The 57,618-nt window shown below is 60.1% G+C and carries 50 protein-coding genes and 2 rRNA genes (2 of these 52 only partly in view); 13 read left to right on the forward strand and 39 right to left on the reverse strand.

The features are described from left to right. The 3 genes from I6L47_RS09550 to I6L47_RS09560 form a co-directional block, all read right to left on the reverse strand. On the reverse strand, positions 1-4,158 hold the beginning of the coding sequence (locus tag I6L47_RS09550) for an immunoglobulin-like domain-containing protein (RefSeq protein WP_216949202.1). It extends 14,709 nt beyond the left edge of the window; the window shows 4,158 of its 18,867 coding nt (coding positions 1-4,158); its start codon is at positions 4,156-4,158; its stop codon lies beyond the left edge, outside the window. A gap of 230 nt (positions 4,159-4,388) precedes the next feature. Then, entirely contained in the window at positions 4,389-6,050 is a 1,662-nt protein-coding gene (locus I6L47_RS09555) for a putative transporter (RefSeq protein ID WP_005335335.1), read from the reverse strand. Between the two features lie 127 nt (positions 6,051-6,177). Further along, positions 6,178-6,813: a hemolysin III family protein gene (locus I6L47_RS09560; protein ID WP_005335337.1), complete on the reverse strand. Its 636-nt coding sequence runs from the start codon at positions 6,811-6,813 to the stop codon at positions 6,178-6,180. A 175-nt stretch (positions 6,814-6,988) separates the two neighbouring features. On the opposite strand from I6L47_RS09560, the gene I6L47_RS09565 reads away from it, so the two are divergent. From I6L47_RS09565 to I6L47_RS09575, 3 genes are all read left to right on the forward strand, one after another. Next, a complete protein-coding gene (locus tag I6L47_RS09565) occupies positions 6,989-8,512 on the forward strand; it encodes an aminotransferase class V-fold PLP-dependent enzyme (protein ID WP_216949203.1) in 1,524 nt (507 codons plus the stop codon). A gap of 90 nt (positions 8,513-8,602) precedes the next feature. Continuing rightward, positions 8,603-9,166, forward strand: coding sequence for a septation protein A (locus tag I6L47_RS09570; RefSeq protein WP_005335342.1), 564 nt, complete (start codon positions 8,603-8,605; stop codon positions 9,164-9,166). Between the two features lie 24 nt (positions 9,167-9,190). Beyond that, positions 9,191-9,487 (forward strand): YciI family protein, encoded by a 297-nt coding sequence (locus I6L47_RS09575; RefSeq protein ID WP_064341351.1) that lies wholly within the window; start codon positions 9,191-9,193, stop codon positions 9,485-9,487. Positions 9,488-9,567: 80 nt separating this feature from the next. Here I6L47_RS09575 and cysQ read toward each other — a convergent pair whose 3' ends face one another. The 11 genes from cysQ to rpoE form a co-directional block, all read right to left on the reverse strand. Then, a complete protein-coding gene (gene cysQ, locus I6L47_RS09580) occupies positions 9,568-10,323 on the reverse strand; it encodes a 3'(2'),5'-bisphosphate nucleotidase CysQ (protein WP_216949339.1) in 756 nt (251 codons plus the stop codon). A 214-nt stretch (positions 10,324-10,537) separates the two neighbouring features. Continuing rightward, complete coding sequence (gene pdxJ / locus I6L47_RS09585) at positions 10,538-11,275, reverse strand: pyridoxine 5'-phosphate synthase (RefSeq protein WP_005335389.1); 738 nt, start codon at positions 11,273-11,275, stop codon at positions 10,538-10,540. An 84-nt stretch (positions 11,276-11,359) separates the two neighbouring features. Continuing rightward, positions 11,360-12,070 (reverse strand): DNA repair protein RecO, encoded by a 711-nt coding sequence (gene recO, locus I6L47_RS09590; protein WP_005335391.1) that lies wholly within the window; start codon positions 12,068-12,070, stop codon positions 11,360-11,362. Beyond that, positions 12,071-12,970 carry a GTPase Era gene (gene era / locus I6L47_RS09595; RefSeq protein WP_005335393.1) on the reverse strand — a complete coding sequence of 300 codons (900 nt, stop codon included), beginning with the start codon at positions 12,968-12,970 and terminating at the stop codon, positions 12,071-12,073. Further along, the gene (gene rnc / locus I6L47_RS09600) at positions 12,967-13,638 is read right to left on the reverse strand and encodes a ribonuclease III (RefSeq protein WP_005335394.1); all 672 of its coding nucleotides are present in this window, start codon (positions 13,636-13,638) and stop codon (positions 12,967-12,969) included. The genes era and rnc overlap by 4 nt, the downstream gene beginning before the upstream one ends. Then, a complete protein-coding gene (gene lepB, locus I6L47_RS09605) occupies positions 13,639-14,562 on the reverse strand; it encodes a signal peptidase I (protein WP_005335395.1) in 924 nt (307 codons plus the stop codon). A 3-nt stretch (positions 14,563-14,565) separates the two neighbouring features. Beyond that, the gene (lepA, locus tag I6L47_RS09610) at positions 14,566-16,359 is read right to left on the reverse strand and encodes a translation elongation factor 4 (protein ID WP_005335396.1); all 1,794 of its coding nucleotides are present in this window, start codon (positions 16,357-16,359) and stop codon (positions 14,566-14,568) included. 116 nt (positions 16,360-16,475) lie between these two features. Next, positions 16,476-16,937, reverse strand: a complete 462-nt coding sequence (locus tag I6L47_RS09615; RefSeq protein WP_040068038.1) for a SoxR reducing system RseC family protein — start codon at positions 16,935-16,937, stop codon at positions 16,476-16,478. A gap of 93 nt (positions 16,938-17,030) precedes the next feature. Then, positions 17,031-18,011 (reverse strand): MucB/RseB C-terminal domain-containing protein, encoded by a 981-nt coding sequence (locus I6L47_RS09620; RefSeq protein ID WP_005335407.1) that lies wholly within the window; start codon positions 18,009-18,011, stop codon positions 17,031-17,033. A gap of 21 nt (positions 18,012-18,032) precedes the next feature. After that, positions 18,033-18,635, reverse strand: a complete 603-nt coding sequence (locus I6L47_RS09625; RefSeq protein WP_042053918.1) for an RseA family anti-sigma factor — start codon at positions 18,633-18,635, stop codon at positions 18,033-18,035. 22 nt (positions 18,636-18,657) lie between these two features. After that, positions 18,658-19,239, reverse strand: coding sequence for an RNA polymerase sigma factor RpoE (gene rpoE / locus I6L47_RS09630; RefSeq protein WP_005335411.1), 582 nt, complete (start codon positions 19,237-19,239; stop codon positions 18,658-18,660). Between the two features lie 182 nt (positions 19,240-19,421). On the opposite strand from rpoE, the gene nadB reads away from it, so the two are divergent. Continuing rightward, positions 19,422-21,029 (forward strand): L-aspartate oxidase, encoded by a 1,608-nt coding sequence (gene nadB, locus I6L47_RS09635; RefSeq protein ID WP_005335413.1) that lies wholly within the window; start codon positions 19,422-19,424, stop codon positions 21,027-21,029. Positions 21,030-21,184: 155 nt separating this feature from the next. Here the strand turns inward: nadB and I6L47_RS09640 are convergent, their stop codons facing one another. Continuing rightward, the gene (locus I6L47_RS09640; RefSeq protein ID WP_216949204.1) at positions 21,185-21,577 is read right to left on the reverse strand and encodes a protein YgfX; all 393 of its coding nucleotides are present in this window, start codon (positions 21,575-21,577) and stop codon (positions 21,185-21,187) included. Between the two features lie 19 nt (positions 21,578-21,596). Further along, positions 21,597-21,866, reverse strand: a complete 270-nt coding sequence (locus tag I6L47_RS09645) for a succinate dehydrogenase assembly factor 2 (RefSeq protein WP_005335417.1) — start codon at positions 21,864-21,866, stop codon at positions 21,597-21,599. A 111-nt stretch (positions 21,867-21,977) separates the two neighbouring features. Between I6L47_RS09645 and ygfZ the strand changes: the two genes are divergently transcribed. Then, a complete protein-coding gene (ygfZ, locus tag I6L47_RS09650; RefSeq protein WP_216949205.1) occupies positions 21,978-22,886 on the forward strand; it encodes a tRNA-modifying protein YgfZ in 909 nt (302 codons plus the stop codon). A 6-nt stretch (positions 22,887-22,892) separates the two neighbouring features. On the opposite strand, the gene I6L47_RS09655 is transcribed toward ygfZ, so the two are convergent. Continuing rightward, positions 22,893-23,774, reverse strand: coding sequence for a LysR family transcriptional regulator (locus tag I6L47_RS09655; RefSeq protein ID WP_058053237.1), 882 nt, complete (start codon positions 23,772-23,774; stop codon positions 22,893-22,895). A gap of 125 nt (positions 23,775-23,899) precedes the next feature. On the opposite strand from I6L47_RS09655, the gene I6L47_RS09660 reads away from it, so the two are divergent. Further along, positions 23,900-24,346, forward strand: coding sequence for a PACE efflux transporter (locus I6L47_RS09660; protein WP_005335423.1), 447 nt, complete (start codon positions 23,900-23,902; stop codon positions 24,344-24,346). A gap of 162 nt (positions 24,347-24,508) precedes the next feature. On the opposite strand, the gene I6L47_RS09665 is transcribed toward I6L47_RS09660, so the two are convergent. Continuing rightward, entirely contained in the window at positions 24,509-24,865 is a 357-nt protein-coding gene (locus I6L47_RS09665) for a hypothetical protein (protein ID WP_144713773.1), read from the reverse strand. Positions 24,866-25,109: 244 nt separating this feature from the next. Between I6L47_RS09665 and cutA the strand changes: the two genes are divergently transcribed. The 4 genes from cutA (at position 25,110) to I6L47_RS09685 (ending at position 28,185) form a co-directional block, all read left to right on the forward strand. Further along, entirely contained in the window at positions 25,110-25,427 is a 318-nt protein-coding gene (gene cutA / locus I6L47_RS09670) for a divalent-cation tolerance protein CutA (RefSeq protein ID WP_216949206.1), read from the forward strand. Then, positions 25,424-27,220: a protein-disulfide reductase DsbD gene (locus I6L47_RS09675; protein WP_216949207.1), complete on the forward strand. Its 1,797-nt coding sequence runs from the start codon at positions 25,424-25,426 to the stop codon at positions 27,218-27,220. Before cutA ends, I6L47_RS09675 begins: the two co-directional genes overlap by 4 nt. After that, positions 27,210-27,701, forward strand: coding sequence for an N-acetyltransferase (locus tag I6L47_RS09680; RefSeq protein ID WP_201991991.1), 492 nt, complete (start codon positions 27,210-27,212; stop codon positions 27,699-27,701). The genes I6L47_RS09675 and I6L47_RS09680 overlap by 11 nt, the downstream gene beginning before the upstream one ends. 70 nt (positions 27,702-27,771) lie before the next feature. Then, the gene (locus I6L47_RS09685) at positions 27,772-28,185 is read left to right on the forward strand and encodes a hypothetical protein (RefSeq protein ID WP_216949208.1); all 414 of its coding nucleotides are present in this window, start codon (positions 27,772-27,774) and stop codon (positions 28,183-28,185) included. Positions 28,186-28,189: 4 nt separating this feature from the next. On the opposite strand, the gene I6L47_RS09690 is transcribed toward I6L47_RS09685, so the two are convergent. The 12 genes from I6L47_RS09690 to I6L47_RS09745 all read right to left on the reverse strand — a co-directional run bounded on the left by I6L47_RS09690 (position 28,190) and on the right by I6L47_RS09745 (position 42,554). Continuing rightward, positions 28,190-28,507, reverse strand: a complete 318-nt coding sequence (locus tag I6L47_RS09690) for a hypothetical protein (protein WP_216949209.1) — start codon at positions 28,505-28,507, stop codon at positions 28,190-28,192. Further along, positions 28,492-29,208, reverse strand: a complete 717-nt coding sequence (locus I6L47_RS09695) for a hypothetical protein (RefSeq protein WP_216949210.1) — start codon at positions 29,206-29,208, stop codon at positions 28,492-28,494. The genes I6L47_RS09690 and I6L47_RS09695 overlap by 16 nt, the downstream gene beginning before the upstream one ends. Before the next feature lie 115 nt (positions 29,209-29,323). Further along, on the reverse strand, positions 29,324-30,628 hold the full coding sequence (locus tag I6L47_RS09700) for an FAD-binding oxidoreductase (RefSeq protein WP_216949211.1): 1,305 nt from the start codon (positions 30,626-30,628) through the stop codon (positions 29,324-29,326). A gap of 159 nt (positions 30,629-30,787) precedes the next feature. After that, entirely contained in the window at positions 30,788-31,867 is a 1,080-nt protein-coding gene (fbaA, locus tag I6L47_RS09705) for a class II fructose-bisphosphate aldolase (RefSeq protein WP_005340963.1), read from the reverse strand. 115 nt (positions 31,868-31,982) lie between these two features. After that, positions 31,983-33,146 carry a phosphoglycerate kinase gene (locus tag I6L47_RS09710; RefSeq protein ID WP_005335436.1) on the reverse strand — a complete coding sequence of 388 codons (1,164 nt, stop codon included), beginning with the start codon at positions 33,144-33,146 and terminating at the stop codon, positions 31,983-31,985. 61 nt (positions 33,147-33,207) lie between these two features. Further along, positions 33,208-34,218, reverse strand: a complete 1,011-nt coding sequence (gene epd / locus I6L47_RS09715; protein WP_216949212.1) for an erythrose-4-phosphate dehydrogenase — start codon at positions 34,216-34,218, stop codon at positions 33,208-33,210. Positions 34,219-34,278: 60 nt separating this feature from the next. After that, the gene (locus I6L47_RS09720) at positions 34,279-35,208 is read right to left on the reverse strand and encodes an ROK family protein (protein WP_216949213.1); all 930 of its coding nucleotides are present in this window, start codon (positions 35,206-35,208) and stop codon (positions 34,279-34,281) included. 111 nt (positions 35,209-35,319) lie between these two features. Continuing rightward, positions 35,320-36,387: a uroporphyrinogen decarboxylase gene (gene hemE / locus I6L47_RS09725; protein WP_216949214.1), complete on the reverse strand. Its 1,068-nt coding sequence runs from the start codon at positions 36,385-36,387 to the stop codon at positions 35,320-35,322. 182 nt (positions 36,388-36,569) lie between these two features. Then, on the reverse strand, positions 36,570-37,349 hold the full coding sequence (nudC, locus tag I6L47_RS09730) for an NAD(+) diphosphatase (RefSeq protein ID WP_216949215.1): 780 nt from the start codon (positions 37,347-37,349) through the stop codon (positions 36,570-36,572). A gap of 221 nt (positions 37,350-37,570) precedes the next feature. Continuing rightward, positions 37,571-40,735, reverse strand: coding sequence for a bifunctional proline dehydrogenase/L-glutamate gamma-semialdehyde dehydrogenase PutA (gene putA / locus I6L47_RS09735; protein WP_216949216.1), 3,165 nt, complete (start codon positions 40,733-40,735; stop codon positions 37,571-37,573). A gap of 314 nt (positions 40,736-41,049) precedes the next feature. Further along, positions 41,050-41,655, reverse strand: a complete 606-nt coding sequence (locus I6L47_RS09740; RefSeq protein WP_005335443.1) for a TIGR04211 family SH3 domain-containing protein — start codon at positions 41,653-41,655, stop codon at positions 41,050-41,052. 146 nt (positions 41,656-41,801) lie between these two features. Next, positions 41,802-42,554, reverse strand: coding sequence for a potassium channel family protein (locus I6L47_RS09745; protein WP_005354446.1), 753 nt, complete (start codon positions 42,552-42,554; stop codon positions 41,802-41,804). A 101-nt stretch (positions 42,555-42,655) separates the two neighbouring features. Between I6L47_RS09745 and I6L47_RS09750 the strand changes: the two genes are divergently transcribed. From I6L47_RS09750 to glnE, 3 genes are all read left to right on the forward strand, one after another. After that, complete coding sequence (locus I6L47_RS09750; protein ID WP_216949217.1) at positions 42,656-43,906, forward strand: methyl-accepting chemotaxis protein; 1,251 nt, start codon at positions 42,656-42,658, stop codon at positions 43,904-43,906. A gap of 83 nt (positions 43,907-43,989) precedes the next feature. Further along, positions 43,990-44,436: a GNAT family N-acetyltransferase gene (locus tag I6L47_RS09755; RefSeq protein ID WP_040068004.1), complete on the forward strand. Its 447-nt coding sequence runs from the start codon at positions 43,990-43,992 to the stop codon at positions 44,434-44,436. A 159-nt stretch (positions 44,437-44,595) separates the two neighbouring features. After that, positions 44,596-47,469 (forward strand): bifunctional [glutamate--ammonia ligase]-adenylyl-L-tyrosine phosphorylase/[glutamate--ammonia-ligase] adenylyltransferase, encoded by a 2,874-nt coding sequence (gene glnE / locus I6L47_RS09760; protein WP_216949218.1) that lies wholly within the window; start codon positions 44,596-44,598, stop codon positions 47,467-47,469. 88 nt (positions 47,470-47,557) lie between these two features. Here glnE and I6L47_RS09765 read toward each other — a convergent pair whose 3' ends face one another. The 9 genes from I6L47_RS09765 to I6L47_RS09805 form a co-directional block, all read right to left on the reverse strand. Next, positions 47,558-48,088 carry a GNAT family N-acetyltransferase gene (locus I6L47_RS09765; RefSeq protein WP_216949219.1) on the reverse strand — a complete coding sequence of 177 codons (531 nt, stop codon included), beginning with the start codon at positions 48,086-48,088 and terminating at the stop codon, positions 47,558-47,560. A gap of 95 nt (positions 48,089-48,183) precedes the next feature. After that, the gene (locus I6L47_RS09770; RefSeq protein ID WP_216949220.1) at positions 48,184-50,385 is read right to left on the reverse strand and encodes a glycoside hydrolase; all 2,202 of its coding nucleotides are present in this window, start codon (positions 50,383-50,385) and stop codon (positions 48,184-48,186) included. A gap of 258 nt (positions 50,386-50,643) precedes the next feature. Next, positions 50,644-51,474 carry a DUF2861 family protein gene (locus I6L47_RS09775; RefSeq protein ID WP_216949221.1) on the reverse strand — a complete coding sequence of 277 codons (831 nt, stop codon included), beginning with the start codon at positions 51,472-51,474 and terminating at the stop codon, positions 50,644-50,646. Further along, a complete protein-coding gene (locus tag I6L47_RS09780) occupies positions 51,471-52,118 on the reverse strand; it encodes a response regulator transcription factor (protein ID WP_129503364.1) in 648 nt (215 codons plus the stop codon). The genes I6L47_RS09775 and I6L47_RS09780 overlap by 4 nt, the downstream gene beginning before the upstream one ends. Further along, on the reverse strand, positions 52,115-53,497 hold the full coding sequence (locus I6L47_RS09785; protein ID WP_216949222.1) for a DUF3404 domain-containing protein: 1,383 nt from the start codon (positions 53,495-53,497) through the stop codon (positions 52,115-52,117). The genes I6L47_RS09780 and I6L47_RS09785 overlap by 4 nt, the downstream gene beginning before the upstream one ends. 145 nt (positions 53,498-53,642) lie before the next feature. Then, positions 53,643-55,805 carry an AsmA family protein gene (locus I6L47_RS09790; protein ID WP_216949223.1) on the reverse strand — a complete coding sequence of 721 codons (2,163 nt, stop codon included), beginning with the start codon at positions 55,803-55,805 and terminating at the stop codon, positions 53,643-53,645. Between the two features lie 132 nt (positions 55,806-55,937). Next, positions 55,938-56,444, reverse strand: coding sequence for an NUDIX domain-containing protein (locus I6L47_RS09795; RefSeq protein WP_216949224.1), 507 nt, complete (start codon positions 56,442-56,444; stop codon positions 55,938-55,940). Positions 56,445-56,627: 183 nt separating this feature from the next. Then, positions 56,628-56,742: ribosomal RNA gene (gene rrf / locus I6L47_RS09800) — 5S ribosomal RNA — on the reverse strand. A 120-nt stretch (positions 56,743-56,862) separates the two neighbouring features. Next, positions 56,863-57,618, reverse strand: a 23S ribosomal RNA gene (locus I6L47_RS09805) (it continues 2,134 nt past the right edge of the window).

A 57,618-nucleotide genomic window follows, 5' to 3' on the forward strand; every position in this document is an offset into this window, starting at 1 on the left:
GTCAGCACTGCTGGTCGTGCCCAGGTTGCCAAAGCTCACGCTCACGTTGCCGGTCGGCTGGGTCGCCAGCACGTTACCGTTGGCATCCACGGCACGCACCACGTAGTAGGCGCTGGTTTCACCTTCTTCCGACACTGTGGAGCTGTCGACCACATTGCCCTGCGCATCCACCGCAAACAGTTTCAGCGTGAAGGCGGTGTCGTTGTCGCCCGGTACGTCCGGATCATTGCCGGTTTCGTCAGTGATGGTGGTGGTGACGGTGGCGTCGCTGTATTCCACCTTCTCGTACTTGCCCGCTTCGCTGAAGCTGCCGCCATTCAGACTGACCTTGAACTGCTCGCCGTTGTCCGCCAACGCGTCGTTCACCGCCTTGGCGCTGAACACCTCGCCCACCGCAACGGTGGTCTTGCTCGCGCTGTAGTCAGCACTGCTGGTCGTGCCCAGGTTGCCAAAGCTCACGCTCACGTTGCCGGTCGGCTGGGTCGCCAGCACGTTACCGTTGGCATCCACGGCACGCACCACGTAGTAGGCGCTGGTTTCACCTTCTTCCGACACTGTGGAGCTGTCGACCACATTGCCCTGCGCATCCACCGCAAACAGTTTCAGCGTGAAGGCGGTGTCGTTGTCGCCCGGTACGTCCGGATCATTGCCGGTTTCGTCAGTGATGGTGGTGGTGACGGTGGCGTCGCTGTATTCCACCTTCTCGTACTTGCCCGCTTCGCTGAAGCTGCCGCCATTCAGACTGACCTTGAACTGCTCGCCGTTGTCCGCCAACGCGTCGTTCACCGCCTTGGCGCTGAACACCTCGCCCACCGCAACGGTGGTCTTGCTCGCGCTGTAGTCAGCACTGCTGGTCGTGCCCAGGTTGCCAAAGCTCACGCTCACGTTGCCGGTCGGCTGGGTCGCCAGCACGTTACCGTTGGCATCCACGGCACGCACCACGTAGTAGGCGCTGGTTTCACCTTCTTCCGACACTGTGGAGCTGTCGACCACATTGCCCTGCGCATCCACCGCAAACAGTTTCAGCGTGAAGGCGGTGTCGTTGTCGCCCGGTACGTCCGGATCATTGCCGGTTTCGTCAGTGATGGTGGTGGTGACGGTGGCGTCGCTGTATTCCACCTTCTCGTACTTGCCCGCTTCGCTGAAGCTGCCGCCATTCAGACTGACCTTGAACTGCTCGCCGTTGTCCGCCAGCGCGTCGTTCACCGCCTTGGCGCTGAACACCTCGCCCACCGCAACGGTGGTCTTGCTCGCGCTGTAGTCAGCACTGCTGGTCGTGCCCAGGTTGCCAAAGCTCACGTTCACGTTGCCGGTCGGCTGGGTCGCCAGCACGTTACCGTTGGCATCCACGGCACGCACCACGTAGTAGGCGCTGGTTTCACCTTCTTCCGACACTGTGGAGCTGTCGACCACATTGCCCTGCGCATCCACCGCAAACAGTTTCAGCGTGAAGGCGGTGTCGTTGTCGCCCGGTACGTCCGGATCATTGCCGGTTTCGTCAGTGATGGTGGTGGTGACGGTGGCGTCGCTGTATTCCACCTTCTCGTACTTGCCCGCTTCGCTGAAGCTGCCGCCATTCAGACTGACCTTGAACTGCTCGCCGTTGTCCGCCAACGCGTCGTTCACCGCCTTGGCGCTGAACACCTCGCCCACCGCAACGGTGGTCTTGCTCGCGCTGTAGTCAGCACTGCTGGTCGTGCCCAGGTTGCCAAAGCTCACGCTCACGTTGCCGGTCGGCTGGGTCGCCAGCACGTTACCGTTGGCATCCACGGCACGCACCACGTAGTAGGCGCTGGTTTCACCTTCTTCCGACACTGTGGAGCTGTCGACCACATTGCCCTGCGCATCCACCGCAAACAGTTTCAGCGTGAAGGCGGTGTCGTTGTCGCCCGGTACGTCCGGATCATTGCCGGTTTCGTCAGTGATGGTGGTGGTGACGGTGGCGTCGCTGTATTCCACCTTCTCGTACTTGCCCGCTTCGCTGAAGCTGCCGCCATTCAGACTGACCTTGAACTGCTCGCCGTTGTCCGCCAGCGCGTCGTTCACCGCCTTGGCGCTGAACACCTCGCCCACCGCAACGGTGGTCTTGCTCGCGCTGTAGTCAGCACTGCTGGTCGTGCCCAGGTTGCCAAAGCTCACGTTCACGTTGCCGGTCGGCTGGGTCGCCAGCACGTTACCGTTGGCATCCACGGCACGCACCACGTAGTAGGCGCTGGTTTCACCTTCTTCCGACACTGTGGAGCTGTCGACCACATTGCCCTGCGCATCCACCGCAAACAGTTTCAGCGTGAAGGCGGTGTCGTTGTCGCCCGGTACGTCCGGATCATTGCCGGTTTCGTCAGTGATGGTGGTGGTGACGGTGGCGTCGCTGTATTCCACCTTCTCGTACTTGCCCGCTTCGCTGAAGCTGCCGCCATTCAGACTGACCTTGAACTGCTCGCCGTTGTCCGCCAGCGCGTCGTTCACCGCCTTGGCGCTGAACACCTCGCCCACCGCAACGGTGGTCTTGCTCGCGCTGTAGTCAGCACTGCTGGTCGTGCCCAGGTTGCCAAAGCTCACGTTCACGTTGCCGGTCGGCTGGGTCGCCAGCACGTTACCGTTGGCATCCACGGCACGCACCACGTAGTAGGCGCTGGTTTCACCTTCTTCCGACACTGTGGAGCTGTCGACCACATTGCCCTGCGCATCCACCGCAAACAGTTTCAGCGTGAAGGCGGTGTCGTTGTCATCTACCACTGTATTGGTGATAGTGCCAGTGCTAACCAAATTCTCGTAATTGCCACCACTGGTCTTGTCGATAGTGACGCTCAGTGACTCTTCACCTTGCTGATAAATGTCATCACCACGAACCGGTACCAGCTCACTGTTGGCACTGCTGCTGCCCACCGGAATGGTGATCACCACCCCGTTGGAGAGGGTCACGGTCAGCGGGCTGCCGGTCACCGGGTTGCTGACGCTGGCGGTGTAGACAATGCTGCCGCCCTCGGTCACGGTCTGGCCGTTGGTTGCCGAGCTCAGGGTCACGGTGGTAGTGTCGACAGTGTCGACCACCTCGGTGGTCACCTTGCTGCTGGTGTCCAGCTGCTCGTAGTTGCCACCGCTGCTGCCGGTGATGCTCACCGTCAGGCTGCTGCCATCGTTGTAAACGTCGTCACTCGGGGCATCAATCGTCACGCTGCCGTTCAGCTCGCCCGCCTTGATGGTGATGCTGGCGCCGTTGGACAGGGTCAGCACCAGATCGCTTTGCGGGGCGTTATTGACGCTGACGCTGTAGGTGATTTGGCCACCTTCGTTGACTTGCGCCGGAGCGCCTAGGGTCACGGTGGTGGTGTCGACAGTGTCGTTAATCTGGGTAGTCGTTGAAGGTCCAGTGATAATCTGGTTGAAACCACCACCCTGAGTACCGGTAATCGAAACGGTGATCGTTGACGGATCGACATAAGGGCTGTCTACTGGAGCAGCAACAGTGACTGAACCGGAACTCTGGCCGACGGGAATGGTGATCACTGCACCATTTGACAGCTGAATAACCAAGTCAGAACCAAAAACAGGTTCATCTACTGTCGCAGTAAAGGTGATAAACCCACCTTCATTCACCTCTGCATCTGCACTCAAGACAAGGTTGGCGGAAGTAAGAAGAGGATCATCTTCACCAACGGCTTCAAGCGGTGGCTCACCATTGGTGTTGTAGGTGGTATCGAAGGTGGCTTCGGCAATAGTTGCGGAACCGGTACGGTCGATGGTGACAAAACCGCCGTTGCCACTGGCACCGGCAACGCCCCCAATACCGCCACCACCGGCAGCAGGTGCACCGCCTGCGGCAGAGGCTTCAAAGGCCTGGGTCGGGTCCGCGCCGCCCAAAATGGCCTGTTGTAGGGCACTGATATCATCAGGAGTACCTGCAGCGCCGTTTTGCGCCAACTGGGGAGCATCTCCCTCTTCGGCAGGCTCACTCTGTTCGCTGGCTGGTTGCACAGTGAACGACTGTCCGCCGCCCATGAAACTGGCGCCATCCGGCGACATGATTACCGCCCCTTTCGGCAGCACATCACCTTCAGCCAACAGCTTCCGGCTGCCATCGGCAGCAACCAGATAAATTTGTCCTTTGAGTTGGGTTACGGTTACGCCCTGTTCCAAGGTAACGGCATTGGTAATCATGTTCTCTCCTGAATCCTGATTTGAATGCAATAAGCCACAGCCTACTTTGCAGACTGAGGGAAAAAATAACCAGCTCGAAAATTCGAAAGGATAGACCGATTTGAGGCTGAACTGTTCAGCCAGACAGAAGTGTATAAAACGAGGTTGCGATAATGGTAAAAACCAAAATTATCAATAAATTACAGAATAATGACAGGAGCATGACAAAGCATGCTCCGGCAGGATTAACTCTAGGCGCCAGCCCAGAGGATGATGGCCAGCAGTTGCGGCGAGATGATCCGCAGGAACATCACCAGCGGGTAGACAGTGGCGTATGAGAGCGCACTGGCGCCACTGGTCGGGTGCATGGCGTTGGCAAAGGCCAGCGCGGGAGGGTCTGTCATGGAGCCGGCCAGCAAGCCGCACAGGGTCAGATAGTTCATCTTGCCGTAGAGGCGCGCCAGCACACCGACCACCAGCAGCGGGATCAGGGTAATCGCCATGCCGTAGAGCATCCAGGCCGGGCCATCACCGTTGATCAGGGTGTCGACAAAACCGGCACCGGACTTGAATCCGACCACCGCCAGAAAAAGTACAATGCCGATCTCCCGCAGCGCCAGGTTGGCACTGGGGGGCATGAACCAGTAGAGCTTGCCGATGCTGCCGATCCGCGACAGGATCAGTGCCACCACCAGCGGCCCACCCGCCAGACCCAATTTGAGAGCGGCCGGGAAACCGGGCAGATAGAAGGGGATAGAGCCGAGCAATACGCCAAGGCCAATCCCGATAAATACCGGCAACATCTGCACCTGCTGCAGTTTTTGCTGCACGTTGCCGACCACATTGGTCACCGCTTCGATGGCATCGAGGCGCCCCACCAGGTTGAGAATATCGCCAAACTGCAGGCTGGTCTGACTCGTCGGCACCAGTTCGATGCCAGCCCGGTTGAGACGGGAGATCACCACGTCATAGCGCTGTTTAATGTCAAGATCGCGGATCTTCTTGCCAAGAACCTGTTCGTTGGTCACCACTACCCGCTCGACGCGCAGATCGGTGCCCCGGGTCGAGAGCGAGGTCTCCACCTCCTCCCCCAGCACCAGCAACACCTTGTGCAGCGCATGACGCTCACCGACCAGGTGCAGCAGGTCGCCCAGTTCGATACGGGATTCCGGCCGTGGCACCATCAGTTCGTCGCCCCGTTTGAGCCGTGAACAGATGACATCAGACTCGTCGAGACTCGGGATCTCGCTCAGCATCAGGCCGTGCATGTTGGGGTTGCGCACCGCGATGTTGATGGTCTGCAAGCTCTCCTTGGTTTTACCGGTTTGTAGCTCGAACTGGGCGGCTTCATCGTCGATCTTGATGCGAAAGAAGACCCTGACCAGCCACATGGTGAGCAAAATGCCACAGATACCAAACGGATAGGCAACCGCATACCCCATCCCCATCAGGCCGGTAGAACCGGGCGCGGCGCCCAGCTCGGCCAGGATCTGCTGGCCCGCACCGAGGGATGGCGTATTGGTGACGGCACCGGAGAAGACCCCCAGAATGACCGGCAACGGCACATCGAAAAATTGATGCAAGCCAGCGGCCACCACGCAGCCAAGGATGACCAGCAAGGCGGCAAAGGCGTTGAGTTTGAGACCCGAACTGCGCAATGACGAGAAGAAACCCGGCCCGACCTGGATGCCGATGGTATAGACAAACAGGATCAGGCCAAATTCTTGAATAAAGTGAAGCGTTTGTGCATCCAGCGCGAGATCGGAGGCACCTGCAAAGTGACCCACAATGATGCCGCCGAACAGCACCCCCCCTATTCCTAACCCAACGCCATAGACTCGCCAGTTTCCCAGCCAGAGTCCTAGCACTGCCACCAGCGACAACATGCTGATGGAAAGCGCGATTTCACTCATTTCGTGCATCCTTTGCGAATTGAACTGGCCCTAGCTTGTCAGCAAACGCTGATGCCAACTGTGTGATACCGCACGAATTTATCCTTTTACGCGCTAAAAATACCAATTAAGGGCTAGTTGCAAGACGTTAGGCGACGTAGCCGTAAATGGCCATAAAGTGACAAACGCTGCCACCCAGCACAAAGAGATGCCAGATGGCGTGGTTATAGGGGATCTGCTTGGCCACATAGAAGATGACCCCGAGGCTGTAGATAAGGCCGCCAAGCCCGAGCAGCAGCAGCCCCTCACCGGCCAGATGGATATAGAGCTGGTAGATGACCACCAGCGATAGCCAACCCAGCATCAGGTAGGTAAAGAGCGACAACTTCTTGAAGCGGTTGATAAACACCAGCTTGAACACCACGCCAGCCAGCGCCAGGGCCCAGATCACCACCATCAACCCTTTCGCCAGCGGCGTGTCGAGCGCCACCAGCAGAAAGGGGGTATAAGTACCGGCGATCAGCAGATAGATGGCACAGTGATCAAACACCTTGCACCAGCGTCTGGCCCGCCCTTCCGCCATGCTGTGGTAAAGGGTCGAGGCGAGATAGAGCAGCACCAGACTGCCACCATAAAGGCTGTAACTCACCAGCGCCTGCGTGCCCTGCCCCCATCCCTTGATGAGCAACAGCACCAACCCGACAATCCCCAGCAACAATCCCGCACCGTGGCTCAGCCGGTTTGCCAGCTCCTCCCGGGGGGAGTAATCCATCACACCACTCATAACATCGACTCCACAATAACTGTGGCTCACTCTACCCAGCGCCATTTCGGAGTACAAGTGTTCGCTTAAAAAATGGAGTGGCTGTCACCTGCCAACCTTTGGTGTATGCTCTGCCGCCGATGCCCGAGACAAGCGGCATAGACACCTACCCCGGTGAACTGGTCTGGAGAACCTGATGAAGTTGACTGAGCTGTTTGCACAAGCGGATCCCGCCTTTGGCGAGGCGATGAACACCTTGCTGGAGAGCTTCCACCACTCCGACGACAGTCAGGCCCCCTATCAGCGCGACCTGTTCACCCACCAGCTCGATCAATCCCGCATGCCAGCAGTCGGCCAACCTATCGAGGAGTATCTGGCGCGGCTGGCTACTCTGGTACCCGGCGCCTCGCACCTCACCTCGCCACGCTACATGGGCCATATGACGGCGCCACTGCCAGCCTATACCGCCGAGCTGTCGCGCCTGCTGGTGATGCTGAACCAGAATCCGATGAAGATGGAGTCCTCCCGCCTGCTCAGCTTTCTGGAGCGGGAGGTGCTGGCCAAGCTGCACCGCCTCATCTATGGCAGGGACGATGCCTTCTACGGCGAGCAGATGCATGCCAAGGATGCCGCCCTCGGCGTCATGACCAGCGGTGGCACCATCGCCAACGTCACCGCCCTCTGGCTGGCCCGCAACAGCGCCTGTGGCGACAACCTGTTCGCCCTCTTTGAGCAGGGCTATCGCGGCGCCGTCATTCTGGGTTCCCGGCTGATGCACTACTCCTTCGACAAGGGGATGGATCTGCTGGGACTGGGCGCTCGCAGCGTCGGGCGCCTTGAGACCGACGAGCAGAACCGGCTCAGTCTGGCTGCGCTGGAGCAGGCGCTGATCCAGTGCAAAGAGCAGAAATTGAAAGTGCTGGCGCTGGTCGGCGTGGCTGGCAGTACCGACTTTGGCTCCATCGACCCCCTGCCTGAGCTGGCCGCCATAGCCGAGCGCGAGCAGATCCACTTCCACGTGGATGCAGCCTGGGGCGGCCCGACCCTCTTCTCCCCCCGCTATCAAGGTCTGCTGGCCGGAATAGAGCACGCCGACACCGTCACCCTCGATGGCCACAAACAGCTGCTGGTGCCGCTCGGTACCGGCATGCTGCTCTGCCGCCAGCCCGACCTGATGATGGCGGTCAAGCGAGAGGCGCCCTACGCCATTCGCGCCACCTCGTTCGATCAGGGTCGCTTTACCCTGGAGGGCACCCGCCCGGCCAATGCCCTCTATCTGGATGCCGCCTTCCAACTCTTCGGCCAGCAAGGCTATGCTGAGCTTATCGAAGCCAACTACGACCGGGCGCGACTGATGGCCGAGCTCATCACCAGCAATCCCGCCTTCGAGCTGATGTCGGCACCGGTGATGAACCTGCTCTCCTACCGCTGCATCCCGCCCCATCTGCAGGGCAAAGCACTGGACGAAGCGGCCAACGCGCAGATCAACGACTTCAACGTGGCACTGCAAAAAGCCCAGCGGGCCGAGGGGCACAGCTTTGTCTCCCGCACCCAGCGGGCGGTGGTGCGCTACGGTGCCCAGCCGCTTACCCTGCTGCGCGCCGTGCTGCTCAACCCTCTGATTGAAGAGCGCCATATCCGCGACCTGCTGGCCGATCAGCAGCGACTGGGGATCTCGATTGCACGCCAACTGTTTGGCGACAGCGCGGAACCGGCGTAAAAATGAGCGGTCTTATTCATTTGCCGTTGTCCGCCATGCAGGTAGACTGGGCGAAATTTGCAGGCCATTTTTGAGGACTAGGCGCCAACAATGAAGCAATTTATTGAATTTATTCCACTTATCGTTTTCTTCGCGGTCTACAAGTTCTACGACATCTACATGGCTACCGGCGCACTGGTGGTGGTCACCGGTCTGCAGCTCGCCTATAGCTGGATCCGCTATCGCAAGGTCGAGAAGATGCAGCTCTTTACCTTCCTGCTGGTCGGCTTCTTCGGTGGCCTCACCGTCTTCTTCCACGATGACACCTTCATCAAGTGGAAAGTGACCGTCATCAACGTGCTGTTCGCACTGGGTCTGCTTATCAGCCGCTACGGCTTTGGCAAGAATCTGATCAAACAGATGCTCGCCAAGGAGCTGCAAGCACCCGATAAGGTCTGGGACACAGTCAATCTCGGCTGGGTCGGCTTCTTTACCGTCTGTGGCCTGCTCAACCTCTATGTGGCGTTCAACCTGCCGCAGGAGATGTGGGTCAACTTCAAGGTGTTCGGCCTGCTGGGGATGACGCTGGTCTTTACCCTGCTGAGCGGCGTCTATCTCTATCGCCACATCCCTGCCGAGCAGTTGTCCCAGCAAAAAGACGAACCCAAAGAATAACCCTCATCAGAAAAGGATCCTCTCATGTGGTATCTCATCTACTCCGAAGATGTCCCCGATAGCCTGCCACTGCGCAAGCAAGTTCGCCCTGCCCATCTGGCTCGCCTGCAAGCGCTGCAGGATGAGGGTCGCCTGCTGACCGCCGGTCCCAACCCGGCTATCGACGCCGAGGATCCGGCCGATGCAGGCTTTACCGGCAGCACCGTCATCGCCGAGTTTGCCTCGCTGGCGGACGCCAAAGCCTGGGCTGATGCCGACCCTTATGTGACCGCCGGTGTTTACGCCAAGGTCACCATCAAGCCGTTCAAAAAGGTCTTCTGACCACAAAGCGAATAGCGAAATAAAAAAGGCCGGACTGGAAGTTCATTCCAGTCCGGCCTTTTTGCATCCCGACATCAGGCTTACGCCCTGGCGACAAACCAGGGGTTGAGAATATCGGACTTGTTGTAGACAAGGGACGAGCCATCGAGTTGGGTGACGCTGCCACCGGCCCCCTCCAGCACCGCCTGCGCAGCGCCGGTGTCCCACTCGCAAGTAGGAGCAAGGCGCGGATAGAGCTCGGCGCCCCCCTCGGCAATGATGCAGAACTTGAGGGAGCTGCCCATCGAGACCAGCTCGATCTCGCCAAAAGGAGCCAAGAAATCGAGGGTCTCCTGCGACAGGTGGTTGCGACTGCCCACCACTCGCCACGCCTCGCCTTCACGATGAGGCCGGGTCTGGATAGGCTCGCGCTTGCCATCGGCGATGCGCCAGGCACCGAGACCCTTTCCGCCATACCAGAGCTTGTCCAGCACAGGGGCATAGACCAGCCCCCAACGCGGCGCCCCCCCTTCAATCAGCGCGATATTGACGGTGAACTCGCCGTTGCGCGAGACAAACTCCTTGGTGCCGTCGAGGGGATCCACCAGCCAGTAGCGGGACCAGCCGTGGCGCGCCGCCATCACCTCGGACCCAGACTCCTCCGACAATACGGGAATATCCGGAGTCAGCCGTGCCAACCCCAGAACGATCACCTCATGAGCCCCCTTGTCGGCCGCCGTGAGCGGGCTCTCGTCGCTCTTGTACTCCACCGCGAAGGGCTGGCTGTAGATGGCCATGATGGCCGCTCCCGCCGCGCGAGCGACAGGTTCAAGTTCGGTGATATCGGGGTAGTACAGGGGGTGATCCATAACAATCTCGTCCAACTCACAGGGTCAACCAGTGTAACCCTTTTGACATCAACTGCTTATAGCCGATTGTGCTGGGTTATTACAGCTCGGTGGCCGCCAGCCCATTGCCCTCACTTGAACAACACCTGAAATAACAAAGGACGCCGTGGCGTCCCTTGTTATTTCTAGCGACCGGTCTCAGGCCGCGGGCCTATTTTGCAACTCAGATCCCCTGACGAGCTTCCTGCATCAACAGGCGCATATCGCTTACGGCCTTGGCCAGACCATCGAAGGCGGCGCGGCCGATGATGGCGTGGCCGATGTTGAGCTCATAGAGCTCGGGGATGGCGGCGATGGCCTTGACGTTGTGGTAGTGCAGGCCGTGACCGGCATTGACCTTCAAGCCCTTGCCAGCGGCATAGGAGGCGCCGGCGGCGATACGCTTGAACTCAGCGTTGCGCTCAGCATCGGTGGTGGCATCGGCGTAACGGCCGGTATGGATCTCGATAAAGGGGGCGCCACTCTCGGCAGCTGCATCGATCTGGATTGGGTCGGCATCGATAAAGAGGGAAACCTGGGCCCCCACAGCGGAGAGACGGGCAACAGCGTCAGTCACCTTGTCCAGCTGACCGGCCACGTCCAGACCGCCTTCGGTGGTCACCTCGGTGCGCTTCTCCGGCACCAGACAGACGAAATGGGGCTTGATGCGGCAGGCGATACCGATCATCTCTTCGGTCACCGCCATTTCCAGATTCATTCTGGTCTGGATAGTCTGGCGCAGGATCTCCACGTCGCGGTCGGTGATGTGGCGACGATCTTCACGCAGATGCACGGTAATGCCATCGGCCCCTGCCTGTTCGGCCACGAAGGCGGCCTGTACCGGATCCGGATACTGGGTGCCACGGGCGTTGCGCAGAGTCGCGATATGGTCGATGTTCACACCCAGATAGATTTCACTCATTGAGAACTCCTTGAAAGGCTTCATCTGTTGACTGCGCGGTCAGCGAATCACACCGCGCCAATGTCCGTATGTCTGTAATCTGTGTCAGCCTTGCATACTGGCTTTGCGTTTTAAAAACAGCTCCCGGCTCTTTAGCTGGCGCTTGCCCAGATAGGGTTGCAGTGCCAATCGGCTGAAACGTTTGGCCGCCTGCAGCAAGGGAGGGGTATCGAAACGTCCCTCGGCAAAGGCGAGCAGGTGGGCACCGAGAAACAGGGTACGGGGATCCGGCGCCCGCTCGCAAGCAACAAAGCCCAATTCACGCTCGAAGCCATAGAGTAGGGTCGGCTCGATAGGCGACTCGTCGTCCGCCGTGTATTCGAAATCCACCGCATAGCCGAGCGCCTGCAACAGCAGGAACTCGAAGCGACGCAGCGGCAGCTCCGGCGTCTCGCCATCGGCCAGCGCCATGATGGCTCGGGCATAGGCATCAAACACTTCGGGGAAGGGGGTGTGCGCTTCCAGCAGGTAGTAGACCAGCTCGTTGAGATAGAGGCCGTAGAAGAGGCGATCGCCGCCGAGACGCAGGGAGTGATCCGGGCATTCGACCTGGGTGAGGTTCTTGAGATCGCCCTTGCCGCGCCAGGCGATGGTGAGCAGGGTAAAGGGTTGCAACAGCCCCTTGAGAGGGGAACGTGGCCCGCGAGAACCGCGAGCCACCAGAGTAAATCGGCCACTATCCTGGGTGAAGACCTCGACCAGCTGGCTGGTCTCCCGATAGGGCCGACTGTGGATGACGAAAGCCGGGGTCAGCAATCAGTCGTCGCCATACCCGAGGCTGCGCAGGGCGCGCTCATCATCAGCCCAGCCCGACTTGACCTTGACCCACAGCTCCAGGTGCACCTTGTTCTGGAACAGACGTTCCATGTCGAGGCGCGCCTCGGTGCCTATGGTCTTGATCTTCTCACCCTTGTTGCCGATAACCATCTTCTTCTGGCCATCGCGCTCGACCAGAATGAGGCCGTGGATGTGATAGAGGCCGTTCTCTTCCACCTTGAAGCGCTCGATCTCCACCGTCACCGAGTAGGGCAACTCCTCACCGGTGAAGCGCATCAGCTTCTCGCGGATGATTTCGGAGGCCATAAAGCGGGAGGAGCGGTCAGTCACGTAATCTTCCGGGAAGAAATGGACGTTTTCCGGCAGCAGATCCTTGGCCCACTCGCGGATCTTCTCCACGTTGGTGCCCTTTTCGGCACTGATGGGCAGAATATGGGCGAAGTTCATCTGTTGGCCCAGCCACTCGAGGTGGGGCAGCAGATCTTCTTTCTCTTTGACGTTGTCGATCTTGTTGACCGCCAGCACCACCGGGCACTTGAGATTGCGCAGCTTGCCCAGCACCATCTCGTCATCTTTGGTCCAGTGGGTACCGTCGACCATGAACACCACCATGGCCACATCACCCAGCGAACTGGTGGCGGCACGGTTCATCAGGCGGTTGATGGCCCGTTTCTCTTCAATGTGCAGACCCGGGGTATCTACATAGATGGTCTGGTAGTTATCCTCGGTGTCGATCCCCAAAATCCGGTGACGGGTGGTCTGGGGTTTCTTCGAGGTAATGCTGACCTTCTGGCCAAGCAGCTTGTTGAGCAGGGTGGACTTGCCCACGTTCGGGCGGCCCACGATGGCGACAAAGCCGCAGTAGGTAGTATCTGTCATGACAGTTTTTCCAATGCTTGCTGCGCCGCGGCCTGTTCGGCCTTGCGACGGCTGGTGCCGACCCCGACGAGGGGACCATCCAGACCTTCCACGTCACACTGGACGGTGAACTCCTGGTTGTGGGCCTCGCCCTTGACGTTGGTCACAGTGTAGGTCGGCAGGGATTTGCGGCTTCCCTGCAAAATTTCTTGCAGACGGGTCTTGGGATCTTTCTGCTCGATGCCCGGCTTGATCTCTTCCAGGCGGCTGGCGTACCAGCTCAGCAGCAGTGTCCGCACCGTCTCAAGATTGGTATCCAGATAGACGGCACCGATCACCGCCTCGACCGTATCGGCCAGAATGGATTCGCGGCGAAAACCGCCGCTCTTGAGTTCGCCGGGGCCGAGGATCAGGTGATCCCCGAGGTCGAACTCCCGGCCCAGTTCCGCCAGGGTCTTCTCGCGCACCAGGGTGGCGCGCATCCGGCTGAGATCCCCTTCCGCCGCTTGCGGGAAGCGGTGGAAGAGATCGTCGGCAATCACCAGACTCAAAATGGAGTCACCCAGAAATTCCAGTCGCTCATTGTGACGGGAACCGGCGCTGCGGTGAGTCAGCGCCCGGGTCAGCAGTTCCAGATCCGCAAAGACATGCCCGAGACGGGACTGCAGTCTGTTCATCTTGATATTCATTTACTTGATTCCGCCAATGCGGTTGAAGCGCACACCTGTCGGTACCCAACTTGGCAGCAGGGAGCCTTCTTCGCGCTCGAATTCAAAACTTATCCAGATAGCGACCGCCTTGCCGACCAGATTCTGCTCGGGCACAAAGCCCCAGAATCTGCTGTCGGTGCTGTTGTCGCGGTTGTCGCCCATCACGAAATACTGGCCTTCCGGTACCACCCACTCATCGGGGTAGGTGCCAGGCTGGCGATAGTAACGGCCAACCATGTCGGGCATCAGCGGATTGCGCAGGGTCTCGTGGGAGACATCGCCCAACTGCTCGGTATAGCGATCAAGGGGGATCCCCATCTGGGTAAATTCGCCTCTTTGTTCAAACTTGACGTCGAGCTTCTTGAAGCCCGGACACGTTTTCCCTTCCTGCTCTTCGCACTTGGGCCGGATCATCAGCTCCTTGTTGCGATAGATGACCCGATCACCCGGCATGCCGACCACCCGCTTGATGTAGTCAACGCGCGGTTCAAGGGGATACTTGAACACCACCACGTCGCCACGCTTGGGCTCGCCAGTCTCGAGGAACTTGGTGTTGGTCACCGGGTCCCGCAGACCGTAGGCAAATTTTTCCACCAGGATGAAGTCGCCCACCAGCAGGGTGGGCATCATGGAACCTGACGGGATCTGGAACGGTTCAAAAATGAACGAACGCAGGATCAGCACAAAGGTGATGACCGGGAAGACCCCGGCGGTCTGCTCAATCCAGACCGGCACGGGGGCCACCTTGGCCAGGGTCTTCTCATCCAGGTGGGCACCGCCATGGGCACGAGCCACGGCAATCTTGGCGGCGCGCTGCTTGGACCAAATCATCTTGTCCAGACACCAGATAACACCGGTGATCGCGCAGACCACCACCAGGATCAGGGAAAACGTGCTTGCCATCTATTAATCCTTTCCGACGTGGAGAATCGCGAGGAAGGCTTCCTGCGGCACGTCGACACGGCCGAGGGACTTCATCCGCTTCTTACCTTCTTTCTGCTTGTTCAGCAGTTTCTTCTTACGACTCACGTCACCACCGTAACACTTGGCGGTTACGTCTTTACGCAGAGCCTTGACGGTGCTGCGAGCGATGATCTGGTTGCCGATGGCCGCCTGAATCGCGATATCGAACATCTGGCGCGGGATCAGCTCGCGCATCTTCTCCACCACCTGACGACCGCGATACTGGGCGTTGTCCTTGTGGGTGATGATGGCCAGGGCATCGACGCGCTCACCGTTGATCATGATATCCAGACGGACCATGTCGGAGGTTTCGAAACGCTTGAAGCCATAGTCCAGCGAGGCGTAACCACGACTGGTGGATTTCAGACGGTCGAAGAAGTCGAGCACCACTTCCGCCATCGGGATTTCATAGGTCAGCGCCACCTGCTTGCCGTGGTAGACCATGTTGGTCTGCACGCCACGCTTCTCGATACAGAGGGTGATCACGTTGCCCATGTACTCCTGCGGCAGCAGGATATGACACTCGGCGATCGGCTCGCGCATCTCCTTGATGCTGGTGATGGCGGGCATCTGGGCCGGGCTGTCGATATGGATGGTGGAGCCGTCGGTCAGCTCGATCTCGTACACTACGGTCGGCGCCGTGGTGATCAGATCCAGATCGTATTCACGCTCCAGACGCTCCTGAATGATCTCCATGTGCAGCATGCCGAGGAAGCCACAACGGAAGCCGAAGCCCAGCGCAGTAGAGCTCTCAGGTTCGAAGAACAGGGAGGCATCGTTCAGGGAGAGCTTGTCGAGGGCGTCACGGAACGACTCGTAGTCATCGCTGGAGATAGGGAACAGACCCGCATAAACCTGCGGCTTCACCTTCTTGAAGCCAGCCAGCGCCTTGTCGGCACCGTTCTTGGCCTGAGTCAGGGTATCGCCCACCGGCGCGCCGTGGATGTCCTTGATACCGCAGACAACCCAACCTACCTCGCCACAGCCCAGACCCTGGGTATCCACCTGCTTGGGCGTGAAGATACCGATACGATCGACACCCCACACCTGACCGGTGCTCATCACCTTGATCTTGTCGTTCTTCTTCAGGGAACCGTTCTTGATCCGCACCAAAGAGACAACGCCCAGATAGGAGTCGAACCAGGAGTCGATGATCAGCGCCTGCAGCGGGGCATCCGGATCACCTTCCGGTGCCGGGATCTTGGCGACGATCTCTTCCAGCACCAGATCAACACCCAAGCCGGTCTTGGCGGAGCAGCGCACCGCATCGACCGCGTCGATACCGACGATGTCTTCGATCTCCTCGGCAACCCGCTCGGGCTCTGCGGCTGGCAGGTCAATCTTGTTCAGCACCGGCACCACTTCCAAATCCATTTCCATGGCGGTATAGCAGTTGGCCAGAGTCTGTGCCTCAACCCCCTGGCCGGCATCCACCACCAGCAGCGCCCCTTCACAGGCCGCCAAAGAGCGGGAGACCTCGTAGGAGAAATCCACGTGGCCCGGGGTGTCAATAAAGTTCAGCTGGTAGGTGTTACCGTCTTGTGCCTGGTAGTTCAGGGTCACACTCTGTGCTTTGATGGTAATGCCGCGCTCGCGCTCCAAATCCATGGAGTCAAGCACCTGAGCCTGCATCTCGCGGTCGGACAAGCCACCGCAAGTCTGGATCAGACGGTCCGACAGGGTCGATTTACCGTGGTCGATGTGCGCAATAATCGAAAAGTTACGAATGTGTTTCATCGAGCAAGAGTCACTCAAAATTAGTTAAGGTCAGTTATGGAGGCGCGATTTTACTGGATAACCCGGCTGACGGCCATTCTTTAGTCGCCGGCGCCAGTGAAATAGCGCCTGTTCAGTCAGGGGAGGATGCGGACAGGGACCACGACGCCGAGCATCTGCGGGCCGTAGCGCCCCTGATCCAGGCGGTTGGAAAAGTAACGAACCAGTAAAAAGCCCAGCACGCCCCCCAGCAGGCAGCAGAGAATGGTAATTCCCTCCCCGCCCGAGAGCAGCGGTGCCAGCCAGAGCTGCCCCAGCAAGGCGCCGGCCAACAGACAGAAAAGCGGCAGCACATAGACCAGCGCCGCCCCGCGCAGCAGACTCTCTTGCGGGATACCGAGCCTAACTTGCTGGCCAACCCGCACCTCGGCGGTCAGCCTGACTCGCAAGCGGGGAGCTTTCAGGGGAAACGCCTTGGCCACGGTGCCGGTACCGCAGTTGGATTGCTGCTGACAACCACTGCAGGCGGAGCGACGCTCACATTCCACCCAGGCATGGTCACCCTCAATGGCCACCACAGTCGCCAGCTCTTCACTCATCTCATTCACGGCAACACCTCGGGTTCACTTAATCAGGGGATCTGACCACGACTCGCCACGCTCGGCAAGCGGGGAACACCCCCGCATCCCCCGTTACTGCACCGCTTCGTTGCGGGCCAGCGGCTGGACCGACTCGGCGATGCGCTTGGCGGTTTCGGCAGGCACCTCGCCGACCACGGTGATCTCGACCCCCACCTCGTTGACATAGCTCACCAGCGAGGTCGCCCCCTGGCGGATCAGCTGCTGGCGCACCGCCTGCTTGGGATCGACCCGGGAGACGTAGACCGAGAGATCCACCAGCCCGTCGGAGAGCATCATGTAGTCCACCGGCATACTGGTGGTCACCAGCTGGTGCCGGTCTTGCGACAGCACCTTGAAGCCATCGGGCAGCCAGGTGATTTGCCAGTTCAACTGCTGTTGCGGCGCCGGATAGGCATCCTCCAGCGCCAGCGCCGGAGGCTGCTTGCTGTTGGCCAGCTTCACCAGCCAGGGGGCCGGTTTGCTCTGCAGATCCAGTTCGACACCAAGTACCTGCTCCACCAGATTGCCTTCCCGCTCGACCATGTCGATCCGCAGCAGCAAGTGGCTCTGCTCGTCAATCCAGAGCACGAAACCATATTTGTCGGCCTCTTTAGGCACCAGCCTCACCACCTGCGCCACCACACCGGCGACCCGGCTGCGACCGGCCAGCACAGGATCATAGCTCTCCAGCACCTGCGCCAGCGGCATCTTCACCAGGGTCGACCAGATGCCGGGGAAGCGGGCATCCTTCAGGGTGTAGGGATCGTGGCTGTTTTCAAAGAAGGTGTATTCGTTCTGGCGCTGGAGATACTCGATCGCCTTGCCGTCGAGGTAACTGAGGTGGGCAACTTCCTTGCCGTTGATGACGGCATGGCTGATCCGGATCGGTTCAAGACGCCCCTGACGGGCCTTGACCATGGACAACTCGAAATTCTGTTGCTGCACGGCACTCTGCATCTGCTGCAACAAGGCCTCGGCCGACTTATCGTCGGCCGAGGCCTTGGCACTGATCAGCAGGAGAGAGGCCAGCAAAATACGGCTGGACTGGCGCACGTTTGTATCCCTGACAATTCGTTATTGTTGGATCTGTCTGTCTTGCAACAGGCGTTGCTGCAACTGGTGGTCACGCAGGAAGGCGTTGATCCGCTCCCGCTGCTCCTGCATCTGCTGTTCGGTCAGCCCCTGCTGACGGGCACGGGCACCATCCTGTTGCGGATAGTGAACACTCACCGGCGCCGCACTGCCACCGATTGGAATGGTATTGAGCACCGGATTGGCCGGAACGCCATCCTGCCCCTGATACTGCTGCACCCCGAAGATAACGGCAGCGGCCACGGAGGCGGCAATGGCATATTGACCCAGTTGCTGACCGACACGGCGGAACAACGGAACCACATTGGCATCTGTCTTGACCGGTGCAACGGCAGGTTGCAGTACGGGAGCCGTCTCGACCGGCTTGGGTGCCAGTATGGTGGGCTCATCCTCCAGCGCAGCCATGATGCTGTCACTGAGATCCAGTTGCAGATTGACCGGCAGGTCACCCCGCATGGCATCGCCGATCAGGTGGTAACGACCCCAGGTATCTTGCAAGTCGGAGTCCATCTCCAGCTCGTTCAGTACCTCTGCGTCACTCAGGTCACCATCCATCAGGGCAGAGATTTGCTCTTTATTTGCCATAAGTTAACCCGTCTTTCCCCAGTTAATTCTCGATCAGAGGTTGCAGCTTTTTATCGATTGCTTCCCTCGCCCGGAAGATACGGGATCTGACCGTACCCACTGGGCAATCCATGATTTCGGCAATCTCTTCGTAGCTCAGCCCTTCCAGTTCGCGAAGGGTGATAGCTGTCCTCAGGTCTTCCGGCAATGCCTCTATGGCTGAAAACACGGTGCGTTTGATCTCGTCAGTCAGCGCCAGGTTTTCGGGGGTTGAGACCTCTTGCAAGGCTTCACCGCCGCCATAAGACTCCGCTTCGTCAGCCTCCACATCACTGCTGGGCGGCCTGCGCCCCTGGGAGGTGAGATAATTCTTCGCCGTGTTCACGGCAATTCGGTACAACCAGGTGTAAAAAGCACTTTCGCCACGGAATGTCGGCAATGCACGGTAGGCTTTTATAAAGGCCTCTTGCGCCACATCGGGCACATCACCGGGATTGTTGACATACCTGGCAACCAGGTTGACCACCTTATGCTGGTATTTTTTTACCAACAGGTTGAAAGCTGCTTTATCGCCGCGCTGGACCCGTTCAACCAGCTGTTCGTCCAGTAGATTCTGGTCGCTCATCAGAGCCGTAAAACCCCCATCAGGTTATCGTTTTTCTTTTCCGGCCCTTCCTAAGCGCACAAGTTCAGACAGGGAGAATCAGAGAAAGTTCGCTTCAATTGAAAAAAATGTGATGCAGGCTGCATCCTCGCCCTCGCTTGGGCTACCATGGTGCCAGTTCTTAATCCAGGCCAATGATACTTATGAAAGCAAGTGTTGAATACCTTTGCGATGTACTGATCATTGGCAGCGGTGCCGCTGGTTTGTCCCTCGCGTTGCGATTGGCAGACCACGCCAAAGTCCTGGTTCTGAGCAAGGGGCCCATCAGTGAAGGGGCCACTTTCTATGCGCAAGGAGGCATCGCTGCCGTTTTCGACGAAACCGACAGCATCGAATCCCACGTAAGCGACACGCTCAACGCGGGCGCCGGGTTGTGTGACCCGGCAGTGGTGGAGTTCACCGCACGCCACGCCCGCGAGTCCATCCAGTGGCTCATTCAGCAAGGGGTCCCCTTCGATCAGGAGGAGAACGCCGACGGCGAGTCCCAGTACCACCTCACCCGGGAAGGGGGCCACAGCCATCGCCGCATCTTCCACGCGGCGGATGCCACCGGCAAGGCGGTGCAGCTGACCCTGATCGATCAGGTGCGCGCTCACCCCAATATCCAGCTGATGGAGCGTTTCAACGCGGTCGACCTCATCACCACCCGCAAGCTCAACCTGCCGGGCAACAAGGTGCTGGGCGCCTACGTCTGGAACCGCAACGCCGAGCAGGTCGAGGTGATCCGCGCCCGTTTCGTGGCGCTGGCCACCGGTGGCGCCTCCAAGGTCTACCAGTACACATCCAACCCGGATGTGAGCTCTGGCGATGGCATCGCCATGGCATGGCGGGCTGGCTGCCGGGTGGCAAACCTGGAGTTCAACCAGTTCCACCCCACCAGCCTGTTTCACCCGGACGACCCCAACTTCCTGCTGACCGAAGCGCTGCGTGGCGAGGGGGCTTATCTGCGCCGCCCGGACGGCAGCCGCTTTATGCCGGAGTTTGACGAGCGGGCCGAGCTGGCGCCACGGGATATCGTCGCCCGCGCCATCGACCACGAGATGAAACGGCTCGGGGCCGACTGCATGTATCTGGATATCAGCCACAAACCGGCCGATTTCATCATCAAGCACTTCCCGACCATTTATGAGCGTTGCCTCGCGGTCGGCATCGACATCACCAAGGAGCCGATGCCCATCGTGCCTGCCGCCCACTACACCTGTGGCGGCGTGATGATCGACAACAACGGCCAGACCGATATCCCCGGCCTCTACGCCATAGGTGAAGTGACCTACACCGGTCTGCACGGCGCCAACCGCATGGCATCCAACTCCCTGCTGGAATGCGTAGTCTATGCCCATCAGGCGGGGGCCGACATTCTGGCCAAGCTGCCGATGAGTGTGGAGCCGCCGCGCCTGCCGGTGTGGGACGAGAGCAAAGTGGAAGATTCCGACGAACTGGTGGTGATCCAGCACAACTGGCACGAGCTGCGGTTGATGATGTGGGACTACGTGGGGATAGTGCGTACCAACAAACGCCTGGCCCGCGCCAAGCGCCGCATCGACCTGCTCAAACAGGAGGTGCAGGAGTACTACGCCAACTTCCGCGTCTCCAACAACCTGCTGGAGCTGCGCAACCTGCTGCAGGTGGCCGAACTTATCGTCAACTGCGCCCTGCAGCGCAAGGAGTCCCGCGGCCTGCACTACAACCTGGATCATCCGGATATGCTGCCGGACTCCAAACCGACCGTGCTGACCCCGGAGCGGGATTAATCCCCCTTCCCGCAAAGCGTTGCACCAATCAGTGACCCCGCCCCGGCGGGGTCACTTGTTTTCAACCGCTTTTCAGCCACAAAAAGAGTACCGTCAGCCACATGGCTGCGGCTTATCGCGATAAATCAGCGCATGGTCATCACGGAAAACAGGCGTCAGCGCCGAGACGGCAGAAAGTGGATGGCTCGCGCCAGCAGGCGGTAATGTTCGGGGGGAAGGGCGTCGGAGAAGAGCCACAGTTGCCGTGGCGACACGGCTCCACTCTCTTGCGGATCAGGACAAAGCGCTAGCCTGAGCACACCGGGCAGAATGCGGCTTTTCTTGTCGAGCTGATAGCGACGACCTTGCCACTGTAGCCACTGGCCATCCCAGACAAGCTCGAACGGGGGCGCGGCGAGCGCCCGCCAGCTCAGCCAGGCCGCCACCAGCCAGACGGGCAGCAACAGCGCCCACTGCCAACCGGCAATCAGGCCAGCCACCGGCCAGAGCAGCAACAGAAAGAGGGCCACCAGCAAATATTGCTGATGGCGGGAGGGGTGAACCGTCATGATCACCCGCTCCACGGTATTACCCCTGGCGGTCGTGGCGCGCCTGATTGCGCTCCAGGATCATCGGGATCATGGCGGCAAATGCGGGATCGGCAGGGACACCATGACCCATGCACCATTTGAACAGATCCGGATCGTCGCTCGCCAGCAGGCGGATAAAGGTCTGCTGATCGGCTTCGCTCAGGGAGTCGAACTCGTGTTCGAAAAAGGGCATAAAGATCACATCCAGCTCGAGCATACCGCGACGGCAGGCCCACTTCAGGCGGGATTTTTCAACTGGGCTCAACATGGCACTCTCCTTACAAAGACCGGGGGATGGTACCAGCTGGATTTTCCGGCTGACAAACATTAGTTACGTCTTTACCATGCAGCTCACATACTTTCTCTCTGGAATACCATCGTGAGCCTGCAACCACCTGTTTTTCCTGCCGAGCCGACCCGCTTCCCCCTGACCAAGCTGGCCATCACCCGTATCAGCGGCCAGGATCGCGCCAAATATCTGCAAGGTCAGGTCACCTGTGATGTCAACGCCCTGCAACCGGGGCAACAGACCCCGGGCGGCCACTGTGATCCCAAGGGCAAGCTGTGGAGCAATTTCCGCCTGCTCTGCCTCGACGACAGTCTGCTGCTGCTGACCAGCCCTTCAGTGTTGGAACGTCAGTTGCCGGAGCTGAAGAAATTTGCCGTCTTCTCCAAGGTCGAGATCGCCGCCGATGAGCGTCACGCTACCGGGATCGCCGGTACAGGCAGCGATGGCTGGATCGCCGCGCAGTTTGGCCTTCTGCAGAGCGGTCTTATCGACGGCGGCATGGCGGTGAAGATTGAACAGGATCGCTGGCTGCTGGTGAGCACTCAGCAAGCCGACGCCCTGCCGCAAGGTGACGAGTCACTCTGGTGGGGGCTCGAGATCAAGGCGGGCCTGCCACATATGGAAGCGGTGCATCAGGGGGAGTTTATCCCGCAGATGCTCAACCTGCAGGCGCTGGACGGTATCAGCTTCAACAAGGGCTGCTACATGGGGCAGGAGACGGTGGCCCGCGCCAAGTATCGCGGCGCCAACAACCGCGCCCTGTTCCTGCTGGCGGGGACTACCGGTGAGCCGGTCGCCAGTGGCGATACCCTGGAACTGCAACTGGGAGACAACTGGCGCCGCAGCGGCATGGTGCTCAACGCCTGGCAACAGGCCGGGCAGGTGTGGCTCACCGCCGTACTGCCGAAAGATACCGAGGCTGACGCCCTATTCCGCCTCAAGCAGGACGAAGGCTCCCGCCTCACCCTGCAACCCCTGCCTTACGCCCTGACCGAGTAAGGTCGGCTAGCGAGGCACCCGCGCCAGCAGTGCCTCCTTCAGCCAGCGCCCCGCCTGCCCCAGCGGGCGGGCGCGATGCCACTGCAGCTCCAGCGCCAGCGCGTGGCTGGCGATAAAGTCCGGCTCCAGCACCACCACTTCGCCGCGAGCCAACGGCTGATGCAGCAGAAATTCCGGGATGGCGGACCAGCCAAGGCCCCGCTTGACCAGCTCCAGTACCCCGAGATCCCCCTCGACCCACCACACCTGAGCCGAGATGCGAAAACGCTGACGCTCGCTCCCTTCCCGTCGGCCGGTCACCATCAGCTGACGTGCCCCCTGCAGATCGACCTCCCGCAGCGGCTGCTTGCGGGCCAATGGATGATCCGGCGACACCACCAGCGGCATGGTCACCTCCCCCAGCGAACGGGCGACTATCTCCCGCTGGGGATGCACCTTCTGATAGCTGATGCCGAGCTGGGCCCGGCCGGTCACCAGCATCTCGGTCACATCTTCCATCAGCGGGAAGAGCAGCTCCAGCTCCACGGTCGGGTAACGAGTGGCGAACTCCTCCAGCAGGGTGCCGAGCCAGGGGAGGTGGGAGTCATCATCGATGGCCAGAGTGAGCCGCGTCTCCACCCCGGCCGCCAGCTCCCCGGCAATGGACTGCAACCGTTCACTCTGCGCCAGCAGGATCCCCGCCTCCTGCACCATGCGGGCCCCCGCCTCCGTCAGCTGCGGATAGCGGCCGCTGCGGTCAAACAGGGTGAGCGCCAGATCGATCTCCAGATTGGCGATGGCGCTGCTCACCACCGACTGCGCCTTGCCCAGCTTGCGGGCGGCAGCAGAAAACGAGCCGGTTTCGGCGGCCGCCAGCAAGATCCTCAGTTGTTCCAGTGATGGCGTCATCTTATGGCCCTCCGGCAAGCTCTCTCATCCATCTATTTTAGCGATGGATACCAACATGAATCTATCGCTAAAGATCTATAGATTAACCAGCAATCCGTGAATAAATCTGATTGAGAGAGTGACTTATGCGTACCCGTAACGATCGCCTGCGCCATGCCATTGGCTTTGAATTCATTGGCCTGCTGATTGCCGCCCCGCTGGCCAGCTGGGTTACCGGGGTCGGGCTAAACCATATGGGCCCGCTGGCACTGTTCTTCTCGGTGCTGGCCACGGTCTGGAACTACATCTACAACATCGGGGTCGACAAGCTGCTGCTGAAATATCAGGGCCATACCCACAAAACCCTGTGGCAACGGGTGCTGCATACCTTCGGCTTTGAGGGCGGTCTGCTGATCGTCGCGCTGCCGGTCATGTCCTGGTGGCTGAGCGTCAGCATGCTGGAGGCGCTGGTGCTGGACCTGGGCTTCGTCGTCTTCTACCTGATCTATGCCTTCGTCTACAACTGGGGCTATGACAAGGTGTTCCCCATCCCCCGCGAAGTGCCGCACGGTATGCCCCAAGAGGCGCGCTAAGGCACGAATCAGTTGGATTGAAACCGAGAAGTGAAGGTCAACAAGGGAAGGCAACAGAAGAAACGACACGGCCCCACCATGGCAGACATGATGGGGCCGCAACAGGGATCAGCGCTGGCAGGCCGGCTGATTCAGAGGTAAGGATTCAGGCCTGCCCGTCGCTCAGGCCTGGGCCTTGAGTTCTTCGCCGCTCTCGTCAGTTGCGACAGCCTCTTCAGGCTGTGCCTGGGCAGCCTGCAGCGCTTCCAGCTCGCTCTGATAATCGCTCAGGATCTGCTGGGCAAGCGCCATATCTCCCTTGTGTTTGCGCTCGAACAGATGGTGCTGCACCACGCCGTTGAGATACTCCACTGTAATGGGCTGCTCCAGGGTGGCCATCAGCTCCTCTTTCTCCAGCTCGGCATTGATTTCATCGGCGGTCGTGCGCAGCAGCCCGGCCAATTGAACCAACATGCGGCGCTCACCTTCGCGCAGCAGGCTCAACATGCGGTTTCTCTGCTGCTCATTCTGTTGGGTCATACATTTCCTTACGTCAATTGGGAACAAGCCCGCTCATTCTGCCCTGTCCCCATGACAGCGTCTATCTCATGCCCCCCACAAATTTTTGGCGCTGGCTCACAAATGGCTACAGATGCTATTTGAAGCGGCTCTGGGGTATAGTAGCCGCTGATTTTCGGGCGCTTTTTTCACCTTCATCCGCAGACAGGGATGAAACGGCAAGGGCGCCTGCCCGGTTTACCCCAATGAGGTGAAGATCCGCTTTATGACCGACGCCATTGTGGTGCTCTGCACCTGCCCAGATCAAACCAGTGCCGACCTTCTCTGCGAACAGCTGCTGAACCAGCAGCTGGCCGCCTGCATCAATCAACTGCCGGGCGTCACCTCCGTCTATCGTTGGCAAGGCAAGGTGGAGCGCGCCACCGAGATCCAGCTCATCATCAAATCCCGCCAGCCACTCTTTGCCGAGCTGCAGGCATGTATTCAAGCCAATCACCCCTATGAGGTTCCCGAGCTGCTGGCCCTGCCGGTGAGTGCCGGACTACCTGCCTATCTCGACTGGCTCAATGGGGAGACCTCATGACGCTCACCCGCTTGCTCTCTCCCCTGCTGCTCTGCGCCCTGCTGATGACAGCGGTGGGCAGCGCCCCTGCCCACGCCAGCGGCGCCGATCTGCTCAGCTCGCTGGGCATTGAGGCCAATGCCAAACCCAAATTTTTGCAGGTCGATGAGGCCTTTCAGATCGAGAGCGAACAGCGCGGCGATCAGCTGCTGCTGACCCTCCACATCGCCGATGACTACTACCTCTATCGCCACAGCCTGCGCTTCAAGGGGAACAACCTCACCTTCAGCGAGCCGACCCTGCCGGAAGGCACCGAGCACGAGGATGATTTCTTCGGCAAGACCCGGGTCTACTACCAGCAGGTGAGCATCGCGGTGCCGCTAAAGGAGGTGGGGGAAAATGCCACCCTGCGGGTGCGCTATCAGGGCTGTACCGACGGCCTCTGCTACCCGCCGACCGACAAGCTGATCGATGTGGCCCCGCTGGTCACGGCAACCACAGCGTCCACTGCTGAAACGGCACAAAGCGTCGCACCGGTTAGCCAGCAGGATCAGCTGGCCGCCGCCCTCGGCAGCCAGGGCTTCTGGCTCAGTGTTGCCGCCTTCTTCGCACTGGGGCTGGGGCTTGCCTTCACCCCCTGCGTCTTCCCCATGTACCCGATCCTGACCGGCATCATCGCCGGTGCCGGCCATCGCCTCTCCACCGGTCGCGCCTTCCTGCTCTCCTTTGTCTATGTGCAGGGGATGGCGGTCACCTACACCTTGCTCGGACTGGTGGTCGCCTCGGCAGGGCTGAAATTCCAGGCTGCGCTGCAACACCCCTATGTGCTGATCGGTCTATCGGTGATGTTCGTGCTGCTGGCCCTCTCCATGTTCGGGCTCTACACCCTGCAACTGCCGAGCAGTTTGCAAACCCGACTCTCCGGCCTCTCCAACCGCCAGCAGGGGGGCTCTGTAGTCGGGGTCGCCATCATGGGGATGATCTCCGGGCTGGTCTGCTCCCCCTGCACCACGGCGCCGCTCTCGGGGGCGCTGATCTACGTGGCCCAGAGCGGCGATCTCTGGCTAGGCGGGGCGGCGCTCTATGCCCTCTCGCTCGGGATGGGGCTACCGCTGCTGCTGCTCGGCACCTCGGGTGGCAAGCTGCTGCCCAAAGCAGGCGCCTGGATGGATGTGATCAAGCAGCTGTTTGGTTTTGCCCTGCTGGCGGTGCCGATCCTGCTGCTGTCACGGCTCTGGAGCGATCAGATTGCCACTCTCGCCTGGCTCGGCTGGGGGCTGCTGCTGTGCGGCTATCTCTATCACCACAACCAGCACCAGCCCCACTCGGTGGCCAAAAGCGTGCGCGGCTTCGTGCTGTTGCTGGCGATGATCAGCGCCGTGGTAGTGGGCAAGGATCTGCTGCAACCGGCCCCCCCTGCTGCCATCACGTCGGATGCCAGTCAAACGGCGCCGCAGTTTATCCGCATCAAGACGCTGGATGATCTCAAGGTGCAGCTGGCCGCCGCTCGCGGCAAGCCGGTGCTGCTCGACCTCTACGCCGACTGGTGCGTCGCCTGCAAGGAGTTCGAGCACAAGACCTTCAGCGATCCCGCGGTGAGGGAGCGCTTCGGCCAGATGGTGCTGCTGCAGGCGGATGTTACCGCCAACGACGATGCCGATATCGAGCTGCTCAACAGTCTCAATGTGCTGGGGCTGCCGACCCTCATCTTCTTCGACCGCGAGGGCAAGGAGCTGACAGGGCAGCGGGTCACCGGTTTTATGGGGCCTATCCCCTTTGCCAAACATCTCGAGATGGTAAGTGATGCACACTGAGTTGCGTCGCCTGCAGACAAGCGATGCACCTGCCTTGCAGCGGCTGTTCGAGCAGGCCCCCTCCTATCAGGCGACGGTTAGCAATGATCCTCTCTCTGCACAGGCAGGAGAAGAGGAACTTGTCGCCTGCCCATCCGGCCTGCCTCTCTCCGACAAACATCTCATCGGCCGCTGGGAGCAGGGAGAACTCACCGCTGTCATTGATCTGCTGCGCGGCTACCCCAATCCAGACACCGCCTATCTGGGTCTGTTACTGGTGGGGGAACCCTGGCAAGGGAGTGGCCGTGGTCAGTCGCTCTATCTTCACGCCTGCACGCTGGCAAGCTCATGGGGGGCTACCCGGCTTCGCCTGTCAGTGATTGCCAGCAATGAGAGTGCTCTATCCTTCTGGCTGCGCAGAGGCTTCACCGAGTGCTATCGCCGCGAGCTGGCTGGTTATCGGGCCGAGGCCATCGTGCTGGAACGTTCACTGGAACCGTGAGCCGAGGTTTGCCGCCGCGCATTCGCGTGGCACAATCGCCCCTCTCGTTTTGCACTTGTCCGGAGTTTTGATGAAAAAGTGGTTCATCCCCCTGCTAGCCCTCTGGCTTTATGGCTGCAGTGCAGGGCCCGGTGAAGAGGATATCCGCCAGCAGGTCACCGCCAAGCTGCTGGCCGAGACAGACGCCAACCTGTTCGATATCAGCGACTTCACCATCCTCGGCAAGGAGGAGCGGATGGAGGGGGTCTATCTGGTCAAGGTGAGTTACCAGCTCCACTTCAAGCAGGGGCTCGATCAGTTGCAGGTGTTGCACGACGAGGATCTGGTCTACGACCGGGTTGGCCCCTTCCAGCAGGAGATGGGGCTGATGGAGCTCGAGCGTAAATATGGCGAGTTCGAGGCGGGCCAGGTGCTGCCGCAAGAGGCTGAGGTGTGGATGATGAAGGACGAACAGGGCTGGCGGCTGGCGGAACCGGCCCCATAAACACTCAGTCAGCAGAACTTATATGGATAGATTCAGCTCTCACTATATGAGCCTGCTTTATCACTCCATTAGCTTCTCTTGCGTTTACATGTAGCCGGGTTGGCAGCTGTTGCCATTCGGCTTTCTGAATTAATTTTATATAATCTGGGTTTATTTTCTCATCAACAATCATGGCAATAAATGATTCATTTGCACTTGTATTTTTTAATTTAACTTTAAACTCACCTGTTTTAGATGAGTCAACACCTAAAATCCTATAACTGCCATCCAAGTATACTTCATTGGACTTCTTTCTTTCAGTCTTTGTTAATTCGACAGCCACATCACCTGATCACCTGATATATCCATTCCCTGCATAGTTATCAAGGTTGCATCACTAGACCGTTTTAAAATCTCATTGGATGCAGATGCGTAATATTGATTTATTGTTTTCAAGCGTGGCTGTTCGTCAATAATATCCTTCAATATTTTTAGCCGTTCAGTCTCACCCTCTTGACTTAACTTTAGTTGCTCTATCAGGCCTCTTTGTTCTTCACTTTTTATCTCTGCAAGACGAACTTCTTTTTGCCCTTCTAAATAAGAATTAAATGCAGAGTTAGATCCATAAATTGCGGCTATACCGAGCACCATAATCACTAAGTGCTTACTCTCCATTTTCCCCACCATGGAATTACAAATGTTCTCAAGAATCTCCTGAAAATTAATTTCAAACAATGAACTACCAGGCTGAACTTTTACTCTTATTTCTAATAAGTCCTTCTCTATTTGTTTCAACCCTCTTATTTGCACAGTGTTATATCGTGCTAAAGAGTAAGCTCTAAATATAGATGACTGCATTTCAATAAAAGCTTTCATCAATTCAGGCGTGATAGTTGAATCAAATTTATCACCATGTAAATGAATAGACATAGTTGGCCAACCATCAAAGCGAATAGCTAATCCATCAAAATCTAACTTATCATTTTTGATAAGATTTAAAGAATTATACAAATCCGCTTCTGACTTTATAACCAACTCATTCATAATCACACTCTGATAAATTAGTAAATATGCCGCCAATGATATGTTCATACGAGAACATGAACAACATTTTAATCTCGTTTTTTGTCACATAATTTAAATTAGGAAAAAGTTTCGTTTATAAAACATCTTTTATCCGGTGCCACAACATTCCCAGTGCCAGCAGCGGGGAGCGCAGCGCCGGGCCGCCGGGGAAGGTGATATGGGGCACGCTGGCAAAGAGATCGAAACCCCGACTTTCGCCGCAGATCGCCTCGGCCACCAGCTTGCCCGCCATATGGGTGGCGTTGAGGCCGTGACCCGAATAGGCCTGGGCGTAGAGTACGTTTGGGTATTCCTTCAAGCGGCCAATCTGCGGCAGCCGGTTGGCGCCGATCCCGATCATGCCCCCCCACTGAAACTCGATGGCGGTGCCAGCCAGCTCGGGGAAGACTCGCAGCATCTTGGGCAACATAAAGGCCTTGATATCGCGGGGATCCCTTCCCGAGTAGTTGCAGGCGCCGCCAAACAGCAGGCGGCCATCGGCAGAGAGGCGGTAGTAGTCGAGCGCCACATTCTGATCGCACACCGCCATGTTTTGCGGCAGCAATCTCTGGCGCAAGCGGCGATCGAGCACCTCGGTGGCGAGGATGTAGGAACCGGCAGGCAGCACCCGCCCCCCCAGCTCCGGATTGAGGTCGTTGAGATAGGCGTTGCAACTGATTACCAGATAATCGGCGGTAACCCGGCCATGAGCCGTGGTCACCTCGACCTGCTTGCCATAGTCGATATGGGTCACTCGGGAGTGTTCAAACAGGGAGACCCCGAGGCTGGCGGCGGCGCGCGCCTCGCCGAGCGCCAGATTGAGGGGATGGAGATGGCCGGAGCCCATGTCGATAAGGCCGCCGATATAGCGATCCGATCCCACCACGCTATGGATATCTTCCCGCGGTACCAGCTTGAGTTCGTGCTCATAGCCGAGGCTCGCCAGATGGTCGAGATCCTCCTCGAAGCCAGCCAGATGACGCTGACGGGTGGCCAGATCGCAGTAGCCCCAGGTGAGATCGCACTCGATCTTGAAACGCTCGACCCGCTCGCGTACCAGTTGCACCGCCTCCAACCCCATCAGATCGAGCTCGCGCACCCCCTCCTCACCAATCCAGCGGGCAAACTGGCTGGTATCGTGGCCGATACCGCGAATAAGCTGACCGCCGTTGCGCCCGGAGGCGCCCCAGCCGATGCGGTTGGCCTCCAGCAAGGCGACCTTGTAACCGGCCTCAGCCAGATTGATGGCGGTATTGAGACCGGTAAAACCGCCGCCGATGATGCAGACGTCAGCCTTGTGCTCCCCCTCCAGCTCGGGCCACTGTTGCGAGTCGTTGCGGGTGGCCGCGTAGTAGGAGGCGACGTGCTCCTGATATCCGTTGTGCTTTCCTGCCTGCATACTCAGCATCCTGCCTTGGTTGCAAATTGTTTAATAAAATAAGCAAAGTTGTTTCGATAATACCCAGTTCCTCCTCCACTCACCAACCGGTGCGGATCACAGAAATGCAAAAGGCGCCCCGAAGGGCGCCGTTTCATGCAATCAAGGTGCTGTAACGAATTACAGTACGTCGATGGCGTTCAGGTCGGAGAATGCTTTCTCCAGACGAGCGATCATGGAAGTCTGACCTTCACGCAGCCATACGCGCGGATCGTAGTACTTCTTGTTCGGCTTGTCGGCGCCTTCCGGGTTGCCCAGCTGGCCTTGCAGGTAAGCTTCGTTCTTCTTGTAGAAGTTCAGCAGACCTTCCCAGGTTGCCCACTGGGTGTCGGTGTCGATGTTCATCTTCACTACGCCGTAGGAGATGGACTCGCGGATCTCTTCCAGAGTGGAACCTGAACCACCGTGGAATACGAAGTCCAGAGACTTGGCTGGAACGCCGAACTTCTCGGAAACGTACTTCTGGGAAGCGTCCAGGATGGACGGGGTCAGCTTGACGTTACCCGGCTTGTATACACCGTGTACGTTACCGAAGGAGGCAGCGATGGTGAAACGCGGGCTGATCTTGGACAGACGCTCGTAAGCGTAGGCAACATCTTCCGGCTGGGTGTACAGAGCGGACTGATCCATGTGGCTGTTGTCGACGCCGTCTTCTTCGCCACCGGTGCAACCCAGTTCCAGCTCCAGAGTCATGTTCATCTTGGCCATGCGGGTCAGGTACTCGCAGCAGATGTCGATGTTCTCTTCCAGAGACTCTTCGGACAGATCCAGCATGTGGGAGGAGAACAGCGGCTTGCCGGTTTCAGCAAAGTGCTTCTCGCCCGCTTCCAGCAGACCGTCGATCCACGGCAGCAGCTTCTTGGCAGCGTGGTCGGTGTGCAGGATTACCGGCACGCCGTAAGCTTCGGCAACAGCGTGAACGTGCTTGGCACCAGAGATGGCACCCAGGATGGCAGCTTTCTGACCTTCCAGCTTCAGACCCTTACCGGCAGTGAACACGGCACCACCGTTGGAGAACTGAACGATAACCGGCGCTTTAACCTTGGCGGCAGCTTCCAGTACGGCGTTAACGGAGTCGGTACCAACGCAGTTTACGGCCGGCAGAGCAAAGCCGTTCTCTTTAGCGATGGCGAACACTTTCTGAACGTCATCACCAGTGATCACGCCGGGTTTTACGAAGTCGAAAATTTTCTTAGACATGTTTAATCGTCCTGTCTCGTATGCCGTTAATAAAAAATGGGGGGTTCATCATGAACCGGCACAGCGGGCACATGATAAACGAAACGGGAGGCTTTTGCCCCCCGTTCCGGGTCAATTAGGCTTTGGCGCGCTGTTCCAGAATCGCAACAGCCGGCAGTACCTTGCCTTCTACGAACTCCAGGAAGGCGCCGCCGCCAGTGGAGATGTAGGAGACTTTGTCAGCGATGCCGAACTTGTCGATGGCAGCCAGGGTGTCACCACCGCCAGCGATGGAGAATGCCGGAGAAGCAGCGATGGCTTCAGCGATAACCTTGGTGCCTTCAGCGAACTGGTCGAACTCGAACACGCCAACCGGACCGTTCCACAGGATGGTCTTGGCGTTCATGATGATGTCAGCCAAGGCCTTGGCAGAATCCGGGCCGATGTCGAAGATCATGTCGCCGTCGGTCACGTCAGAGACGGACTTGATGGTCGCCGGAGTGGACTCGGAGAACTCGGCACCTACCACCACGTCGGTGGTCACAGGAATGTTGGTCTCGGCAGCCAGTTTCTTGGCGGTGTCGATCAGATCGTGCTCGCACAGGGACTTGCCGACGTTGTGACCGGCAGCAGCGATGAAGGTGTTGGCGATGCCGCCACCGACAACCAGCTGGTCAGCGATTTTGGAGAGGGATTCCAGAACGGTCAGCTTGGTGGAGACCTTGGAGCCGCCAACGATGGCAACCATCGGGCGCTCGGGCTTCAGCATGGCTTTGCCCAGTGCTTCCAGTTCACCCGCCAGCAGCGGGCCGGCACAAGCAACCGGTGCGAACTGTGCAACACCGTAGGTGGAACCTTCGGCGCGGTGAGCAGTACCGAACGCATCCATTACAAAGACGTCACACAGGGCGGCGTATTTTTTTGCCAGCTCTTCGGTGTTCTTCTTCTCGCCTTTGTTGAAACGGCAGTTTTCCAGCACAACCAGCTCACCGGCAGCGACTTCTACGCCATCCAGGTAATCCTTGGCCAGGCGAACCGGGCAGGACAGAGCGTCTTTCAGATAGTTGACAACCGGAGCTAGGGAGAATTCTTCGTTGTATTCACCCTCGGTCGGACGACCCAGGTGGGAGGTGATCATCAGCTTGGCGCCCTTTTCCAGAGCCAGCTTGATGGTCGGCAGAGTCGCAACGATACGTGCATCGGAGGTGACCTTGCCGTCTTTTACCGGTACGTTCAGGTCAGCACGGATCAGAACGCGTTTACCCGCCAGATCCAGGTCAGTCATCTTGATAACAGACATATTCAGTCCTCTATATTTTCCAGGTAATGTTAAAAACAGTAACCTTTCGCCCGGGGCAGGCTCAGCCTGCGGCCATCATGGCCCGGGTGGTATCCAGCATCCGGTTTGCGAAGCCCCATTCGTTATCGCACCACATCAACATCTTGACGAGGTTGGCATCGCTCACCCGGGTCTGGGTACCATCAATGATGCAGGAGTGTGCATCATGATTGAAGTCTACGGAGACCAGAGGTTCTTCCGTGTAATCCAGAATACCGTGTAATGTACCTCTGGATGCCCGTTGCAGGGCTTGATTTACGTCAGTAACTGTCACTTTTTTACGAACAGTAATACTGAGATCCATCGCTGTTACATTGATGGTCGGCACCCGCACCGCGATCGCCTCGAACTTGCCGGCGAAGTGAGGCAGGATACGCTCCAGCCCCTTTGCCAGCTTGGTGTCCACCGGAATGATGGACTGACTGGCAGCGCGGGTTCGGCGCAAGTCACTGTGGTAGGCATCGATGACTTGCTGATCATGCATGGCCGAATGAATTGTCGTAATAGTACCACAATTTATCTCGAATTCTCGATGCAATGTTTCAATCACCGGCACCACGCAGTTGGTGGTACAGGAGGCGTTGGAGACGATCCGCTCCGCTCCGGTGAGGGTATGGTGGTTGACCCCGTAGACCACGGTGGCATCCACATCCGCATCCGCCGGGTGGGAGAAGAGCACCTTGCCCGCCCCCGCCGCCAGATGCAGCTCGGCATCGGCCCGCGAGCCAAACACCCCGGTGCAATCGAGCACCACATCGACCCCCAGCGCCCGCCACGGCAGCTTTGACGGATCCCGCTCGGCAAAAAGGGCGATGAGATCCTCCCCCACCAGCATGCTGTTGCCCGCCAGTTGCACCGGATGGTGGAAGCGACCGTGACTGGTATCGTAACGGGTCAGGTGCACCATGGCCTCGGGGGCCGCCAGCTCGTTGATGGCGACTATCTTGATGGTCTTGTCGCGCCCGCTTTCATAGAGGGCTCGCAACACGTTGCGACCGATCCGTCCGTAACCATTGATGGCAATCTTGATCATCGAGAATCCGTTTCCTTGAACCAGCAACAGGGCGGCGCACCGGCCGCCCGGGAGCCCCGGCTACGACAGCAGGGCCTCCTTGAATTCACCGCGGGCCAGCAGTGCGGCCCCGAATACCCCGGCACTGTCGCCAAGGGCAGGAGCAATAATGGGGGTTGCGAAGCGGGGATTAAAGAGGAAGGGCAAAATTGTCTGCCGTCCGGCGCTGTAAAGGCTCTGCACATTGCCCACCCCGCCACCGATGACGATCACATCCGGGTCGAGAATATTGACCACGTTGGCCAACGCCTGACCAAACAGCAGATGCAGCCGGTCGATGGTGAGCCTGGCCACATGATCGTGAGCCGTGGCGGCCGCGATTTGGGCAAGCGAGAGGCGACGCTTGGCCTTGGCTTCATACCAGGCCTCCAGCGCCGGGCCGCTGACCAGAGTCTCGACACAGCCGCGCTTGCCGCAGTAGCACTCGGGACCATCGGGAGAAAGCACGTTGTGGCCCCACTCGCCGGCGATGCCGTGGTGGCCGTTGAGGATCTGGCCGTTGATGACGATGCCGGAGCCGACCCCGGTGCCCATGATGATGCCGAACACCACTTTCGCATCGGGATGGTGCTGGCGCACCGCACCAAGATGTGTTTCTGCCAGCGCGAAGCAGTTGGCGTCGTTGGCAATCAGCACCGGCACGCCCAGCTTGCGCTCCAGCTCCTCCTTGAACGGCTTGCCGTTGAGCTCGGTGGTGTTGCAGTTCTTCATCAGACCGGTCTGCGGATCCCGCGCCCCCGGCGTGCCCATACCGATGACGGCCGGGCGCTGGCCAATCTTCTCGGCGCACTCAGCTACCAGCTTGGCGATCTGGCCGATCATATGCTCATAACCGCCAGCCCGCTCGGTGGGGATGCGGTGGCGCAGCAGCACCTCGTCGCCATCCAGCACCACGCATTCACACTTGGTACCGCCAAGATCGATACCCCAATCCAGTGACTTGCTGCTCATCTTGCCTCCTGCACGGGCGCCACGCTCTCGTCGTCGCGGCGCCTTTTTCAATGTAAAACGGGGCCTTGCGGCCCCGGATATCAAACACACTCTTCTTCTCTCGCCCCGGCCTTAGCGACCGTGGTACTGGGCGGAGAGCTCGTGTACCGCGTTGACGAACACGCCAGCGTGTTCCGGGTTAACATCCTGATGGATGCCGTGGCCGAGGTTGAATACATGGCCATTGCCGTGACCGAAACCGGCCAGAATGGAGGCGACCTCTTCACGAATGCGAGCGGGAGTGGCGTAGAGCATGGAGGGATCCATGTTGCCCTGCAGCGCCACCTTGTCGCCGACCCGACGCTTGGCATCGGCAATGTCGGTGGTCCAGTCCAGACCCAGCGCATCGCACCCGGTGGCGGCGATCTGCTCCAGCCACTGACCGCCGTTCTTGGTGAACAGGGTGACCGGCACGCGGCGACCGTCGTGCTCGCGGATCAGGCCATCGACAATCTTGTGCATGTACTGCAGGGAGAAGTCTCGGTAATCGCGCGGGGTGAGCACGCCGCCCCAGGTGTCGAACACCATGACCGCCTGTGCACCCGCCTTGATCTGGGCGTTGAGGTAGGCAATCACGCTGTCGGCCAGCTTGTCGAGCAGCAGGTGCAGGGTTTGCGGCTCTGCGTACATCATCTGCTTGATCTTGGTGAACGCCTTGGAGCTGCCCCCCTCCACCATGTAGGTGGCCAGGGTCCATGGGCTGCCGGAGAAGCCGATGAGCGGCACTTCGCCCTTCAGTTCGCGGCGAATGGTGCGCACCGCGTTCATCACGTAGCCCAGCTGATCTTCCGGATCCGGAATGGGCAGCGCCTGCACATCGGCCATGGAGGTGATCGGACGCTCGAAGCGCGGGCCTTCACCCTGCTCGAAGTAGAGCCCCAGCCCCATGGCATCGGGCACGGTCAGGATGTCGGAGAAGAGGATGGCGGCATCGAGCGGGTAGCGGCGCAGCGGCTGCAGGGTGACTTCACAGGCCAGCTCGGCATTGCGGCACAGGGACATGAAATCCCCCGCCTGGGCGCGAGTCGCCTTGTATTCCGGCAGATAACGGCCAGCCTGGCGCATCATCCATACCGGGGTCATGTCCACGTCCTGACGCAGCAAAGCGCGCAGGTATCGATCGTTCTTCAGCTCTTTCATCCCAGTTCCTGAGTTCGTATCACGCATAAAATGGCGGCCATAATACCACTTTGCCCACCGGAGCGGACTGCCCAAAACGTGGCAAATGGGCGCGCGGTTGCAAAGATGTGAAGGGGCGCAAACCAGAGCGCCCCGTTTTTAAAATGAAGTGCAAAAAGATTGGCGAAAAGATAAGCGCTTCGTTACCCCTCGCCCGCCAGCGAACGCTCGATCAGCCGCCGGGCGATGGTGCCGTGGGGCGGCAAACGCGGCAAGCGGTCGGCGGTAAAGAAATCGGCAGCCACCAGTTCGTCATCCTGCCCCCGGATTTCGCCGCTCTCGTAGTCGGCGGTAAAGCCCATCATCAGGCTGTGGGGGAAGGGCCAGGGCTGGCTCGCCACATAGCGCACATTGCGCACCCGGATGCCGCTCTCCTCGAACACCTCCCGCGCCACGCACTGCTCGAGGTTCTCTCCTGCCTCCACAAAGCCGGCCAGCACGGTATACATGGGATCGTCCGCCTGATAGTGACGACGATGGGCCGCCAGCAGGATCTCCGGCCCCTTGCGCACCGCCACTATGATGCAGGGGGAGATGCGCGGATAAGCCGTGTGGCCGTGGTGGCACACCTGCGCCCACTCCCCCGCCTTCGGGGTCATGGGGGCGCCGCACTCGCCGCAGAAACGGTGGGTGCGGCGGAAGGTAACGAGCTGCCAGGCACGACCTGCGAGGCGAAAGCCCTCTTCGTCTCCCGCCACCATCAGCTGGCGCAGAGGGCTCATAGCGCTCGTGTCAGCCTCATCACCCAGATCGAGCAGATAGCAGGGCAGCCCCTGCCACTCGTCGAAACGCTCAAAATGGGCGTCAGCCAGCGCTGTGGGCAGGCACGCTTTACTGCCCTGTGGCACTTGACCCTGCTGATCGAGCAGTACCAGATGATCGCCCCCCAGCACGAACCAGCGGGCTTGTTCGGTTAATGACATCAGATAAACACTCTCGTTAAAACAGAACCCTGACCACGGCTGGCCCGCCAAGGGGCAAACGCCGCGCGAATGGCTTCCATCTTACGACCAGCACGGGTCGCTGACGACCCCGCTGTGGCCGATTGTCCCATTCGTAAAAAACGGATGGCGCAAATAAAGGGGCCGCCCTGAGGCGGCCCGCTGTTATCCGGCATCCAGTATCCGGCCTCTATCGACGCGGATCAGGCATCGCCCATCGCCAGCAGGGAGGCGTTGCCCCCCACCGCCGTGGTGTTGATGGTGCGGGTCTTCTCGGTAACAAACCGCCCGAGATAGTGGGGGCCACCCGCCTTGGGGCCGGTGCCGGAAAGCCCCTGGCCGCCGAACGGCTGCACCCCGACCATGGCGCCGATCTGATTGCGGTTGATGTAGACGTTGCCCACGTTGATGCGGCTCGCCAGCTCCTCAGCGTGGGATTCGTTGCGGCTGTGGATCCCCAGCGTCAGGCCGTAGCCGGTGCCGTTGATATCGCTGATCACCTTGTCCAGATCCCGGGTGGCGTAGCGCACCACGTGCAGGATGGGGCCGAACTGCTCCTTGGCCAGCTCGCGGATGGAGCCGATCTCCAGCGCGGTCGGCTGGACAAAGTGCCCCTCCATGGTCGCGGCGGGCATCGGCGCCTGGGCAATCAGGCGAGCTCGCGGGATCATCCGGGCCAAATGGGCATCCAGCCCCGCCTTGGCATCGGCATCGATCACCGGGCCGACATCGGTGTTGTGCTCAGCCGGGTTGCCCACTTTCAGCTCCTGCATGGCGCCGGTGAGGATCTCCAGCACCCGCTCGGCGATCTCCTCCTGCAGGTAGAGCACCCGCAGGGCCGAGCAGCGCTGACCGGCACTCTGGAAGGCGGCGCTCACCACATCGCGCACCACCTGCTCCGGCAGCGCGGTGGAGTCGACGATCATGGCGTTCTGACCGCCAGTCTCGGCGATGAGTGGCAGGATGGCGCCATCGCGCTGGGCCAGGGTCATGTTGATGAGCTTGGCGGTCTCGGTGGAGCCGGTGAAGCAGACGCCGCCGATGCGCGGATCCGCTGTCAGCTTGGCACCCACGGTAGCGCCGTCACCGGGCAGCAGTTGCAGCACGTCGCCCGGAATACCGGCCTGATGGGCTAGAGTCACCGCCAGATGGGCGATAAGGCCGGTCTGCTCCGCCGGTTTGGCAATGACGGTGTTGCCAGTGGCCAGCGCCGCAGCGATTTGGCCGAGGAAAATCGCCAGCGGGAAGTTCCACGGGCTGATGCAGACAAACACCCCGCGCCCCTGCAGGAACAGCTCGTTCTGCTCGCCGGTGTAACCAGGCAGCAGGGTCGCCTGCCCCATCAGGCTGCGGGCCTGCACCGCGTAGTAGCGGCAGAAATCGACCGCTTCACGCACCTCGTCGATGCCATCTTGCAGCAGCTTGCCCGCCTCGCGGGTACAGAGGGAGACAAACTGCTCGCGGTTCGCTTCCAGCAGATCTGCCAGCTTCTCCAGTGCGGCGGCACGCTCGCTCACCGGGGTTTCGCGCCAGCGCGGGAAGGCGGCGTGGGCGGATGCCAAAGCCTGTTCCACCGCCTGCTCGTCGGCCCAGTGGATCTTGCCGACGGTGAGGCTCACATCCTGCGGGCTCAGCACGGTGCGTGCCTCGCTGCGCTTGAGGGTCTCGCCATCGACGATGGGGCCCGCCAACCACTGCTTGCTCTCCAGCTCTTTCAAGCGGGCGAAGAAGGGGCGCTGGATGGAGAGAATGTTCATGTTGACGCCGCTGGAATTCTTGCGGTCGCTGAACAGGTTCACCGGCTGCGGAATGCGGTCGTTGGCAAAGCCGGAGTAGCGCTTGAGGGTGCGCAGCGGGTGCTCGGCCAGCGAGTCCACCGGGGTGTTGGGATCCACCAGCTTGTGGACGAAGGAGGTGTTGGCCCCGTTCTCCAGCAGGCGGCGCACCAGATAGGGCAGCAGATCCTTGTGGGCGCCGACCGGCGCATAGATGCGGCAGTGCAGGCCGGGATTGTCGTTTAGCACGGCGTTGTGCAGCTCCTCCCCCATACCGTGCAGGCGCTGGAATTCAAACTGGCGATCGCCAGCCATCTCCAGAATGCTGACCACAGTATTGGCGTTGTGGGTGGCGAACTGGGGAGCGATAAAGCCGCGAGTCGGCTCGCTCAGCAGGTAGCGGGCGCAGGCGAGGTAGGAGATATCGGTACCCGCCTTGCGGGTAAACAGCGGGTAGCCGGGCAGGCCCGCCTGCTGGGCATATTTCAGTTCGCTGTCCCAGTAGGCGCCTTTTACCAAGCGAACCGGAATGAGGTCACCCTGCTCGCGGGCCAGGGCGGTGAGCCAGCAGAGTACCGGCAGTGCACGCTTGGAGTAAGCCTGCACCACCATGCCGAGCTTGCCCCAGCCACGGTTGGCGTCGGAGCGGTAGAGCTGCTCGAACAGATCGAGAGAGAGCTCGAGACGGTCCATCTCTTCGGCATCGATGCTGATGGCCACATCCTTGTCGCGGGCCAGCCGCACCAACCCCACCAGCCGCTCGCACATTTCGCCGAGCACCCGTTCGCGGTTCGCCACGTCATAGCGCGGATGGAGCGCCGAGAGCTTGATGGAGATGGAAGGGGCCGGGCCGCCGTCGCTGATGCGCTCGTTGCCCACCGCCTCGATGGCGTTACGATAATCGGTCAGATACTTGTCGGCATCCTGCATGGTCAGTGCCGATTCACCCAGCATGTCGTAGGTGTGGGTGTAGCCCAGCTCGCGGGATTTGCGGCTCGCCTTGAGCGCCTCTTTCATGTCGCGCCCCAGCACGAACTGCTTGCCCATGATCTTCATGGCGGCGTACATGGCGGAGCGCACCACCGGCTCCCCCAGCTTGTTGACCATACGCCCCAGCAGGTTGGCCGGGTTGCCGTCGAGCTTCTTGTCCAGCTTGATGATCTTGCCGGTCAGCATCAGCCCCCAGGTGGAGGCGTTGACCAGGGTGGAATCACTCTTGCGAAAATGGGAGGACCAGTTGGCGCCGGAGAGCTTGTCCTTGATCAGGGCGTCGGCGGTCTCGGCATCGGGAATGCGCAGCAGCGCCTCGGCCAGACACATCAGGATGATCCCCTCCTGGGTATCCAGGCTGTACTCCTGCAGGAAGGCGTCGATACCGTCACCGGAGCCGCTCTCCTTGCGCACCTTGGTCACCAGGGTGCGGGCACGCTGGGTCACCTGCTCCAGCGAGGCGCCATCCCCCGGCAGCATGGCCGACAGTTCGGCCAGATAGGCATTTTCATCCACCACGTAGTTCTGGGTGATGGCTTCGCGCAGGGCGGCCAGATCAGAGGGGATATAGTCAGCGGCAAGCACTTGAGTAGCTTTGAACATATGGGGTCTTCCTGTACGCCCTAGGGCTGATATCGACAAAGGCGGACGTGCCGCCGAAACGCCGATAATGTATACAATGTTGCACCCTATATGAAATGAATTTGTTGCCACTCTTTAACAAAGATCGCTCATTCACCCCATGAATTCCCTTTTGAAGCCAATACGCCAGCAAGCGTGAGGGTCATCTGACTTCATTTTGTATACGATCTGCCGCCGCTCTATCGCAAAGCAGCCACGCATTCCGCCCAATACGCCCCAAAAAAAGAAGGGCCGCCACGGCGACCCTTCTCAGCAATTCATTCAGCCAGATGCTGTCAGTTCATCCAGCGATCGCCGCGGCTGCGACGACGGGGCAGCATGGGCAGCAGGATGCCAAGCAGAATACCGGCCCCCACCATGGCACCACCACGGATAAACCAGTCCATCTGCATGTCATGTTCCTGGTTGTCGTAGCTCTGGGTCAGGGCATCATTCTGCTCTTTAAGATTGCTCATCTCCTCACCCTGACTGACCAGCTGGGCCTTGAGGGCGGCGATCTCCTTGCTCTGGGCAGCGATCTGGCCATCCTTCTCGGTGAAGCGTTTCTCGTTGTCACCGTTGAGGTTCTGCAGGCGATCTTTAAGCTCATCGCGCTCTTTTTCCACCTGGGGCAGACGCTCGCGCAGGCTGATCTGGCTCTGCAGTTCGCTGTTCTTGATCCACCCCTCGCGGCCACGACCGTCCACCACCTGGGTAAAACCGGCCTCGCTGTTCACCGCCTTTACCTCCAGCGGTTCACCAGCCTTGACGCTGCCAAGGATCCGGTACTGGGTACCCGGGCCATTGTGGATATAGGTAAAGATGTTGTCTGAAACATAACGGGTATCGGCCAGTGCCTGTTGGGCACACAAGCAGATCAAAATCCCGAGAAGGGCGCGCATGGTCGATCGGTTCTCTTTTTCAGGTTTGGACAAGAGGTTGAATGTTAAGCCGCCAGCAGGTTAAAGGACAAGCAAAGAAAAAGCACCTCCCCCGGGATAATACGCGCAGAGTTGCGAGTCACCTCGCAACTTGCCCGTCTGCGGCCTCACTTGTTTTTCAGCTCCTGCACCTCGCTGCGCAGGGCGCGGATCTCCCGCAGCAGCTCCTCTTGCTGGTTGTTGTAGTGATGACGCCACTTGTCGGTCTCGCCATCCCCCTTGTTGGGCTGCAAAAACAGGCTGGCCATAAAACCGCTGATGGCACCGAACAGACCGACCCCGAACAGGATCAGCAGGCTGGCGACAAAGCGCCCCTCCTCGGTCTTGGGCACCAGATCCCCGTAACCCACTGTCGAGAGGGTCACCAGCGTCCACCAGAACGCGTCATAGGGTGTCTCAATCTGGCTGCCGGGCTGGCCTGACTCAATCCAGTACATGACGCCGGAGCCCACCCCCAGCAGCAGGAAGAACAGAAACAGGATGCCGGAGAGAGTGGTCTCGTTGCGCTCGCGACGGAACATGGCCCAGAGATCCGGGTGCTCCTTGAACAGCTGATAGACCCGCCAAAGCTGGATCAACCGCGCCCAGCGCAACTGCTCCGCCATCGGCAGGCTACCCGGCAGATAGATCCAGTTGGCCTTGAAATAGGCCTTGCGATCGGAGGCCCGGATCCAGCCATAAGCAAAGTGCGCGAGGAAGAAGTAGCAGATCAGACTGTCGAGGTCATAGAAGAGCTGCAGGGTCTGTGGTGTCAGGCTCTCATGGCCCCACCAGCGGGCCGTCACCAGCACAACCGAGATAATCGACAGAAATGCCATCAGCAGATCCATCGCCCGCAGATGAGTTAAGTGATGTCGCATACATTTTCCAACTTTAAGCACAGTGCAAATTAATAAAACAGAAGATAATGCCGATAGTCCTGAGGGCAAAGGAAAAAACGGCTTTTAAAAGGAGAATGACAATGCAGCTGAACCTGCTGGAGAAAAGAATGAGCAACATCCGGTTGGTACCCAAAGTGGTGCTGCTGATGGTGTTCAGTACCCTCCTGCTACTGACAAAACTCTGGTTTGACGCCAACAATCTGGAAGCGACCCTGCTCAGCGAAGGGCTCGATCCCGCCAAGGCGGATGCGATCTCCAATCGCCTGCTCTGGACCGGCCTGATGGAGACCGCCATCATGGGGCTGCTGTTCGTGATCCTGCTGCTCACCGGCTCACGCCTGATGGTCAAGCAGGTGCACTATCTGGTGGGCCTGCTGGAACGCTTCGCCAAGCGGGACCTCAGCCACAAGGTACTGCTCAAGTCTCGTGACGAATTCGGTGACATCGCCAAGGCTGTCTCACACTCGCAGGAGAACCTCAAAGAGGTGTTTGGCAACCAGCGTGCCGCCTGCAAGGAGCTCAACGACATCGCCTCCCAGGTGACCCTTTGCATGGAAGAGGCCAACGAAGCGATCAACGAAGAGTTCACCCAGATCGAACAGCTGGCCAGCGCCATGAGCCAGATGGTCGGCGCCATTCGCGAAGTGGCCGCCCATGCGGATCAGGCCTCTCACGCCACCGCCGAAACCAGCCAGCTGGCGGAAGAGGGGAGCCGCTGCGTCGCCGACACCGTCAGCACCATAGACACCCTCTCCGGCAACATCCAGCGCTCCGCCACCGTGGTCAACGAGGTGGAGCAGGGGGTCGAGCGCATTGGCTCTGTGGTCGACACCATTCGCGGCATCTCGGAACAGACCAACCTGCTGGCACTTAACGCGGCCATCGAAGCGGCTCGCGCCGGTGAAGCGGGTCGTGGCTTTGCCGTGGTGGCCTCCGAAGTGCGCGAGCTGGCCAACCGGGCTCAGGCCGCCACCGTCGAAATCCAGAAGATGATCGAACAGCTGCAGGGCAATGCCCATCAGGCTGGCGAGCTGATGGCCCAAAGCGTACAGCAGGCCGACAAGGGGGTAGAACAGGTGACCCAGGCCGGTACCCAGCTCGCCACCATAGTGCAGCGGGTACAGGGTGTCGCCGACATGAACCGCCACATCGCCGCCGCCTCCGAGCAGCAGAGCTCGGTCGCCGAAGAGATGCGCGGCAATCTGGAGCAGGTCAAGCAGATCGCCGAAGGCTCCGTCGTGGTGCTGCGCGAACTGCAAGAGGCCTCCGAGCTGGTCGAGCTGCACAGCAAGGAGCTCGACAGCCAGATCCAGTCCTTCAAACTCGTCTGACTGTTTTGATGCCCCAATCCGGTTAGACTGGAAGGCCCCTTGAGGGGGCCTTTCTCATTTCCAGCGCACGGCAAGGAGCCAATATGCAGCAGAATGCAACGCACCCACCACTCGAGCTCAGTGACGACAAGGGGCGGCTCGATGTGCCTCTGATCCACCGTTTTCTCTCCCAAGAGGCTTACTGGTGCCGTGGTATTCCCCACAGCACTGTGGTGCGGGCCATCAACCACTCCCTCTGCGTTGGCGGCTATGTCGACGGTCAGCAGGTTGCCTTCGCCCGGGTCATCACCGACAAGGCCACCTTTGGCTATCTGGCCGATGTCTTCGTGCTGCCTGAGTACCGCGGCCGGGGTTACAGCAAGGCACTGGTGGCAACCATTGTCGACCATCCCGAGTTGCAGGGATTACGGCGTCTCGCTCTCGCCACCTCTGATGCTCACGGCCTCTATGCCGGTTTTGGCTTTGCGCCCCCAGCAAGTCCAGACAGCCTGATGGAGATCTACAACCCTGCCATCTACCAGCGCACCTGATTGACTGGCGGTCAATAATTCCCGCCGGATCATGCTTCTCGCCCCTGCGCTGTGACGCGGGGGCCTGACAGTGCTAGATTGGCAGCCACCATTTTGAACCGGCAGCGTTGTTAACCTCGTGTCGTTAACCCGCTGTAGTGAACCACAAGGACGGCAACCGTGGCCCAGCACTCTCCCTCTTTCTCCGCCCTCTCCCCCCTGCTGCAAGAACAGGCCGAGCGCCAATGGCAGCGACTGGTCGAGCTGGCCCCCGACTATGGCTCGCTGCCCGAGCCCGTTCGCCAGACCCTGCTGACCCTGCTCGGCCTCTCCGATTTTGTCGCCGACTCCCTCTTCAAACAGCCCGAGTTGCTGACCGAACTGCTCGCCTCCGGAGATCTGGAACGAACCGAACGCTGGCACGCCTACCAGCGCGATCTGACCGCCCTGCTCGCCGAGGTAAGCGATGAAGAGGCGCTCAAGCGCATCCTGCGCCAGTTCCGCCGCAGCCGCATGCTGGTGATCGCCTGGCGCGAGCTGCTGGGCCACGCGGCGGTGGAAGAGAGCTTTATCCACCTGACCAAACTGGCGGATGCCCTGATCTGCTCCGCTCGCGACTGGCTCTACGCCAAACAGTGTGGCGAGCTGGGCACCCCGATGGACGGCAATGGCAACCCGCAGCCGCTGCTGATCCTCGGCATGGGCAAGCTGGGTGGTGGCGAGCTCAACTTCTCCTCGGATATCGACCTTATCTTCACCTTCCCCGAGAACGGCTACACGGTCGGCGGGCGGCGCGAACTCGCCAACCAGCAGTTCTTTATCAAGCTGGGCCAGCGCATCATCAACGCCCTCCACCAGCCCACTCAGGATGGTCAGGTGTTCCGGGTCGATATGCGCTTACGCCCCTTTGGCGATGCGGGGCCGCTCGCCATCTCCTTCGCAGCCATGGAGGATTACTACCAGCATCACGGCCGCAACTGGGAGCGCTACGCCATGGTCAAGGCGCGGGTGCTGGGGCCCCAGTGTGAACACGCGGTGGAGCTGGCCGAGATGCTGCGCCCCTTCGTGTTTCGCCGCTATATCGACTTTGGCGTTATCGACGGCCTGCGCCAGATGAAGGCGATGATCGCCGCCGAGGTGCGCCGCAAGGGGCTGGAGGGCAACATCAAGCTGGGAGCAGGCGGCATTCGCGAAGTGGAGTTTATCGCCCAGGCGCTGCAACTTATTCGCGGCGGTCGTGAACCGGCGCTGCGGGTGCGCCACCTGCCCGAAGCGCTGGCCGCTATCGCCCAATGTGGCGCCCTCGAATCCGCCCATTGCGACCGCTTGCTGACGGCCTATCGCTTCCTGCGCCGGGTCGAAAACATTCTGCAGGAGATCGGCGATCAACAGACCCAGACCCTGCCCACCGAGGAGCGGGATCGCCAGCGGCTGATCGCCGCCCTCGGCTTTGCCGACTGGGGCGCCTTTATGGCTCATCTGGATGAGGAGATGGCCGCCGTCCATCAGGAGTTCGCCGCCGTGGTGGGGGAAGAGAAGGAGGCCCCCGCCCATCTGGAGCAGCTCTGGCTCGATCTGTGGCGCACCGAGCTCGACGCCGCCGAGCTGGAAAAATTGCTGACTGCGCAGGGGGGGGCCGAGCCCGCCCCGCTCTGCGCCGCGCTGCTGCGTTTCAAGGAGGAGTACAAGCGCCGTCAGGTGGGGCCGCAGGGGCGCATCGCGCTGGACTGGCTGATGCCGGAGCTGCTGCGGCTGGTGGTCGCCAGTGAGCAGCCCGCCCGCCTGTTCGAGCGGGTGTGTGAGCTGCTTACCCGCATCTTCACCCGCAGCGCCTATCTGCAGCTGCTGGCGGAAAACCCGGGCGCCCTGCGCCAGCTGGTGCGGCTGTGCGACGCCAGCCATCTGGTGAGCGAACAGCTGGCCCGCTACCCCATCCTGCTGGATGAGCTGCTCGATCCCCAGCACCTCTATCACCCCACCCCGCTCGATCAGTACAAGCCCCAGCTGCGTCAGTTCCTGCTGCGCATCCCCGAGGAAGATGTGGAGCAGCAGATGGAGGCGCTGCGCCAGTTCAAACAGGTGCAGTTGCTGCGCATCGTGGCGGCCGACATCGCCGGCGCCCTGCCGCTGATGAAGGTGAGCGACCACCTCACCTGGCTGGCGGAGGCGATCACCGAAGAGGTGGTCAATCAGGCGTGGGCCCAGATGAGCGAACGCTACGGGGTGCCGCCCGAGGTGGCGTTAAGCGGCCAGCGCGGTTTTGCGGTGGTGGCCTATGGCAAGCTGGGCGGTATCGAGCTGGGTTACGGCTCGGATCTCGATCTGGTATTCCTGCACGGCGGCGACCCCAACAGCTACACAGATGGCCGCAAGCCCATCGACAGCCGCCAGTTCTACCTGCGCCTAGCCCAGCGGATCCTGCACCTGTTCAGCACCCGCACCCCCTCCGGGATCCTCTACGAGATCGATATGCGGCTGCGCCCCTCCGGCGACTCCGGCCTGCTGGTCTCGTCGCTGTCGGCCTACGAGCAGTATCAGCAAAACGAGGCGTGGACCTGGGAGCATCAGGCGCTGGTGCGGGCCCGTCCCATCTATGGCGATGACGCCATCATTGCCGAGTTTGCCCGCATCCGCCGCGATGTGCTGGCCAAGGAGCGGGATCTGCCGACCCTGGCCCGCGAGGTGCGCGAGATGCGCCACAAGATGCGGGATCACCTGCTCAAAGCCGGTGCCGGCGAGTTCGACCTCAAGCAGTCCCCCGGCGGCATGGTGGATATCGAGTTTATCGCCCAGTATCTGGTGCTGGCCCACGCCTGCGGCGAGCCCGATGCCCTCACCCGCTGGTCTGATAACGTACGCATCTTCGATGAGTGCGTCATGGCGGGGGTGCTGACCCTGGAGCAGGCGGAGGGGCTGAAGCAGGCCTATCTGGAGATCCGCAACCTCGGCCATCGCCTCAACCTCTCGGAGATCTCCCGCAAGGTGAGCGACGACCAGTTACTGACCGAACGAGGCCATGTGCTGGCGGTCTGGCAACTGCTGCTGGGGGAGTAATTCCCGCCAACGACAATGAAAAGGGGCCCGCCTGAATTGCTTCAGGCGGGCCCCTCACTTATCGGCAAATCAGCATCCTTACGGTTGCTCAGCCGTGATCCATTACCGTCTCCACCAGCATCTGGTTGAAACGCTGATAGGCCTCTTCCTCAAGAAGCCCCGGATAGCTCAACACCCTTAGGGCATGGCCCTCGTAATCTGGCTGATAGGGCGGGTGGAGATGGGCATAGTCGTTGAGACAAAAGCCCAGCCCCTGATAGAAGCGCAGACGGCGAATGGCAATCTCGTCCTCTGGCGGATCGATCTCGAGAATGACGGTTTTGCCTGCCCGCTCGCAAAATTCGGCCAGCAGGCGGCTGCCGTAGTTGCGGCCGCGCAGCACCGGATTGATGGCCAGATGTTCGATATAGATCTGCTCGCCACACGCCCACCAGAAGATAAAACCGAGCAGCAGGCCGTCCTGATAAAAGATTTGGCAGTGATAGCGAGGATCCCGCATCTTCTGGGGCTGATGCTGTGACTGGCGCTGCTCGTAGCGGGGAAAACTCTCGCCATAGATCTGCCAGACCAGCGGCCACGCCGGATGGTTTACCTCTCTAATCACTTCACTCTCAATCATCAGAACTACCTCTCGTTTATTTTGCAGAACGTTCATCTATACATGAAAAGTTCTGCCACAGCATCCTATGATGAAATAAAAGCCAGAACGCCCGATTAGCGGGCGCCATCCGGTTGCGAGACAAACTGCTGCTGGCTGCCATCGGGCAGCAGCGCCAGCACGCTTTGAGCGGCCAGTTTTATCCCTGCCAGCTCGGTGGCCGGGCCGAAGTTGGCAATCAGTCGAGTGCCATCGGCAAACTCGCTCTGCTGCACCACGCCTCTTTTATCGAGCCAGCGAAAACCGGTGAGGGGCTGGTTGTAGAGCCGCTCATGCAGCGGACGGAAGAAGGCATCGAGCCCCTTGAGATAGGGAATGCGCACGCTGGCGCTATCCAGACTGAGGTTGAGCAGCGGCGGCACGTTGTAAAGCTGCTGCAACAGTTCGGTGACCTGACGGCTCTCCCTGAATTTGAGGCTATCCATCGTCCAGTGATGGGTGGTCACTATGCTGTCGTGAAAGACGCTCTGGAACAGCGGCAACCGCAGCGCCGGATCGAAGTAGAGCCCCTGATACTCGGGCTTGAGGCGGCTCTGGCGAAAGAAGAACGCAGGCTGATAGTCGGGATACCAGACCCCCAGATAGTAGGGAGAGCGCTTGTTGCGGCGCATATCGGGATCCTGCCAGCCAAAGCCGCTGGTCTGGGGGCCATGGGCAAAGGCCGCGGTGCGGTTGGCTACCGCCCCGCCCTCCTCGGAGCCCACCAGCACACCCTGACTCTTGGCAATCCACGCCATCCCCGCCATCCGGTTTTGCGCATCCTGCGCCTGACTGGTCGGCTTGGCCGGATCGAAGTCATCAAACACCATGCCGGTCGCCGCCACATCGAGGAACCAGCTGTTGTAGTGACTCGCCTGCTGCAATTTTGGCACTCGCTGCTCCATCACAGGGCGCACGCAGGCCTGATTGGTGTAAACGCCGCTGCTTTGAAAGCCGCTCTTGCGCCGTCCGTTCTCCTGCATGATGCCGCAGCGCAGGTAGATATCCTGCCCCATCTGAGCGGTGAGCCAGCTCTGCTGACGATTCCCCTCCGGCAGCGCGGTATCGTAGGAGTCGTAAGGAGCGATGAGATAACCCGCCGCTTTGGCAAGTTCAATCCCCTGCGGCGCGGCAAAACCCGCCGTCCACTGGGGCAACCCCAGCCAGAGTTTTGGTAGCCCAGCCTGTTTGAGGGCATCAATCATCTTGGCCGAGCTGCCATCGCCCCAGCTCTGCGGATCGTTAAGCGCAGCCCCCAGTTGTTTGGCCGCCAGCGCGCGCCGGGCAGTGAAATCGGCCGGTTGCTGACCCGGATGGCGCAGCGCGAGCGCCTGCGCCACCCCGGCCAGCACCAGATTTTGCAGATAGCGGTTGCGGGCCAGATCGGGCGCTTGCAGCGCCGTTTTGCTCTCCCCCTTGAGCCAGTCGGCGGGGATCAGGCGGCGCAACGCGGGCCAGCTTTTCACATCCTGTGGCACCAGCAGTCGCTCGCCCCAGAGGTAGAGGTGAGAGGCGCCGATCAGCCGTTTGCCATCCGGCACCGCCGCCAGCTTGCTCTCGAGCGAGACCAGCTCGCTCCGTCCCTGCAACCAGTGACGATAGGCCTTGGCCGCCGCCAGCCAGTCGTGACCCGGCTGCAGCGATACTTCCACCTCATAGGGGTCAGCCAGATTGAGGCGGTTGACGCTATGGGTCGCCGTCAGGGCAATGCCATCTTGCTTCGGAGCAAAGGTGAGCCGGTTGTTGAAGGGATTGGCAAAGAGGATCGCCAGCTGCTGATCGCCGTGATCCAGCCCAACCACCGGCAGGGTCAGATTATCCGTGGTGTTGACCCCCTGATACTCCTGCGCCAGCGCCTTGCGCCACGCAGTGTGCGTAGCCGGAATGCGAAATCCCTCGTAGATCGGCAGCATCAGCGCCTGCGCCCCTGCCGGTACCCGCGGCCACACCAGCTCGCCAGCACTCGCACGGCTGAGGGTAAGGATCAGACGGTTACCCTCAAGGCGAGCCAAGGCACGCACCTCGCCATCGGCACGGGTCAGCCAGCTGGCGCGCTCCCCCTCCTGCTGCAGAGCGGTGACCGGCTGACGCGGGCCGGGAGAAGAGATGAGAAGGTGCTTGCCCGATGGCAGCACAGCCTCGGCCGACAGGGTGGCGGGATCCAGCTCAATGCGCCACTGATCGTTGGCCAGGGTCAGCGCCTCGGCAGGCAGGGAGAACAGCGGCATCAACAGCAGCAGCGGGCGGATCCGGCTCGCCAGCACGGGGAAAGAAGTCATGGTCGGTGATTCCTGATAAAAACGGGAGCCGCCATTGCAGCAGATCGGCGGGCTTGGATTGTCAGGCCAATGTCAGGATTAAGCACAGATTGGCGACGGAGCCTCCTCTCAGCAATGTCCCGTTTAATCGCCACCACCATCCACTAGCCGATTGTTGCAAATAACATCAGCAAAAAGTGACAGCTATTGCACCAATGAAACCATTTGTGACTGAGGCTGACCATCCATCGCGACCAGCAGCGACTCAACCCCTTGGCATCACTCCACCGGCCCCGCCTGACTGTGGCTCAGCTGCAACACCAGCTGGCCACGCTGGCTGGTCTGCACCAGCGATAGGGTGCGCCAACTGTCGGGTGTGGCGGCAGGCCAATCCACCTTGCCATCGAGAGGCAGACGGTTCCACCACAGCAGTGAGTATTGCGGGCGAGCCAGCACCGCCTGATCGAGCCAGAGCGGCGTGCAGGCCGCAGGATTGACGGGGAGATTGGCTACCGCCTGCGGCGAGCGGGAGAGCCAGTCCAGATCCTGCACCGCAGGCAGCGGCAACGCCACCTGCCAATCCTTGCCCGCCACCGCCAGCCGCAGCAGATAGAGTCCGGCTGGTAAAGGCGTCGGCAGATCGGCCCCCACGACCCTGACTCCGGAGTTCTCTTCCGCCTCCCACTGGGCGCCTGCCAGCCGGTCGCGGCCAGCGGGATCGATAAGTTCCGCGGTGGTGATGGGCCCCTCGCCGGTCAACTGCACCCGATAGTCCCGCAGCAGCGGCGCATCGCGCTGGATCAACTCAAGACGCAGCTCGCTCACCCCATCAGGCAAGGTCAGCGGGAAATCCTTGCCGCAGTGCTGGGCACTGAGCTCAGCCAGCATCCCCTGCCAACTACGGCGCTCGGCATCGCTGTTAAGGCCAGGCCAAGCCTGCTGCAAAGATTGCCAGGCGTGCCGATTATCCCCCTGCAACAGCGCCAAGGTAGCCGGTTGCAGCGAGTCGGCGCGATCGGTGGCCAGACCCTCTGTTGCCATCACGCTGCTTGCATTCAGAAGGCCGCCGCTTAGAGCCAACAGCAGCGCGGCCAGTATTGCACGCTTCACGCTGGCACCTCCAGCCGGTAGCCGATACCGCGCACCGTCTCGATGGCCAGCCCAGGCAGCTTCTGGCGCAGTTGCAGAATATGGGTATCAACCGTGCGGGTGGAGGGAAACGCCTGATAGCCCCATACCCGATTGAGGATCTCCTCCCGACTCAGCACCCGCCCCGCCATCCGTACCAGCAGGGTGAGCAGGGCAAACTCGGTGGGGGTAAAGCTCACCTCCGCATCCTGCCAACTCGCCTGCATCCGGGCGGGATGAAGCTGCAAGCCGCCCACCACCTGAGTGCAATCCCCCAGCTGGCGCAGCTGGGCCCGGATCCGCGCCAGCAGCTCGTCGTGGGAGAAGGGCTTGGTCAGGTAGTCGCGCGCCCCCGCATCGAGCCCGGCCACCCGATCGCTCACCTCCACCCTGGCGGTGAGCACGATCACTGGCAGCGCCTTGCGTGCCTGCCACTGGGGCAGCCAGTCGAGGGCATCCCCCTCCGGCATAGTGCGATCCAGCAGCACCAGATCCGCCGCCAGCCACTGCTGCTCCGCCGCAGTCAGGGTGTCGCACCAGAGGCAGCGATACCCCTCGCGGGTCAGATAGCGTTGCAGGTTCTCCGCCAGCAATGCCTCGTCTTCGACAAGCAAGATGGTCTTCATGATTCGGGGTCGCTCCAGAGTTGGCAGGGCAGCGTCAGGGTGAAGGTAGTGGGCGGGCCGGATAGGGCGAGGCGCCCGCCAAGACGGCGCAGCAGATGGCGCACGATGGTAAGCCCCAGCCCCAGACCATCGGCACGGGCACCGCGGCGCAGCAGGGTAGCGAGCCGGTAATTTGGCAGCTCGCCGCCATCGCTGACTGCGAGGCTCAAGCGCCCCGCCTGCCAGCTGGCACAGATCCGAACCGGCGCACGACCATGCTGGCTGGCATTGCGCAGCAGGTTGTCGAGGGCGAGATCGAGCCAATAAAAGGGGAGCGCCAGAGTCATCTCCCGCTCAAGGCAGAAGGTAGCGCCATGCCGCTCACAAGCCAGGGTGAGCCACTCGGTGAGACTGACCGCAACCCGCTCATCCTCGAGGGTCTCTGCCGCCAGATAGTGGCGACTGGCCTGCGCCAACTGATGCAGACGGGCGACACTGCCCAGCAGCTGACCCACGCTCTGCTGGGCGGAAGGGGGCAGCCGGTCGAAATCGTGGCGCAGCTCCTCGCTGATGCCAGAGAGCGCCATGATGGGAGTACGCAGCTCGTGGGTCAGCATCTGCAATGCGACGCGCCGCTCCCGCAGCAGGCACCAGCGCTGCCAGCTGGCCCACCCCAGCAACAGGATAAAACCAAGCGAGCTGGCCAGCGCCAGCCACTGCCAGTCAAGCGTGGGGCGAGTATTGAAACAGATCGCTCCGACTCGCTCTTCACAAGTACCAGCTGTGCGGCAATCCAGCGTCACGCCAAGCCGCTCGGCCAGCGGTTGCCACTGCCCGGCACCATAACGGCGCCACTGCCCATCGGCAAGCACCCAGATCTGACCCGATTGCAGCAGCCAGCGCTCGCCCCTCAGTAGGGCGTCGAGGTTGTCATCATCAAGCTCGCCAAGCTGCCCCAACCGATCGCTCCGCTCCCGCACATGGAGCAGAGCGTCGAGCCCAGCCGCCGGATGATCAACCTGCCAGCGAGCCGCACTGGAGCCGCCCAGCGGATAGATTGGGTGAGCGGCAAACCAGCTGGTCGAGGGCTTAGCCCCTTGGCCACAAAGCGCCCTCAGCAGCGGCAGCCACTCGGCGGGTAAGTCATTATCTGTCCCGCACTCCTGCTGATAGCGATAGATGGCCTGCAGCTGGCGCAGCGGATAGCGCTGCCAGGCGGGATAGAGGGAGTCGGGAGCAATCAAGCGCCGGTCGAGCCGCTGCACCTCGTCAAGAGGCAGCGCCTGTTCGGGAGCCTGCCTGGCCAGCTCGCCAGCCAGACGATCCGCCAGCGGCCCGGCCAGCACGGGATACGCCATGCCGTAGCAGATCAGGGAGCAGAGCAGCAGGATCAGGCGCATGAGTTCAACTCGAGATGACTCCGGATGAAGGCGCAGCAGATCACTGCGCCATAAAAAATGTCAGCGCCATTTTTCAATGGCGCTGACATCCGGTCAACCGCTAACGGCATTGGCGCGGCTCGCGCCAGCCCATATGAACCGTCACCTATTTGAACAGTCCCTTGAGCAGCTGGTCAGCCACCCCTTTGACGGCCTCGTTGTCGGCCTTGTCACCCAGCAGCTTCTTGAGGCCGCGTTCGGCCTCCTTGCGCGCCTTATCCTCCAGCAGCTTGTTGTTGCTGAGCAGCGCCTTCACGTCGAGCTGATAGCTGGGAGCCTGCCAGTGGCCGCCGATCCGCACCGGAATGGTGATCTCTTTGAGCTCATCCACATCCTTGCCCCCCTGCCCCTTGCTGCTCTCGACAATGGAGGTGAGGAACAGGAAGTCGAGGCTCTCCGGCACCAGCGCAGTCTGCCCCTCCCCCTTGACCCGCAAGGCGGGGGCAAAGAGCTGGATATCCTTGCTGCGGGCGATGCCATCGGCAATCTGGAAGCTGGCGGTCAGAGCGCTGAAGTCGGTCTTGCGCGCCTCCTTCACCTGCTCGGCCCCCTTGCCGGTGAGGGTGGCCCGCGCCTCGCGGATCATCTCCGGCAGGTTGATGCCATGCAGGGCGCCGTCGCTCAGCTTCAAGGTAACCTTGCCCTGCATTCCGTTGCGCAATGCCAGAGAAGAGAGACCACGCCCCTGCACCTGCACATCGAGATCGCCCTTACCCTCCAGCAGATCGCTCTGGGCCAGAGTCTGCAGCAAGGGACGAATGTTCACTCCGGCCACCTGCTTGTGCACCTTGTAGGTGGCGGGTTGCTGGCGTGCGTCGAGAACCCCTTTTGCGCTTACCTGACCGCCCGCCACGGACGCGCTGAACTGTTTGAGCGTCAGCAGCCCTTTGGCCAGAGCCACCTGCAGATCGACAGCGCCGAGATCCAGCCCTTTCAGACGCAGGCTGCCAAGCTGCAACCGACCATCCAGATCCACACCTTTGAGCGCGCCCAAATCCGGTTCAACCGCGGAGAGGGCTTCGCTCTTGCCGGTTACCGCTTTATTGTCACTTGCAGCGGCATTGGGGGCGCTGGCCGCCAGTTTGTCCTTTTTCGCCTGTGCGGTCGTGGTCGGTACCGATTTGGCGAGCCATTTGTCGAGATCCAGCGTCTCCCCCTTGAGATCGAAGCTGATTGCGGGAATGGCACCAAGCTGCACGGTTCCATCACCACTCAGCAGCGCCTCATCGGCACTCATCACCAGCTTACTCAGGGTAATCAACTGCTTGTCGAGCTCGGCACGGGCAAACCCGGCCAGTTTCAGCTTCATCTGCGGGCGTGGCAGCGCATCACCTTCCAGCACTGCCGTCAGCAGCACATCGGAGAGCTCGGCCAGCTTCATCTCTTTATCGAGCCGTCCCTTGAGTGTTCCTTCCAGCGAACCAGCCAGTGAAGCTTGCTGCCCCTCTACCTTGGCCCCCTTCAGCGCCAACGTGAGGTTGCTCCACTCACCAAGGGCCAGTCGGTCTGCCTTGATGGAGAAACTGTCGAGTCGCAGGGACGGGTCACTCAGGCTGCCACTGAGGCTCAGATCTTTCAGTTCACTCGCCATCACCTCCTGCGCCAGCTTGATCTGGGTCTGCCCTTTAACGTCGAAAGCGAGCTTGTCGGCACTCCCTTTGGCGGCCAGCGTCACGGGTTCCCACTGATCGGTGGCCAGCTGCCCCATATCGAGATCGAGGCGATCCAGTCGCAGCGAGGTGCCGCTGCGATCATCCTGTACCAGTGCACTGGCCTGGGAGAGCGCGACACCCTGCAAGCTGATCTGCCAGGGCTTGCTGTCAGCGGTTGGCGCTGGGGCTGAGGGAGCGACCGGTTCGCTTGCATCAGCAGTGGCATCTTTGAGCAGTCCGCTCAGATTGGAGCTGCCATCCGCCTTGGTCTGGATAAAGAGATGGGCGCCACTCAGGGTCACCTTGCCAATCTCCAGACGATGGGAGAGCAGCGGCAACAGGGCCACCGAGGCCTCGCCCTGTTCGAAACGAACCAGATCCGGCTCGGCAAAACCGACCGGATTGCGCAGAGCCACCTTCTCCAGCGAGAACCCGAGACTCGGCCAGAAACGCCAGTCAATCTCCCCCGCCATCACCAGTTCCCGGCCCGTGCTCTTGCGCACCTGTTCAGCCAGTTGGAGCTTGAATTGATTGGGGTCGATAAGGCTTATCAGCGTCACGATGGCCAGCAAGGCCGCCACGGCAATGCCGAGCAAGATGAGAACTATCTTCTTCACGATATGCTCCTTGAATCCGGATCCACTGCTGACTATACCACTCACCGTCTGACGAATGGCGTCTGCGGGACAAAAGTGGACAAGGATGAGACAGGGATGGTCGCTGCCAATCCCCATCGTCATCAGCAGGGATCAGGCTTGCAAAGAGGATTGCTGCAGCCGCGCCACCGCGGTGCGCGTCGATTCGAAAGCAAAGCGGGACAAGGGAATATCGCTGATCTTCAGCCACTGACAGGCGGCCACATCATCAGCCGGCTGGATGACCGGTTTTTCACTCAGCCTGATAGCGAAGAAGGTGTCACAGGTGTGGTAGGTGATACTGTCGTAGGGATAGATATTGGGGAATGAACCGAGATAGGTAAAAGGTTGAGCGCTGACATCGAGCCCCAGCTCCTCCTGCAACTCGCGCACCAGCGCCACCTCCAGCGACTCGCCGGGATCAACAAATCCTCCAGGCAGATCCAGCAACCCCTTGCCCGGATTGTCGGCCCTCACCGCAACCAGCACCTCATCCTGCCAGCAAAGCGCCACCATCACAGCCGTCGCCACATTCTGGAAAAAATGAAAACCGCAGCCACAGCGAAACTCTTTGGGGCTGACGCTCTGCAGGGTTTGACCGCCGCATTTTGGACAAAACATGGGCTATCTCCGACGAAATAAAGCGCCATTTTAAGCTGTTGCGACCGTTTTTTATGAGTAAAACCGACGGGGAAAACGAGGAATTCAAAGGGAGAGGAATAAAACGGAGCAATTATCAGGCTATTTGCTGAATTGCAGGCAATAAAAAACCCCGCTCATTGAGCGGGGTTTCTTGTATTGGGTGCCTGGCAGTGTCCTACTCTCGCATGGCGAATGCCACACTACCATCGGCGCTACCGCGTTTCACTTCTGAGTTCGGCATGGGATCAGGTGGTTCCACGGCGCTATGGCCGCCAGGCAAATTCTTAATCTAGAAAGCTGACGTGAGTAGTGATGTTGCGCTTGGCTTGTCACTATCACTGAATTTGAGTAGTTCGTTCTATTTGCTACAAGCCTTAGAACACTTCTTGGGTGTTGTATGGTTAAGCCTCACGGGTAATTAGTATGGGTTAGCTCAACACGTCGCCGCGCTTACACACCCCACCTATCAACGTTGTGGTCTCCAACGGCCCTTTAGGACCCTCAAGGGGTCAGGGATGACTCATCTCAGGGCTCGCTTCCCGCTTAGATGCTTTCAGCGGTTATCGATTCCGAACTTAGCTACCGGGCAGTGCCACTGGCGTGACAACCCGAACACCAGAGGTTCGTTCACTCCGGTCCTCTCGTACTAGGAGCAACTCCCTTCAATCATCCAACGCCCACGGCAGATAGGGACCGAACTGTCTCACGACGTTCTGAACCCAGCTCGCGTACCACTTTAAATGGCGAACAGCCATACCCTTGGGACCGACTTCAGCCCCAGGATGTGATGAGCCGACATCGAGGTGCCAAACACCGCCGTCGATATGAACTCTTGGGCGGTATCAGCCTGTTATCCCCGGAGTACCTTTTATCCGTTGAGCGATGGCCCTTCCATTCAGAACCACCGGATCACTATGACCTACTTTCGTACCTGCTCGACCTGTCCGTCTCGCAGTTAAGCTGGCTTATGCCATTGCACTAACCTCCTGATGTCCGACCAGGATTAGCCAACCTTCGTGCTCCTCCGTTACTCTTTGGGAGGAGACCGCCCCAGTCAAACTACCCACCAGGCACTGTCCGCGAGCCCGATTCAGGGCCCTGCGTTAGAACATCAAACATACAAGGGTGGTATTTCAAGGACGGCTCCAGCGCA

Source organism: Aeromonas sp. FDAARGOS 1417, from assembly GCF_019046985.1.
GTDB classification, from domain to species: domain Bacteria; phylum Pseudomonadota; class Gammaproteobacteria; order Enterobacterales; family Aeromonadaceae; genus Aeromonas; species Aeromonas veronii.

Bases quoted from the DNA above. Each gene is read 5' to 3' on its own strand.
- I6L47_RS09555 (WP_005335335.1), bottom strand. From the start codon at position 6,050: ATGAGTGAAATCGCGCTTTCCATCAGCATGTTGTCGCTGGTGGCAGTG.
- I6L47_RS09560 (WP_005335337.1), bottom strand. From the start codon at position 6,813: ATGAGTGGTGTGATGGATTACTCCCCCCGGGAGGAGCTGGCAAACCGG.
- I6L47_RS09565 (WP_216949203.1), top strand. From the start codon at position 6,989: ATGAAGTTGACTGAGCTGTTTGCACAAGCGGATCCCGCCTTTGGCGAG.
- I6L47_RS09570 (WP_005335342.1), top strand. From the start codon at position 8,603: ATGAAGCAATTTATTGAATTTATTCCACTTATCGTTTTCTTCGCGGTC.
- I6L47_RS09575 (WP_064341351.1), top strand. From the start codon at position 9,191: ATGTGGTATCTCATCTACTCCGAAGATGTCCCCGATAGCCTGCCACTG.
- pdxJ (WP_005335389.1), bottom strand. From the start codon at position 11,275: ATGAGTGAAATCTATCTGGGTGTGAACATCGACCATATCGCGACTCTG.
- era (WP_005335393.1), bottom strand. From the start codon at position 12,970: ATGACAGATACTACCTACTGCGGCTTTGTCGCCATCGTGGGCCGCCCG.
- rnc (WP_005335394.1), bottom strand. From the start codon at position 13,638: ATGAATATCAAGATGAACAGACTGCAGTCCCGTCTCGGGCATGTCTTT.
- lepB (WP_005335395.1), bottom strand. From the start codon at position 14,562: ATGGCAAGCACGTTTTCCCTGATCCTGGTGGTGGTCTGCGCGATCACC.
- lepA (WP_005335396.1), bottom strand. From the start codon at position 16,359: ATGAAACACATTCGTAACTTTTCGATTATTGCGCACATCGACCACGGT.
- I6L47_RS09615 (WP_040068038.1), bottom strand. From the start codon at position 16,937: ATGAGTGAAGAGCTGGCGACTGTGGTGGCCATTGAGGGTGACCATGCC.
- I6L47_RS09625 (WP_042053918.1), bottom strand. From the start codon at position 18,635: ATGGCAAATAAAGAGCAAATCTCTGCCCTGATGGATGGTGACCTGAGT.
- rpoE (WP_005335411.1), bottom strand. From the start codon at position 19,239: ATGAGCGACCAGAATCTACTGGACGAACAGCTGGTTGAACGGGTCCAG.
- nadB (WP_005335413.1), top strand. From the start codon at position 19,422: ATGAAAGCAAGTGTTGAATACCTTTGCGATGTACTGATCATTGGCAGC.
- I6L47_RS09640 (WP_216949204.1), bottom strand. From the start codon at position 21,577: ATGACGGTTCACCCCTCCCGCCATCAGCAATATTTGCTGGTGGCCCTC.
- I6L47_RS09645 (WP_005335417.1), bottom strand. From the start codon at position 21,866: ATGTTGAGCCCAGTTGAAAAATCCCGCCTGAAGTGGGCCTGCCGTCGC.
- I6L47_RS09655 (WP_058053237.1), bottom strand. From the start codon at position 23,774: ATGACGCCATCACTGGAACAACTGAGGATCTTGCTGGCGGCCGCCGAA.
- I6L47_RS09660 (WP_005335423.1), top strand. From the start codon at position 23,900: ATGCGTACCCGTAACGATCGCCTGCGCCATGCCATTGGCTTTGAATTC.
- I6L47_RS09665 (WP_144713773.1), bottom strand. From the start codon at position 24,865: ATGACCCAACAGAATGAGCAGCAGAGAAACCGCATGTTGAGCCTGCTG.
- cutA (WP_216949206.1), top strand. From the start codon at position 25,110: ATGACCGACGCCATTGTGGTGCTCTGCACCTGCCCAGATCAAACCAGT.
- I6L47_RS09675 (WP_216949207.1), top strand. From the start codon at position 25,424: ATGACGCTCACCCGCTTGCTCTCTCCCCTGCTGCTCTGCGCCCTGCTG.
- I6L47_RS09680 (WP_201991991.1), top strand. From the start codon at position 27,210: ATGCACACTGAGTTGCGTCGCCTGCAGACAAGCGATGCACCTGCCTTG.
- I6L47_RS09685 (WP_216949208.1), top strand. From the start codon at position 27,772: ATGAAAAAGTGGTTCATCCCCCTGCTAGCCCTCTGGCTTTATGGCTGC.
- I6L47_RS09695 (WP_216949210.1), bottom strand. From the start codon at position 29,208: ATGAATGAGTTGGTTATAAAGTCAGAAGCGGATTTGTATAATTCTTTA.
- I6L47_RS09700 (WP_216949211.1), bottom strand. From the start codon at position 30,628: ATGCAGGCAGGAAAGCACAACGGATATCAGGAGCACGTCGCCTCCTAC.
- fbaA (WP_005340963.1), bottom strand. From the start codon at position 31,867: ATGTCTAAGAAAATTTTCGACTTCGTAAAACCCGGCGTGATCACTGGT.
- I6L47_RS09710 (WP_005335436.1), bottom strand. From the start codon at position 33,146: ATGTCTGTTATCAAGATGACTGACCTGGATCTGGCGGGTAAACGCGTT.
- epd (WP_216949212.1), bottom strand. From the start codon at position 34,218: ATGATCAAGATTGCCATCAATGGTTACGGACGGATCGGTCGCAACGTG.
- I6L47_RS09720 (WP_216949213.1), bottom strand. From the start codon at position 35,208: ATGAGCAGCAAGTCACTGGATTGGGGTATCGATCTTGGCGGTACCAAG.
- hemE (WP_216949214.1), bottom strand. From the start codon at position 36,387: ATGAAAGAGCTGAAGAACGATCGATACCTGCGCGCTTTGCTGCGTCAG.
- nudC (WP_216949215.1), bottom strand. From the start codon at position 37,349: ATGTCATTAACCGAACAAGCCCGCTGGTTCGTGCTGGGGGGCGATCAT.
- putA (WP_216949216.1), bottom strand. From the start codon at position 40,735: ATGTTCAAAGCTACTCAAGTGCTTGCCGCTGACTATATCCCCTCTGAT.
- I6L47_RS09740 (WP_005335443.1), bottom strand. From the start codon at position 41,655: ATGCGCGCCCTTCTCGGGATTTTGATCTGCTTGTGTGCCCAACAGGCA.
- I6L47_RS09745 (WP_005354446.1), bottom strand. From the start codon at position 42,554: ATGCGACATCACTTAACTCATCTGCGGGCGATGGATCTGCTGATGGCA.
- I6L47_RS09750 (WP_216949217.1), top strand. From the start codon at position 42,656: ATGCAGCTGAACCTGCTGGAGAAAAGAATGAGCAACATCCGGTTGGTA.
- I6L47_RS09755 (WP_040068004.1), top strand. From the start codon at position 43,990: ATGCAGCAGAATGCAACGCACCCACCACTCGAGCTCAGTGACGACAAG.
- I6L47_RS09765 (WP_216949219.1), bottom strand. From the start codon at position 48,088: ATGATTGAGAGTGAAGTGATTAGAGAGGTAAACCATCCGGCGTGGCCG.
- I6L47_RS09770 (WP_216949220.1), bottom strand. From the start codon at position 50,385: ATGACTTCTTTCCCCGTGCTGGCGAGCCGGATCCGCCCGCTGCTGCTG.
- I6L47_RS09780 (WP_129503364.1), bottom strand. From the start codon at position 52,118: ATGAAGACCATCTTGCTTGTCGAAGACGAGGCATTGCTGGCGGAGAAC.
- I6L47_RS09785 (WP_216949222.1), bottom strand. From the start codon at position 53,497: ATGCGCCTGATCCTGCTGCTCTGCTCCCTGATCTGCTACGGCATGGCG.
- I6L47_RS09795 (WP_216949224.1), bottom strand. From the start codon at position 56,444: ATGTTTTGTCCAAAATGCGGCGGTCAAACCCTGCAGAGCGTCAGCCCC.